Origin of the sequence: Streptococcus sp. DTU_2020_1000888_1_SI_GRL_NUU_041A (assembly GCF_032387735.1) — a bacterium.
In the GTDB taxonomy this organism is placed as follows: Bacteria; Bacillota; Bacilli; order Lactobacillales; family Streptococcaceae; genus Streptococcus; species Streptococcus sanguinis.
In genome coordinates this window covers 1-57,671 of the sequence record NZ_CP135591.1, presented here as the reverse complement: position 1 = coordinate 57,671, position 57,671 = coordinate 1, and the positions used below count along the sequence as shown (strand labels likewise).

49 protein-coding genes, 20 tRNA genes and 3 rRNA genes are annotated in these 57,671 nt (G+C 42.7%); 4 read left to right on the top strand and 68 right to left on the bottom strand.

Annotation, left to right across the window (positions count from 1 at the left end; translation table 11 throughout):
- Positions 1 to 218 precede the first annotated feature (218 nt).
- Genes dhaM through dhaK form a run of 3 tightly spaced genes read right to left on the bottom strand, consistent with a single transcriptional unit; the run spans position 219 to position 2,171 of the window.
- Positions 219 to 593 (bottom strand): dihydroxyacetone kinase phosphoryl donor subunit DhaM, encoded by a 375-nt coding sequence (dhaM, locus tag RSK81_RS00360; RefSeq protein ID WP_002898815.1) that lies wholly within the window; start codon positions 591 to 593, stop codon positions 219 to 221.
- Complete coding sequence (gene dhaL, locus RSK81_RS00355; RefSeq protein ID WP_002908417.1) at positions 593 to 1,171, bottom strand: dihydroxyacetone kinase subunit DhaL; 579 nt, start codon at positions 1,169 to 1,171, stop codon at positions 593 to 595. The genes dhaM and dhaL overlap by 1 nt, the downstream gene beginning before the upstream one ends.
- A gap of 10 nt (positions 1,172 to 1,181) precedes the next feature.
- Positions 1,182 to 2,171, bottom strand: a complete 990-nt coding sequence (gene dhaK, locus RSK81_RS00350; RefSeq protein WP_315687024.1) for a dihydroxyacetone kinase subunit DhaK — start codon at positions 2,169 to 2,171, stop codon at positions 1,182 to 1,184.
- 215 nt (positions 2,172 to 2,386) lie between these two features.
- Here dhaK and RSK81_RS00345 point away from each other — a divergent pair, with 215 nt between their 5' ends.
- The gene (locus RSK81_RS00345; protein ID WP_002911350.1) at positions 2,387 to 2,983 is read left to right on the top strand and encodes a TetR/AcrR family transcriptional regulator; all 597 of its coding nucleotides are present in this window, start codon (positions 2,387 to 2,389) and stop codon (positions 2,981 to 2,983) included.
- A complete protein-coding gene (locus RSK81_RS00340; RefSeq protein ID WP_315687023.1) occupies positions 2,980 to 3,546 on the top strand; it encodes an NAD(P)H-dependent oxidoreductase in 567 nt (188 codons plus the stop codon). Before RSK81_RS00345 ends, RSK81_RS00340 begins: the two co-directional genes overlap by 4 nt.
- Positions 3,547 to 3,590: 44 nt before the next feature.
- Here the strand turns inward: RSK81_RS00340 and purB are convergent, their stop codons facing one another.
- The 11 genes from purB to purD form a co-directional block, all read right to left on the bottom strand.
- Positions 3,591 to 4,886, bottom strand: coding sequence for an adenylosuccinate lyase (gene purB / locus RSK81_RS00335; RefSeq protein WP_315687022.1), 1,296 nt, complete (start codon positions 4,884 to 4,886; stop codon positions 3,591 to 3,593).
- Positions 4,887 to 4,907: 21 nt separating this feature from the next.
- A complete protein-coding gene (locus tag RSK81_RS00330) occupies positions 4,908 to 7,388 on the bottom strand; it encodes a toll/interleukin-1 receptor domain-containing protein (protein ID WP_185756160.1) in 2,481 nt (826 codons plus the stop codon).
- 353 nt (positions 7,389 to 7,741) lie between these two features.
- Positions 7,742 to 7,972, bottom strand: coding sequence for a phosphoribosylaminoimidazole carboxylase (locus RSK81_RS00325; protein ID WP_125357229.1), 231 nt, complete (start codon positions 7,970 to 7,972; stop codon positions 7,742 to 7,744).
- A 19-nt stretch (positions 7,973 to 7,991) separates the two neighbouring features.
- The gene (locus RSK81_RS00320) at positions 7,992 to 8,258 is read right to left on the bottom strand and encodes a hypothetical protein (RefSeq protein ID WP_111705913.1); all 267 of its coding nucleotides are present in this window, start codon (positions 8,256 to 8,258) and stop codon (positions 7,992 to 7,994) included.
- A 202-nt stretch (positions 8,259 to 8,460) separates the two neighbouring features.
- A complete protein-coding gene (locus RSK81_RS00315) occupies positions 8,461 to 9,153 on the bottom strand; it encodes an aspartate/glutamate racemase family protein (protein WP_315687021.1) in 693 nt (230 codons plus the stop codon).
- A gap of 3 nt (positions 9,154 to 9,156) precedes the next feature.
- A complete protein-coding gene (locus RSK81_RS00310; RefSeq protein ID WP_315687020.1) occupies positions 9,157 to 9,384 on the bottom strand; it encodes a phosphoribosylaminoimidazole carboxylase in 228 nt (75 codons plus the stop codon).
- Between the two features lie 20 nt (positions 9,385 to 9,404).
- The gene (locus tag RSK81_RS00305; RefSeq protein ID WP_125357227.1) at positions 9,405 to 9,668 is read right to left on the bottom strand and encodes a hypothetical protein; all 264 of its coding nucleotides are present in this window, start codon (positions 9,666 to 9,668) and stop codon (positions 9,405 to 9,407) included.
- 1 nt (position 9,669) lies between these two features.
- A complete protein-coding gene (gene purK, locus RSK81_RS00300; protein ID WP_315687019.1) occupies positions 9,670 to 10,761 on the bottom strand; it encodes a 5-(carboxyamino)imidazole ribonucleotide synthase in 1,092 nt (363 codons plus the stop codon).
- Positions 10,748 to 11,236: a 5-(carboxyamino)imidazole ribonucleotide mutase gene (gene purE / locus RSK81_RS00295; RefSeq protein ID WP_004192664.1), complete on the bottom strand. Its 489-nt coding sequence runs from the start codon at positions 11,234 to 11,236 to the stop codon at positions 10,748 to 10,750. The genes purK and purE overlap by 14 nt, the downstream gene beginning before the upstream one ends.
- A gap of 19 nt (positions 11,237 to 11,255) precedes the next feature.
- A complete protein-coding gene (locus RSK81_RS00290; RefSeq protein WP_004192665.1) occupies positions 11,256 to 12,449 on the bottom strand; it encodes an ATP-grasp domain-containing protein in 1,194 nt (397 codons plus the stop codon).
- Positions 12,450 to 12,508: 59 nt separating this feature from the next.
- Entirely contained in the window at positions 12,509 to 13,768 is a 1,260-nt protein-coding gene (gene purD, locus RSK81_RS00285) for a phosphoribosylamine--glycine ligase (protein ID WP_004192668.1), read from the bottom strand.
- A gap of 322 nt (positions 13,769 to 14,090) precedes the next feature.
- Here purD and RSK81_RS00280 point away from each other — a divergent pair, with 322 nt between their 5' ends.
- Positions 14,091 to 16,046, top strand: a complete 1,956-nt coding sequence (locus tag RSK81_RS00280) for a GBS Bsp-like repeat-containing protein (protein WP_315687018.1) — start codon at positions 14,091 to 14,093, stop codon at positions 16,044 to 16,046.
- A gap of 133 nt (positions 16,047 to 16,179) precedes the next feature.
- Here RSK81_RS00280 and purH read toward each other — a convergent pair whose 3' ends face one another.
- From purH to ychF, 51 genes are all read right to left on the bottom strand, one after another.
- Entirely contained in the window at positions 16,180 to 17,727 is a 1,548-nt protein-coding gene (gene purH / locus RSK81_RS00275) for a bifunctional phosphoribosylaminoimidazolecarboxamide formyltransferase/IMP cyclohydrolase (protein ID WP_315687017.1), read from the bottom strand.
- Between the two features lies 1 nt (position 17,728).
- A complete protein-coding gene (locus RSK81_RS00270) occupies positions 17,729 to 18,193 on the bottom strand; it encodes a GNAT family N-acetyltransferase (RefSeq protein WP_002916802.1) in 465 nt (154 codons plus the stop codon).
- A 44-nt stretch (positions 18,194 to 18,237) separates the two neighbouring features.
- Positions 18,238 to 18,789: a phosphoribosylglycinamide formyltransferase gene (purN, locus tag RSK81_RS00265; protein ID WP_315687016.1), complete on the bottom strand. Its 552-nt coding sequence runs from the start codon at positions 18,787 to 18,789 to the stop codon at positions 18,238 to 18,240.
- Entirely contained in the window at positions 18,786 to 19,808 is a 1,023-nt protein-coding gene (purM, locus tag RSK81_RS00260; protein WP_315687015.1) for a phosphoribosylformylglycinamidine cyclo-ligase, read from the bottom strand. The genes purN and purM overlap by 4 nt, the downstream gene beginning before the upstream one ends.
- A gap of 59 nt (positions 19,809 to 19,867) precedes the next feature.
- Complete coding sequence (gene purF / locus RSK81_RS00255) at positions 19,868 to 21,307, bottom strand: amidophosphoribosyltransferase (protein WP_315687014.1); 1,440 nt, start codon at positions 21,305 to 21,307, stop codon at positions 19,868 to 19,870.
- Positions 21,308 to 21,405: 98 nt separating this feature from the next.
- Entirely contained in the window at positions 21,406 to 25,140 is a 3,735-nt protein-coding gene (locus tag RSK81_RS00250) for a phosphoribosylformylglycinamidine synthase (RefSeq protein WP_315687013.1), read from the bottom strand.
- Between the two features lie 19 nt (positions 25,141 to 25,159).
- Entirely contained in the window at positions 25,160 to 25,867 is a 708-nt protein-coding gene (purC, locus tag RSK81_RS00245; protein ID WP_315687012.1) for a phosphoribosylaminoimidazolesuccinocarboxamide synthase, read from the bottom strand.
- Positions 25,868 to 26,020: 153 nt separating this feature from the next.
- Positions 26,021 to 26,269 (bottom strand): acyl carrier protein, encoded by a 249-nt coding sequence (locus RSK81_RS00240; RefSeq protein ID WP_002898839.1) that lies wholly within the window; start codon positions 26,267 to 26,269, stop codon positions 26,021 to 26,023.
- Between the two features lie 2 nt (positions 26,270 to 26,271).
- Positions 26,272 to 27,270, bottom strand: a complete 999-nt coding sequence (plsX, locus tag RSK81_RS00235; RefSeq protein WP_315687011.1) for a phosphate acyltransferase PlsX — start codon at positions 27,268 to 27,270, stop codon at positions 26,272 to 26,274.
- A 5-nt stretch (positions 27,271 to 27,275) separates the two neighbouring features.
- On the bottom strand, positions 27,276 to 28,049 hold the full coding sequence (recO, locus tag RSK81_RS00230) for a DNA repair protein RecO (protein WP_002926487.1): 774 nt from the start codon (positions 28,047 to 28,049) through the stop codon (positions 27,276 to 27,278).
- The gene (locus RSK81_RS00225; RefSeq protein WP_002926488.1) at positions 28,042 to 29,214 is read right to left on the bottom strand and encodes a pyridoxal phosphate-dependent aminotransferase; all 1,173 of its coding nucleotides are present in this window, start codon (positions 29,212 to 29,214) and stop codon (positions 28,042 to 28,044) included. Before RSK81_RS00225 ends, recO begins: the two co-directional genes overlap by 8 nt.
- A gap of 179 nt (positions 29,215 to 29,393) precedes the next feature.
- Positions 29,394 to 30,236, bottom strand: a complete 843-nt coding sequence (srtB, locus tag RSK81_RS00220; RefSeq protein WP_002926490.1) for a class B sortase, LPKTxAVK-specific — start codon at positions 30,234 to 30,236, stop codon at positions 29,394 to 29,396.
- Positions 30,237 to 30,330: 94 nt separating this feature from the next.
- Positions 30,331 to 30,900 carry an LPKTxAVK-anchored surface protein gene (locus RSK81_RS00215; protein ID WP_002911319.1) on the bottom strand — a complete coding sequence of 190 codons (570 nt, stop codon included), beginning with the start codon at positions 30,898 to 30,900 and terminating at the stop codon, positions 30,331 to 30,333.
- 312 nt (positions 30,901 to 31,212) lie between these two features.
- Positions 31,213 to 32,178 carry a ribose-phosphate diphosphokinase gene (locus RSK81_RS00210; RefSeq protein ID WP_002894321.1) on the bottom strand — a complete coding sequence of 322 codons (966 nt, stop codon included), beginning with the start codon at positions 32,176 to 32,178 and terminating at the stop codon, positions 31,213 to 31,215.
- Between the two features lie 124 nt (positions 32,179 to 32,302).
- Positions 32,303 to 33,517, bottom strand: a complete 1,215-nt coding sequence (gene pcsB, locus RSK81_RS00205; protein ID WP_315687010.1) for a peptidoglycan hydrolase PcsB — start codon at positions 33,515 to 33,517, stop codon at positions 32,303 to 32,305.
- 96 nt (positions 33,518 to 33,613) lie between these two features.
- Positions 33,614 to 34,114 carry a rod shape-determining protein MreD gene (gene mreD, locus RSK81_RS00200; protein WP_002901932.1) on the bottom strand — a complete coding sequence of 167 codons (501 nt, stop codon included), beginning with the start codon at positions 34,112 to 34,114 and terminating at the stop codon, positions 33,614 to 33,616.
- Between the two features lies 1 nt (position 34,115).
- Positions 34,116 to 34,931 (bottom strand): rod shape-determining protein MreC, encoded by an 816-nt coding sequence (gene mreC, locus RSK81_RS00195; RefSeq protein ID WP_315687007.1) that lies wholly within the window; start codon positions 34,929 to 34,931, stop codon positions 34,116 to 34,118.
- 72 nt (positions 34,932 to 35,003) lie between these two features.
- Positions 35,004 to 35,091, bottom strand: a tRNA-Ser gene (locus tag RSK81_RS00190).
- 9 nt (positions 35,092 to 35,100) lie between these two features.
- Positions 35,101 to 35,174: transfer RNA gene (locus RSK81_RS00185), tRNA-Ile, on the bottom strand.
- A 33-nt stretch (positions 35,175 to 35,207) separates the two neighbouring features.
- Positions 35,208 to 35,278: transfer RNA gene (locus tag RSK81_RS00180), tRNA-Gly, on the bottom strand.
- A gap of 20 nt (positions 35,279 to 35,298) precedes the next feature.
- Positions 35,299 to 35,371: transfer RNA gene (locus tag RSK81_RS00175), tRNA-Phe, on the bottom strand.
- Between the two features lie 5 nt (positions 35,372 to 35,376).
- A tRNA-Met gene (locus RSK81_RS00170) sits at positions 35,377 to 35,450 on the bottom strand.
- A 19-nt stretch (positions 35,451 to 35,469) separates the two neighbouring features.
- A tRNA-Ser gene (locus RSK81_RS00165) sits at positions 35,470 to 35,559 on the bottom strand.
- 12 nt (positions 35,560 to 35,571) lie between these two features.
- Positions 35,572 to 35,645: transfer RNA gene (locus RSK81_RS00160), tRNA-Ile, on the bottom strand.
- A 13-nt stretch (positions 35,646 to 35,658) separates the two neighbouring features.
- Positions 35,659 to 35,732 (bottom strand) — tRNA-Met (locus tag RSK81_RS00155).
- Between the two features lie 5 nt (positions 35,733 to 35,737).
- Positions 35,738 to 35,811: transfer RNA gene (locus tag RSK81_RS00150), tRNA-Pro, on the bottom strand.
- Positions 35,812 to 35,830: 19 nt separating this feature from the next.
- Positions 35,831 to 35,904 (bottom strand) — tRNA-Arg (locus RSK81_RS00145).
- A gap of 31 nt (positions 35,905 to 35,935) precedes the next feature.
- Positions 35,936 to 36,021: transfer RNA gene (locus RSK81_RS00140), tRNA-Leu, on the bottom strand.
- Between the two features lie 7 nt (positions 36,022 to 36,028).
- Positions 36,029 to 36,100, bottom strand: a tRNA-Gly gene (locus tag RSK81_RS00135).
- A gap of 14 nt (positions 36,101 to 36,114) precedes the next feature.
- Positions 36,115 to 36,187 (bottom strand) — tRNA-Thr (locus RSK81_RS00130).
- A 16-nt stretch (positions 36,188 to 36,203) separates the two neighbouring features.
- Positions 36,204 to 36,285 (bottom strand) — tRNA-Leu (locus RSK81_RS00125).
- A 5-nt stretch (positions 36,286 to 36,290) separates the two neighbouring features.
- A tRNA-Lys gene (locus RSK81_RS00120) sits at positions 36,291 to 36,363 on the bottom strand.
- Between the two features lie 32 nt (positions 36,364 to 36,395).
- Positions 36,396 to 36,468, bottom strand: a tRNA-Asp gene (locus RSK81_RS00115).
- Positions 36,469 to 36,484: 16 nt separating this feature from the next.
- Positions 36,485 to 36,557, bottom strand: a tRNA-Val gene (locus tag RSK81_RS00110).
- Positions 36,558 to 36,560: 3 nt separating this feature from the next.
- Positions 36,561 to 36,676 (bottom strand): 5S ribosomal RNA (gene rrf, locus RSK81_RS00105).
- 116 nt (positions 36,677 to 36,792) lie between these two features.
- A 23S ribosomal RNA gene (locus tag RSK81_RS00100) occupies positions 36,793 to 39,693 on the bottom strand.
- Between the two features lie 126 nt (positions 39,694 to 39,819).
- Positions 39,820 to 39,892 (bottom strand) — tRNA-Ala (locus tag RSK81_RS00095).
- 64 nt (positions 39,893 to 39,956) lie between these two features.
- A 16S ribosomal RNA gene (locus RSK81_RS00090) occupies positions 39,957 to 41,504 on the bottom strand.
- The 16S, 23S and 5S rRNA genes sit together here with 18 tRNA genes alongside, the layout of an rRNA operon.
- A 267-nt stretch (positions 41,505 to 41,771) precedes the next feature.
- Complete coding sequence (locus RSK81_RS00085) at positions 41,772 to 42,257, bottom strand: sigma-70 family RNA polymerase sigma factor (protein ID WP_002927434.1); 486 nt, start codon at positions 42,255 to 42,257, stop codon at positions 41,772 to 41,774.
- A 213-nt stretch (positions 42,258 to 42,470) separates the two neighbouring features.
- A tRNA-Asn gene (locus RSK81_RS00080) sits at positions 42,471 to 42,544 on the bottom strand.
- A gap of 5 nt (positions 42,545 to 42,549) precedes the next feature.
- A tRNA-Glu gene (locus RSK81_RS00075) sits at positions 42,550 to 42,621 on the bottom strand.
- 105 nt (positions 42,622 to 42,726) lie between these two features.
- Positions 42,727 to 44,706 carry an ATP-dependent zinc metalloprotease FtsH gene (ftsH, locus tag RSK81_RS00070; protein ID WP_002894312.1) on the bottom strand — a complete coding sequence of 660 codons (1,980 nt, stop codon included), beginning with the start codon at positions 44,704 to 44,706 and terminating at the stop codon, positions 42,727 to 42,729.
- Positions 44,707 to 44,723: 17 nt separating this feature from the next.
- Entirely contained in the window at positions 44,724 to 45,266 is a 543-nt protein-coding gene (hpt, locus tag RSK81_RS00065) for a hypoxanthine phosphoribosyltransferase (protein WP_032908267.1), read from the bottom strand.
- Positions 45,226 to 46,548 carry a tRNA lysidine(34) synthetase TilS gene (tilS, locus tag RSK81_RS00060; protein ID WP_315687005.1) on the bottom strand — a complete coding sequence of 441 codons (1,323 nt, stop codon included), beginning with the start codon at positions 46,546 to 46,548 and terminating at the stop codon, positions 45,226 to 45,228. Before tilS ends, hpt begins: the two co-directional genes overlap by 41 nt.
- Positions 46,545 to 47,828 (bottom strand): serine hydrolase, encoded by a 1,284-nt coding sequence (locus RSK81_RS00055; protein WP_002927431.1) that lies wholly within the window; start codon positions 47,826 to 47,828, stop codon positions 46,545 to 46,547. Before RSK81_RS00055 ends, tilS begins: the two co-directional genes overlap by 4 nt.
- Complete coding sequence (locus RSK81_RS00050; RefSeq protein WP_002916259.1) at positions 47,821 to 47,949, bottom strand: SP_0009 family protein; 129 nt, start codon at positions 47,947 to 47,949, stop codon at positions 47,821 to 47,823. The genes RSK81_RS00055 and RSK81_RS00050 overlap by 8 nt, the downstream gene beginning before the upstream one ends.
- A 2-nt stretch (positions 47,950 to 47,951) precedes the next feature.
- Positions 47,952 to 48,320: a septum formation initiator family protein gene (locus tag RSK81_RS00045; RefSeq protein ID WP_002899511.1), complete on the bottom strand. Its 369-nt coding sequence runs from the start codon at positions 48,318 to 48,320 to the stop codon at positions 47,952 to 47,954.
- On the bottom strand, positions 48,313 to 48,579 hold the full coding sequence (locus RSK81_RS00040; RefSeq protein ID WP_002894302.1) for an RNA-binding S4 domain-containing protein: 267 nt from the start codon (positions 48,577 to 48,579) through the stop codon (positions 48,313 to 48,315). The genes RSK81_RS00045 and RSK81_RS00040 overlap by 8 nt, the downstream gene beginning before the upstream one ends.
- A 90-nt stretch (positions 48,580 to 48,669) precedes the next feature.
- A complete protein-coding gene (gene mfd / locus RSK81_RS00035; protein WP_315687002.1) occupies positions 48,670 to 52,173 on the bottom strand; it encodes a transcription-repair coupling factor in 3,504 nt (1,167 codons plus the stop codon).
- On the bottom strand, positions 52,166 to 52,735 hold the full coding sequence (pth, locus tag RSK81_RS00030) for an aminoacyl-tRNA hydrolase (protein ID WP_002927426.1): 570 nt from the start codon (positions 52,733 to 52,735) through the stop codon (positions 52,166 to 52,168). The genes mfd and pth overlap by 8 nt, the downstream gene beginning before the upstream one ends.
- Positions 52,736 to 52,808: 73 nt before the next feature.
- Complete coding sequence (gene ychF, locus RSK81_RS00025; protein WP_032907115.1) at positions 52,809 to 53,924, bottom strand: redox-regulated ATPase YchF; 1,116 nt, start codon at positions 53,922 to 53,924, stop codon at positions 52,809 to 52,811.
- A gap of 166 nt (positions 53,925 to 54,090) precedes the next feature.
- Between ychF and RSK81_RS00020 the strand changes: the two genes are divergently transcribed.
- Positions 54,091 to 54,582 carry a DUF1307 domain-containing protein gene (locus RSK81_RS00020; protein ID WP_002920034.1) on the top strand — a complete coding sequence of 164 codons (492 nt, stop codon included), beginning with the start codon at positions 54,091 to 54,093 and terminating at the stop codon, positions 54,580 to 54,582.
- A 119-nt stretch (positions 54,583 to 54,701) separates the two neighbouring features.
- On the opposite strand, the gene RSK81_RS00015 is transcribed toward RSK81_RS00020, so the two are convergent.
- From RSK81_RS00015 to dnaA, 3 genes are all read right to left on the bottom strand, one after another.
- Entirely contained in the window at positions 54,702 to 54,896 is a 195-nt protein-coding gene (locus tag RSK81_RS00015; protein WP_002894296.1) for a DUF951 domain-containing protein, read from the bottom strand.
- A 127-nt stretch (positions 54,897 to 55,023) separates the two neighbouring features.
- Complete coding sequence (gene dnaN, locus RSK81_RS00010; RefSeq protein WP_002908362.1) at positions 55,024 to 56,160, bottom strand: DNA polymerase III subunit beta; 1,137 nt, start codon at positions 56,158 to 56,160, stop codon at positions 55,024 to 55,026.
- Between the two features lie 158 nt (positions 56,161 to 56,318).
- Positions 56,319 to 57,671: a chromosomal replication initiator protein DnaA gene (dnaA, locus tag RSK81_RS00005; RefSeq protein WP_125341458.1), complete on the bottom strand. Its 1,353-nt coding sequence runs from the start codon at positions 57,669 to 57,671 to the stop codon at positions 56,319 to 56,321.

Here is a 57,671-nt window from a genome sequence, read left to right as displayed (position 1 = left end):
TTCATTAAAAAGCGAATAGTGTCAAAAATTAAACATGGACTATAAATTTGTCCTATTTTTAATCAATTTAAAGAAGAAAAAATTAAGAAATACTGGCTATTTCCCTGAAAATTGGTACAAGGATAAAGCAAAAAAGCTGGGATTAAATCCCAGCTTTTTGATATAAAATGTTCCTTATTTTTCAATTGAAGTCGTTTATTAAGTCTTTAGAAAAACGGCTATTTTTTTATTTCTAATTCACGGACCTGAAGCAAAACATTAGGCAAATCTGCCCCAGCCTGAAGAAGGGCAGCAGCCGTATAAGCGCCCTCTACCAAAGGAACATTATTGATAATGATTTCCTTGTCAGAAAAGTCTGCGACCATTTCTAGATTCATCCGAGCCGAACCCAGATCGAAAAAGGCCAAAATAGTGTCCTTGTCATTGGCATCTAAAGCTGCCTGAATCCCTTCAAAGCTGGTCCCAATGCTACCGTCGTCCAACCCGCCCACATAGCTGATGGCCACATCTGCCGCCACCTGCGAAATGAGGTCAAACAAGCCTTGGGCTAGGTTTTTGGAATGGGAAACGATAAGAATGCCAGTATCTGCCATCAGTCTGCCTCCGTTTCTAGAAGAGCCTCAAAGAGGAGACCAGATGAAGCCGAACCGGGATCGATATGACCGATAGAACGCTCACCGACATAGGAAGCCCGCCCCTTGGTCGCCTTCAAATCCTTGGTCGCTTCCACTAGAGAACCAATCTTTTCATGCGTCAATTCTCCAGACTGCAGAGAAAGAGGAATTCCTGACCAGACATCCACCATGGTCTTCTCACCAGGCACAGCCTTGCCCCGCTTCTGAATCATGTCCAGTCCAGCTTGGATGACTCCTGACAAGTCTTTGCCGTCTTTTTCAGCTTTGGCCATGCCCATGAAGGCCGAACCATAAAGAGGCCCGGAAGCACCGCCGACCTTGCTAATCAGCTGCATGGAAACAACCTGAAAAACCTCAGCCGCACTGGCAAAATCCTTAGCAGCTAGACTCTCTACTGCTGCCGCCATTCCCCTGACCATATTGGCACCATGATCGCCATCTCCGATGGGAGTGTCGAGATCAGACAGATAGTCTTTCTGATTCTGGATCTTTTCGTTAAACAACTGCATCCATTTTTTTGCTCTTGCTGCGTCCATAAGCACCTCCTTACCAAGCGGCTGTCGTGACAGGACTGTTGAGAGCTGTCAGCCAGTCTGGCTGATCCAGCTGGATAAAGGTCAGAGAAATCCCTGCCATATCAATGGAAGTCATGTAATTACCCAGCTTTTTATAGACAACTTCGACTCCAGCTTCTGCCAAAAGATTTGCTACATCGGCTGCAAAGACATACTGCTCCATGAGCGGCGTTGCCCCCATACCATTGATGAGGATCCCAATTTTCTTGCCAGATTTGAGCTCAAAGGACTGACTGAGCTTCTCGACCAATTCCTTGGCTAAGTCCTTAGACGGCTGCATCTTTTCCTTGCGATAGCCGGGCTCACCGTGGATGCCAATACCGAACTCTATCTCATCATCAGCCAAAACAAAACCAGGCTTGCCGACTTCCGGTACGGTTGCTCCGCTCAGAGCCAAGCCGACCGTATGGATATTTTTGACCAGCTCGTCAGCTAGAGCCTTGATTTCAGTCAGAGATTTGCCTGCACGCGCCGCATCCCCTAGAATCTTATGGACAAGGATGGTACCAGCCACTCCGCGGCGACCTTGCGTATAGAGGCTGTCTTCCACTGCGATATCGTCATCGACAACGACACTAGCCACCTCAATCCCTTCCATCTCAGCCATTTCCTGAGCCATTTCAAAGTTCATGATGTCACCGGAGTAATTCTTGATCACCATGAAGACTCCAGCTCCCTCATCTGCTTCCTTGATAGCCTGCAAGACCTGGTCAGGTGTTGGTGAAGTAAAAACCGCTCCGCAAATGGCAGCCGACAGCATACCCTCACCGACAAAGCCAGCATGGGAAGGCTCATGCCCACTGCCACCGCCAGAAATCAGGCCAACCTTGCCTGTCTTCTCACTCTTGCGGGCAATGATATCAAAGCCCTCCACCCGATAAACCAAATCGCTGTGAATATAGGCCAAGCCGTCCAGCATCTCGTCCACAACCGCTGTTGGATTATTGATAATTTTCTTCATAGGTGTCCTCCGTTTCTCAGCGTTTCTTTACATGAGCAACCCACCCTAAAAAGAAAGCGCTATCATTTTGATATTATTTTAACATTTTATCTTACCGAAAGCAAATTCTGTCACATCCTAGACTAGAAGAAAGCATCAAATTAGTTGACAAGAAAAAGTAGACAGTGTATACTAAAGATAGATAAGTAGACAGTGTATACTTCAGGAGGACATACATGAAACGCAATACTGCCCAGCTGAAAGAACAGCTCATTCAAACGGGGATTGACGAAATCGGAAAACATGGAATTGAACAGCTCTCGCTAAGGACTGTTGCCAAGGCCTGCGGTGTAACTCACGGCAGCCCTTACCGCCATTTTGAGAGCAAGGAAGGCTACCTCAAGGTGGTTTTGACCCAGCTCTCGCTGTTTCTCAATCAGGAAATCAATGAAAATATTGATGCGACAGGTTCTGCGCGTGATCAGCTGACCCAGCTTGGTCTTAATTTCATTATTTTTGCCAAGACCTACCCTCATTTTTTCGAAGCTCTCTTTATCAAATTTCCTTTTAAATATATGAAGGTGACGCAGGACACCATCCTCTTAGAGTCTGACTTGCCTGGATTTGATAAATTTAAGGAACTTGTTTTAAAGCTTCGCAAGGAGGAAAATTTTAGCAATAGCGAAGCGGAAAGCCTTTTTCACTTTTGGAGCTTTATCACCGGTCTGGCCGTTCTGACCAACAGTCCTATCGGACAAGACCTTGATCCTCAAGCCATCCAAAGCACGATCGAGCACATGCTTGACATTTATATCAAAGGAGAACGATCATGAAAACCTTGATTATTTACACCCACCCCAGCCCAACTGGCTTCAATGCTGCTATTCTCAAAGAAGTTCAAAGCAATCTTTCTAAGAAGCATGAGGTGAAAACCTTAGACTTGTATGCTGAAAATTTTGACCCAATCTTGCTCTTTGACCAAGAACATAGACGCCGTGACCTGCACAAAGACCCCGAAATGGCCAAATACCGGGATTTGATTACTTGGGCAGATCATCTGATTTTTATTTTCCCTATCTGGTGGAGCGGTATGCCGGCCATTCTCAAAGGCTTTATCGACCGTGTCTTTGCTGCTGACTTCGCCTACTCTTATAAGAAAGTCGGACTCCAAGGCCACCTGCAAGGCAAGACCGGCTGGATTATCGTCAGCCACAATACTCCAGGTTTTGCCCTGCCTTTCGTCCAAGACTATGGCAAGGTACTTAAAAATCAAATCCTGAAACCTTGCGGTATTTCTCCAGTCAAACTGACAGAGCTCAACGGGGTAGAACGCAAAACAGACCAACAACGCCAAGAAATGCTCAAGAAAATCGGGCAACTGGCCAGTCAAATTTAAGATAAAGAAAATAGGCGCTTCTTACGAAGTGCCTATCTTTTTGTTTAATCTAAGCCCACGCGCTTGAAGATTTCATCTACGCGCTTGGTGTAGTAAGTAGGATTGAAGATTTCATCAATCTCTTCCTGAGTCAGACGGGAAATCACTTCTGGGTCCGCTTCGAGCAGAGGCTTGAAGTCTACTTGATTGTCCCAAGAGTGGGCTGTCTTTGGCTGTACCAAGTCATAAGCCTGCTCCCGCGTCATGCCTTTTTCAATCAAGGTCAACATAGCCCGCTGACTAAAGATAAGACCAAAGGTCGAGTTCATGTTACGCTTCATGTTTTCTGGGAAGACGGTCAAGTTCTTGACGATATTACCGAAGCGGTTGAGCATGTAGTCGATAAGAATGGTCGTGTCCGGAGCGATAATCCGCTCAGCTGATGAGTGGGAAATGTCGCGCTCATGCCAGAGAGAGACATTCTCAAAGGCTGTCACCATGTGACCACGAATGACACGCGCCAGACCAGTCATATTTTCAGAGCCGATAGGGTTGCGCTTGTGCGGCATAGCAGATGAACCCTTTTGCCCCTTAGCAAAGAACTCTTCCACCTCGCGCTGCTCAGACTTTTGCAGACCGCGGATTTCAGTCGCCATGCGCTCTATAGATGTCGCAATCAAGGCTAGAACTGAGAAGTATTCAGCGTGGAGGTCACGTGGCAGGACTTGAGTCGATATCTCTTGTGGACGGATACCTAATTTCTTACAGACATAGCTTTCTACAAATGGCGGAATGTTGGCAAAGTTCCCAACCGCACCAGAAATTTTCCCAGCCTCTACACCAGCCGCTGCAAGCTCAAAACGCTCGATATTGCGCTTCATTTCGCTGTACCAAGTCGCGAGCTTAAGGCCGAAAGTCGTCGGCTCCGCATGCACCCCGTGGGTACGACCCATCATGATGGTAAACTTGTGCTCCCGCGCCCGCTCTGCAATGATGTCAGTGAAGCGACGTAGATCCTCACGGATGATGTCATTGGCCTGCTTGTAGAGGTAGCCGTAGGCCGTATCCACCACATCGGTCGAGGTAAGTCCATAGTGCACCCACTTGCGCTCCTCACCCAGTGTCTCAGAAACCGCCCGCGTGAAGGCCACCACATCGTGGCGCGTCTCCTGCTCAATCTCCAAGATGCGGTCAATGTCAAAGCCAGCCTTTTCACGAATCAAGGCCACATCTTCCTTGGGAATCTCACCCAGCTCAGCCCAGGCCTCATCAGCCAGAATCTCTACCTCCAGCCAAGCCTTGTACTTATTTTCCTCAGTCCAAATGTTCGCCATTTCGGGGCGAGAGTAACGATTGATCATATTGTTTTATCTTCCTTTTTATTACTTATTCATAAGTTTCTCTGCTCGTTCATTGATAGTAGACTTAGCACTATCTGATAGGGTAAGCTTTGATAAATTCTCTTTCCACTCTATTTCATTATTTTTCATAGCATTAATATATATTTGACACTTTAAAAAGTCATTATAATAATTGCTATTTTTGCGATTGAAATTAGAGTTTTTCATAAGCTCCAATACTTTTTCTAATTGACGTAAATCTTTAGTTCTTTCAAAGAAATCCACCTGAAACAACAATATGTATGTGTTATCCTCTGGAAACTCTTTACTCGCTTGGTCTAATGTAGACTGAACTTGAGAGTAATCTTTTTCAATCTCCATATTATATTTTGCTTTACATATTAGAAACATATTTCGCGCACTTGGAGAATCAATCTTCTCAAAATCACTCAATAGAGTTCCCAATATTCTTTTCTTTTCTAATAATGGTTGAGAGTCCTCCCTTTGATAAAGTACACTTTGAAAATAGGCTTGTATATGATAGGGGTTATTACGATTATTTTCATAATTATCTTTAGCCATTAAATAAGCTTTATCATATTCTCCAATTTTATTATAAAGTAAGACTAGCTCTCTTTTAGCTTGAGAGTAAGTTCTATTCTCTTCCAAAACTTTATTGAAACGTTCAATTGCCAGATCAAAACGACCTATTTGTCTGTAATAAAAACCAAATAAAAAATTGTGTTTATATCCTGAAATACTTTGAACTTCGTCTTTAAATCGTTCATCCTTTAATCTTGCTAATGAACTACACAAGAAAAATCGAATTTCATCCCTTATATAGCTGTCTAATACATCGCTTGAGTGCAAAATGCTATCAGCTAATTTTATAACAGCAGAATTTTTTCTATTATCATATAGATTCTTCATCGTTTTTAGATAATACGACGGAATAAGCTTGGCTAATGGTACTTCTTTACCTAATCTCAATTTTTCCTGCATAACAAACATTTCATCAGCAATATCTAGATTAGAGCCATTTATATCTATATAGCCAACAAATCTATCTAACGCATTTGATAACTGCTTTTCTAAATGAATTTGTCTCTCATAGTAATTTTTTGCAGCTAAATTAAGTGTTATGTACTCACCGTCCACACCAATTTTATTTACCATCCCATGTCTCATATACTTCTCAATATCATTGATTTTTTCTGGGATTGAAGCATATTCCAAAATTTTAGATAAGGATTCTAAATTGATAAAGTTAAACTTAGACAATATTTTCAATACTTTATTATCATTGTCAGTATAATTAAACCCTGAAATTATTGACTGTATTTTGTTGTCTGAATAGTCTGAAATAATGTGTGTGTTTTTATAAAAGTATTCTTTTGAATTTTCCTTAATGACATCAATTGTATAGAATATTTCTTCAGGAAATCCTGAAAATAGTTGACTTATAGCTGCTAATTCTGGCTTATCTAATATCAAATCATTAAGATTGCTATATTGGAAAAGTAACTTATTTCTATCACTAGGACTCAATACATCTATGTGAAGATGGAACATATTCTTTAAGGAATATATAAAGTGGGGTTTATACTTACTCATTATACAAGTTGATATATCAACATAATCGCTTGAATTAAATTTTTCAACTATTTGTTTAAACCAGTACGCCAATTCTCCAGTATGAGTTACAATAGCTCCTTGGTCATCTATAAACAGTTTATCTTTCAAGTCAGTATTTAGAACGCGTAACAAGTCAAATGCAAGGTCAATTTTTTTATCTAAAGTGCTACTCATTAAGTCAATATCAACATCCAAGTCTGAAACATTAGATAATTCCTTTATAAAATCCTCTATACTTTGGTGCCCATCCAAAACAATTATTGGAGGGGAGTAAGACTCCCTTACTATACCAGTTTTATTTAATGCTCTCTTTAAAAAACTCCTCCTCCCCACTGTGCTCATTCCAGATGCTATAATAAAATTTGTTTTTTCAATTGTAAAATCATTAATCCTACTCTCAAAACTCTCCATCTCAGAATTACGACCGACAAATAAATTTGTTTTTTTCTTTAAAAACTCACTGTTTTTCCAAGAAATTTCTGTGACTCTTGAAAATATCATTCTTGATAGCTTGCTTGGTGATTTAACATTTCTTAAGTTATATTTTTTTAACCATTCTGGAATCTCTTGATTATCTTTAGTTATATCATCAATGATTACTGGCATTATTCTCTGTTCATCTAAAAAATTAGAGTCTAGATTTTTTGCCCAAAGAATTTCTTGTTTTACCCATTCAGAAGATAATGAATTTTCTGATAATAATATGACGAATAAATCAGTCATATCGATTGTTTGGCGGATTTCTTCTATTATTTTTGCCCCCGATTCAAATGTTAATTCATCGTAAACTAGGCGGTCTTCTCCAAGACTCTTTTTTAAATTATCAACCAACGGCCTCACAAAAAAGTCCTTATCCTTACTACTATGTGATATAAATACTTTCTTCATATTACTATTCCTCTTATCTTCAAGCATATCAACAAACTCCAGCTCACTACTAAAACACAGACATATCCTTGATCTGATTGTACTATGTTTTCAATTTAACGTACATGTGAGGGAGGTACTCTATTTTCCTGTGTCACAAAATATTCCGCAACTTCAACGTGTCATCAAAGTTCGTACCCTATATTCATTTTTAGTTAATACGAATACCCTTGTTCCTTTCTTTTTATTTATTTTATTCTATCAAAGATTGATTGTTCGGTCCAAATTAATGGAACCTGGTGTTCTTTCCTCTCTAGTTTTTATATGTAATATTCTGTTGATGTTTCACAACAGCTAAGCAATCGAGAGAAACCTTATTCAAACTCTTCTTTCCCAATCCATACAGATGGATAGTGATCTAGTGTGTTCAAATCAGTATCCAATGGCAAATCATAATAAATTGCTAAATAGTTTTCGGGGTATTGAGCAACTAGCTCTTCATACTTGACTTTCACCTTTTCGTGATTGCTACTAGCAAACAAGGCTTCTACAACAGCTCCAGTCTTATCCTTTTCCACAAAAGCATTGACGATGATTTGAATCATAGATTTTCTCCATTAAATTCTAAAAATTTTCTTCTTCCTCAGAATCTTCGTAAACACAAAATTCAATTGAAAGTTTTATAGGACGACTTGTTAATCCAAAACTCTTTATATAATCATAGACCTCATCATCATCGCGCGTATGCTCTATAACTAGCTGATTATTTGTTATCTCTACAATATGAATACCTTCTGCATCCGGAATTTCTGGAATGACTACATCATCCGCATAAGTAAATGTCAGAGTAGTAATATCATCTTCAAATACATCATCAAATTCTTCTATCATTTTAAAAATCAATCCCTTCTAGCAGTAGTTGACTGACTTCTCTTGCTGACTTTATCCACTACGACAAGCCTAGTCAACTTTACAGGGGTAAGACGACGGACCTTATAACTGGAGTCCTGTCTTGCTCCCCAAACTCAACCACGCTATCCGGCGCATCACTAAACAAGATTACGTATCCTATTTTGCTGTTGTACTTGGTTTCTTAAACTTTTACCGCCCACTCCGCTGCTTTCTCCGCATGAATCACCGTTGTGTCGTAGAGAGGCAGGTCAGTATCGAATTGCTTAACGAGGAGACCAATCTCGGTACAACCCAAGATAACAGCTTCAGCGCCTGCTTTTTTCAAATCATCTATAACGGCAAGATAAGTCTGCTTTGAGCTTTCGTTGATATCTCCTAGACAGAGCTCGTCATAAATAATCCGATTGACTTCTGTAATACCAGCTTGGTCTGGAATCAGCACTTCTAACCCAGACTCTATTAATTTCTCCTTGTAAAAATCTTGAGTCATGGTGTACTTGGTTCCTAGGAGACCGACTTTTTGAATACCGTCAGCCAACAAGGCCTGCGCAGTTGCCTGCGCAATATGCAAGATTGGAATCGTAATCTGTTCTTGTATCTGCGGAGCAACCTTGTGCATGGTGTTGGTGCAAATAACAATGAAATCTGCACCTGCTTGCTCCAAGCGCTGAGCAATATCTGTCAAAAGTTGAGCGCTTTTCTCCCAGTCTCCGACTGCTTGATAATGCTCAACCTCTGCAAAATCAACACTGTAAAGCAGAATCTTAGCTGAATGCAAGCCACCTAGCTCTTTTTTGATGGTTTCGTTGATGATTTGGTAGTAAGAGGTGGTACTTTCCCAACTCATACCGCCAATCAGACCGATAGTTTTCATAGGCTAATCAAACTCCTCCTTGCTTATCGCCACCGACGGATAGTGTGGCAGGGTGTTAAGGTCAGTATCCAGCGGCAAGTCGAAGATTGCCAAATAATTGTCTGGATACTGAGCTGTCAGTTCTTGATATTTGGCCTTTACTGTTTCCTGGTCGCTGCTGGCAAAGAGCACTTCCACAACGGCGATTTCTTTTCCTTCCTCCACAAAAGCGTTGACAATAATTTGAATCATAAACTGGTCTCCATTTAGCTTTAAAGATTATCATTTTTTGAGTCTTCATGTATAGAAAATTCAAATGAAATTCTCTCAGGATGTCTAGGCAGGCCGTAACTACTCAGATAATCCTTAACTTCCTTCACGGAACAAGAATATTCTAAGACTAGCTGATTGCCAGCTCTCTCTAAAATATGAATCCCCTCTCTATCCGCAATCTCTGGAACAATCAAATCGTCCGTATAAGTCAGTGTAACGGTAGTTATTTCATCATCTAGCAATTCATCAAATTCTTCTGTCATTTCAAAAATCAATTCCCTCCCCAAACTCAACCACACTATCCGGCGTATCACTAAACAAAGTCACATGCCCCATTTTGCGGTTGTGCTTCGCTTCTATTTTACCATACAGGTGGAGGTGGGCGCTTGGATTTTCTGTGATATATTTTTCAGCGGCCTCGACATGCTGGCCAAGAACGTTGAGCATGACGGCCGGCGCATGCAGGTGGATAGCTGGCAACGGTGCTCCAAGGACGCCCAGAATATGGGTATCAAACTGCGAGAAGTCGCAGGCTTCAATTGAGTAGTGGCCAGAATTGTGTGGACGTGGAGCAATCTCATTGACGATGATGTCATCAGCCGTCGCAAACATTTCCACGCAGAGGGTTCCAGACAGCTTGAGCTGTTCTGCGATTCGCACCGCCATTGCTTTGGCCTTGTCAGCTAGACTATCAGAAATGCGAGCTGGCACAATGGTCTTAGACAGGATATTGTTGCGGTGGATGTTTTCCTGAACTGGGAAAACCGTCACATCCTTGCCATTTCCTGATACAATGACAGAAATTTCAAGGTCAAAGTTGACAAATTCTTCCAAAACACAGGCTGCTGAATCCGCTAGCACATAGGCTCCTTCCAAATCTGCTTCTGAGCGAATGACCTTTTGCCCATGTCCGTCATAGCCACCAGTCGCAGTCTTGAGGACATAATTTTTCGACAGGTCGATGTCTTCCAAGTCTTGACTAGAAGTCACGACTTTGTAGGGTGCCACGGTGACTTGAGCCTTGTTTGCGAGAAAATCCTTTTCAAAAATCCGATTTTGAGAAATGCGGAGCAGGTCCGTTCCTTGAGGGAGCTGACCATCCTTGATAACGGCATCCAAACCGTCCGCATCGACATTTTCAAACTCATAGGTCAGGACATCGCAACGCTCAGCCAGCTGACGCAGGGCGTCCACGTCATTATAAGGCGCTACGATAATCTCTGCCACGCGAGAGGCTGGGCAATCCGCCGCAGGATCCAGCGCGATGACCTTGTGCCCCATGTAGATAGCAGAAATGGCCATCATCTGCCCCAACTGACCACCACCGATGATTCCGATTGTTTTAGATGAGCTCATTCGTAGACTCCTCAGCAATTTTTCCTTGTTCTTCTGCAAAATCCGCCAAAGCTGTCGCAATAGCCTGATCCTCTACTGAAAGAAGGCGGAGGGCAAAGAGAGCCGCATTTGTTGCTCCTGCTTCCCCAATAGCCATAGTTGCCACTGGCACACCGCCTGGCATCTGCACAATCGAATAAAGAGAGTCCAGACCGCTGAGAGCGCGTGATTTGACCGGTACACCGATAACAGGCAGAGTGGTTTTAGCTGCTACCATTCCTGGCAAATGGGCGGCACCACCAGCACCTGCAATAATAACTTTGATACCGCGACTGCGAGCTTCTTCCGCATGTTGGAACATGATGTCAGGCGTGCGGTGGGCAGAGACGACTTTCTTTTCATAGGCTACACCAAAGCGGTCTAAGACTTGGGCTGTTTTTTGCATGGTTGCCCAGTCGGATTTGGAGCCCATAATGATGGAAATAATTGGTTTCATATTTTCTCCTCTGAATAAACTAATTCTTTTGCTCAATATTTTTTACAGTGGCTGATTCAACACTATAATGTTTAACAGTCTGATTAACCAGATTTTCAACGCTCTTAGGTTTTAGCAATAAACGAAGTATAATTGTCACAAGAGGTATAATGCTCGGCAAATCCTTCCAGACAGGTGTCAACACTTCTTCACTATCACGTCTTAAAAGCCAGTACTTTATTGTCTGCAATATTTTTCTTCTACTTTTCGTCTTCTCAGCTGTTCCAATAATCAAAGCCATCAGACTATGCGTCTCAATGCCTGCTTGACCAAGAATGACCTCAGATTTAGCGTAGCTGTGACTGGCTAGTTCTATCATGATTTTTGGAAAATTAACTCCTGCTTTATAGGCGTTAGCAGGCTCTACCATTCTAGGGTTACACTCTATATAGTAAAATTGGTCTCCCCTACGTATAAAATCTAGGGTTAGGCAACCATGCCATTGTATATATTGTCCTAATTTTTCAACATGCTCTCTCGTTCTTTTAGATTCTATGCCTAATCTTGCCGCAGCCGAACCACCCGCGCCAGAACCTACTTTTACGCTAGAATGCACTGCGAGTAATTCTCCATGATCAAACACTGCTTGAACCTGACCATAGTCTCCAACTATGTCTTGCTGAACCATCCATTCCTCATCACTCGCTGTTAATTTGCTCGTCACTTCATCCAAATCTTTCTTACTTGAAATCTTATAAACCGAGCGACCAGCCGTACCATAATCTGCTTTCAGCCAATAAGGATAGTCTAGCCGGATGGAGTCTGCATCTTTCACATGCTCCCACTTAGGTGTAGGCAGTCCTAACAAATCCGCAGTTTCAGCAAAAGCAATCTTCCCAGCCAACTTTTCAAACTGCTCTTGATCAGCAAGGGCGATTGGTAGCGATTGAGGCAAAAATTGTTTCCCATTTGCCAATAACCAGCCTTCTTCATGTGTTGGCAAAATGGCCTTGTAATTGGTTTTATGAAGCAACTGACTAACCTGTCTCAGATAATCTACAGGAAAACGATTCACATCAACTATCGGAACTCTATGGGTTAGACGACTGAAGTGTGCAATGGAAAATCTTCTAGGAGATAACACATCAATTTTATAGCCTTCTTTCAACAAAACTGTCAAAGTTTCTCGTGAGGTCAAGCTTGAACCTTCTAAAAATAGCAACCTATTTTTCATTTTTCAAATACCTGAAGTCTATTTTTAAGTCTCACGGCTAAAAGTTTCATAGATTTGATTTACAAAGCCTTACCACCAATATCATGTCTATAAAAAAGTCCTGTTGTGTCTTGTTTTTTTAGTTGGTCGTAGATTCTTTCCTGCGCAGCTGAGACGGTATCTGCTGTGGTGACCAGCATGTACACTCGGCCGCCATTCGACAGCAGTGCTCTGCTATTTTCCGCAAACTTAGCCCCAGCATAGTAGGTGATGATGTCGCCGGCTGTCTTCTCCGGCAGAGGCAGGCCTTTCTTATAGTCCAGCGGGTAGCCATTTGATGCGACAACCACGCCAAGGGTCACGCCCTCATCCAGCCAGGTGATAGTCGGCTCCTTCTTGTCCAAAATGTCCGTGATGTTCTGCGCAAAGTCAGACGTCAAGCGCGGCAGGATAATCTGGGTCTCCGGATCGCCGAAGCGCGAGTTGAACTCGATGACCTTAGGACCATCTGCTGTCAGAATCAGCCCAGCGTAGAGCACGCCCAGATAAGGTCGGCCCTCAGTTATCATGCCTTTGAGAACCGGCTTGATAATCGTCTCAACTGACTGATCCACCACGCTTTGTGGCAAGTGAGGCACTGGCGCATAGGCTCCCATACCGCCTGTATTGGGCCCCTTGTCCCCATCATAGGCCCGCTTATGGTCCTGGGCCGTCGGCAGGATGTAAAACTTGTCGCCATTGACAAAGGCAAATAGGGAAAACTCCTCACCGTCTAGAAACTCCTCGATAACCACACGCGCACCGCTGTCGCCGAACTTATTGTCCAAGAGCATATCGTGAGTTGCCTCAACCGCCTGCTCTACGGTCTCCGCTACGACCACGCCCTTGCCCAAGGCTAATCCGTCCGCCTTGACCACGATAGGCGCTCCCTGCTTTTCGATGTAGGCTTTAGCTTCCTCAAAGTCGGAAAATGTGCCATAGGCTGCTGTCGGAACACCGTATTTGACCATGATTTCCTTAGCAAAATCCTTGGACCACTCCAGCTCCGCTGCTAAACGAGATGGACCGAAAGCCTTGAGTCCAGCTTGGTTAAAATCATCTACAATTCCAGCTGCCAGGGCATCATCCGGACCGATAAAGGACCAAGCAATATCATTCTCCTTGGCAAATTCAATTAGTTTAGAATGTTCGGAAATTCCAATGTTTACTAAATCCAACCCATCCAAGGTCATGCCATCATTTCCAGGAGCGACAAAAACCTGCTCCACATCCTTAGACTCCAACAACTTCTTGGCAATCGCGTGCTCACGACCGCCTGAACCAACGACTAAAAGCTTCATAGCTAAGATACCTCAATATCAAATATCACAGGCGCTTACGCACCAAGCTAACACACCACGTAAAAATTATTGCCATTTTTACGAATTATTTATCTAAATTATATCATAATCGTTCGTTTTATTCCATTCTAATGAGAAAAAGAATGCCTCTTCTATATGATCGCCGTAATTATTGTTGGCTTCTGCATTCTCCTTTTTGAGTGGATTGTACCCATTGTAGACAAAAGATATTCAGGACTTGTCAAATTTACTATCATTTTCAAATAAGTTTTCCGAATAATACAGGTGGGCCCATCCAAAACCATTCTCACAAAGGAGTTTTATGAAGAAATATCAAAAACTGTTTTTATTATCCGGAGCTGTCCTAGGTCTCTTTGCAAGCCACTCAACAGTTCATGCGACCGAAACGCCTGAATCTGAAGTCAAAATTCTAGGCCCTACTGATCGTGCCAGCAATGTCGATGTGACTGTGAACGATCGTACAGCCTCTATTAGTTATACCCGTTCCCAAGCTCAAGAACCTCATCGTATTCTCCACGCTGTTTGGTCTGACGAGAACGGACAGGATGATATCAAATGGTATGAAGCGCCATCAACAACTACTACTAACACTGACATTAACCTGAGTAGCCATCCAGGTTACGGAACCTTTCATGTTCATACCTATATTGATCTCTATGGAAAATTAATTGGTTTGAATGGAACAACCTTTACTCTCGATAAACCAGCCGTTAATGTCACCTCTAATATCCTAGGGAAAACCGCTCAAATTCACTTTAATCGCAACAAAGACCAAATAAATTCCAATATTTTACATGCTGTTTGGTCTGATGAAAATGGACAAGATGATATCAAATGGTACAATGCAGGACAAGATATTACTGAATTTGAACTTTCAAATCACAAAGGCTATGGAACTTATCACATTCATACTTATGAAAATAAAGATGGTAAGATGATTGGCTTAAACGGAACCACTTTCAATTTAGAAAAACCTAATCCTACTGTTGAGACCAGCTTCCCTCAGACCGGTATCATGGAAATTACTGTCAAAAACGTACCTGACACCATGCATCGAATTGTTCTTCCAACTTGGTCTGATAAGAAAGGGCAAGATGATTTACAATGGTACGAAGCAAGCAAAAATCCAGATGGCAGCTACAGCGCTCGGGTGGAACTCAGAAAGCATAACTACGACACTGGGACTTACAATATCCACCTTTACGGCCAAAGCTATGTTCAACCGGAATCAACTGGTATAACAGGAACGACAGTTGAAGTTGATAGTGGAAAATTGCCTTCTGAAGAGGAGCAAAAGCCGCTTTTTACTATAGAAAATATCAACCCCAAACAAGGAACCTATACTGTAAAAATCACTGAAACAGCTTTATCTAAACCCATAAAGTCTGTCCAAGTTCCCATTTGGAGCACTAGCAATCAGAGCAATCTTAAATGGTATAAGGCAACGCCTAACGGAGACGGAACCTTCAGTGCGACCTTTGATATCCGCAATCATCAGGCTTTGTCTGGGACCTATAATAATCATGTCTATATCACTTACAATGATGGTAGCGAACACAACTACGCAGCTGATCCCACACCAATGTCTACCGACCAAATTCAAGCCAAGGTTGCAGTCAAGAAATCCGATGCTAATCGCTACGAGGTGACAGTGACAGACGCCTACGGAGATGGCGATATTATTCTGCCAACTTGGTCAGAAGCCAATGGACAAGATGATTTACAATGGTATACCGCCAATAAGGTTGGCAATGGAACCTACAAATTCACCGTGGACACTCAGAAACACAAGGGGAACGGTCTATTCCATACCCATGTCTATCGTAGAAAAGCGGGACAACTGATTGGTTTGACTGGAACTAGCTATCAGGTTGAGAAATCAAGCGTTCAATCAGCTAATATTCAGCCAAACTATGCCGCTGCTAATGCGACAACTTATCCTGTCGGTCAATGTACTTGGGGAGCCAAGGCTCTAGCTCCTTGGGCAGGAAATTACTGGGGCAACGGCGGTCAATGGGCAGCTAGTGCCAGAAGAGCTGGATTCCGTACCGGCAGTACGCCTGAGGTTGGCGCCATCGCCTGCTGGGATGACGGCGGCTACGGCCATGTTGGTGTCGTCACGCATGTCGAATCCAATACCCGCATCCAGATCCAAGAGTCTAACTATCTCGGCAAGCAGTACATCAGCAACTTCCGTGGCTGGTTTGACCCAACTGCTTCCTACTGGGGCCGCCTGACCTATATCTACCCTAAATAAGTCGCTTTCGCGCTCCTCAACCACTTCAAACCAGTGCTTTGAGCAGACTGCTCCTGCTTAGTTTGTTCATGATTTTCATTGAGTATAAGTCTACTCAAAAATCCTCGGTCGAGCCGAGGATTTTTTCTATTTCTTAATGCCTAAAATGCCGTACGCTGGTGAATATCATAGTCAAGCCATGCTTGTCAGCCGCGATAATAGATTCCTCATCACGGACAGATCCACCAGGCTGGATGATAGCTTTGATGCCAGCGGCTGCGATCTCTTCGATATTGTCCGCAAAAGGGAAGAAGGCGTCAGAAGCCAGAGCGGCACCGTCAAGGCGATCTTGGGCTTGCTCAATAGCAATCTTGACAGAAGCCACACGGTTGGTCTGACCGGGACCGACTCCCAGCACCTGACGGTCATTGGTGATGATGATACCATTAGATTTGACATATTTGACGGACTTCCAAGCAAATTCCAAAGCCACACGCTCCTGCTCGCTCGGCTGGCGCTTGGTCACGACTTGCCAATCAGCTGGATTTTCCTCGATAACATCTTGGTTTTGCACGAGGAGACCACCTAGAACACCGGTCACTTCCTTCTCGGTTCCAGAAGCTGCTTGCGCATCAAAAGCCAACTCCAAAATCCGCAGATTTTTCTTTTTATTGGTCAAAATAGCTAGCGCTTCTGCCGTGTAGCTAGGTGCGATGATAATTTCTAGGAAAATACCGTGCATCTTCTCAGCTGTCGCAGCATCCACCTCACGGTTGAGGACGACAATTCCACCAAAAATAGAAACTGGATCAGATTCATAAGCATAGTCCCAAGCTGTCTCGATATCATCTGCCTGACCGATACCACATGGATTCATATGTTTTAGCGCCACAACAGTTGGCCGATACTTGAAATCTCGAATAATCCGAATGGCCGCATCGGCATCGCGAATGTTATTGAAAGACAACTCTTTTCCATTCAGCTGCTTGGCGGAAGCGATGGAATAGTCCAGTGGCAAGGCCGTCTGATAGAAATCCGCATCCTGCTGGGGGTTTTCCCCGTAGCGCATGGGCTGCTTGAGTTCATAGGTCAAGGTCAGCTTTTCAGGCTTGCTTTCGCCCACCTGATCCGTGAAATAATCTGCAATCAAAGCATCATAAGCTGCTGTATGACGGAAAACCTTCGCTGCCAAACGTTGCCGCGTTTCATAGGTCGTTTGGCCATTTGCTGCCAACTCTTCCAGAACAAGAGCATAATCAGCCGGATCTACAACAACTGTCACGCTGGCATGATTTTTAGCCGCAGAGCGGAGCATAGAGGGCCCACCGATGTCAATATTTTCCACTGCGTCCGCATACTCCACACCTGGCTTGAGAATGGTTTCTTTAAAAGGATAAAGGTTCACCACGACCAGGTCAATGAGTTCAATCTGATTCTCCTTGGCTGCTTGCAGGTGGCTATCCAAGTCCCGACGAGCCAAGAGGCCGCCGTGAATGTTTGGGTGGAGGGTCTTGACACGGCCATCCATCATCTCTGGAAAGCCAGTCACATCATCAATGGCAATGGTGCCCACTCCTTCATTGTCTAAGGCCACCTTGGTACCACCGGTTGAGATGATATCCCAGCCCAGAGCTTTCAGCTCTTTCGCAAATTCTACAATGCCTGTCTTGTCTGATACACTGATTAGGGCTTTTTTCGTCATTCTATTCCTCTTTCTTTAGATCCAAGCGCATAGCGACTTCGTTATTCTCTTCTATAAATCCTGTTTCCTGAAAACCCAGACTAGTCAGCAGGCGCTTCATTTTTTCATTTCCAACTACATAATCTGCGATAATATGACTACAAGCTCTATCCATCTGAGCCTTTTTGATCAGAACTTCCAAGGCTTTTCGACCATAGCCTCTTCCTTGGTACTGCTGACCAATCATTATCCGCCAGATAAAGTATTCCGCTTCATCCTTGTCTATTTCCAGTAGGAGAAAGCCAACCACTTGCTTATCCCAATAGATTGCCATCGGAAACACATCTTCATTTTTCCGGTAGAGCCATGCGTCAGCTAAAGAGCGCACATTTGGAGCCACGAAACGTGCTCGTTTATCAGCTTCAGATATTTTCAAATCCAGCACTGCCTGAAAGCTGCTCTCATCTACTAATTTCAGCTCAATCATTTTTTCTCCTAGCAATATTGCACAATCAAAACTTGATTTACTTCTTACCTTCTCCCTACCCCTAAACTCTCCAGCACTTGAGGATAGAGTTGATACTCGGCGGCATGGATGCGTTCTTCAAAACTTTCAATTGTATCATCAGCTAGTCGAGGCACGCGCACTTGCTGGATGATCTTGCCAGTGTCAACGCCCGAGTCCGCCCAATGAATGGTCACACCAGACTGGTCCACGCCAGCATTCCAAGCATCCTCAATGCCATGAGCGCCTGGAAATTCTGGCAGATAGGCTGGATGGATATTGATGATACGGCCTTCATAAGCACTAAGCAAGGTGGGCCCGATAATTTTCATATAGCCTGCTAGGCAAACCAAGTCAATCTGATGCGCTTCTAGCAGGTCTACAATGGCTTGCTCGTAAGCCACCTTGCTGTCAAACTCTCTAAGCTCAAAGGCATAGCTTTTGACACCTAGCTTATCCGCCCGATCAAGCACATAGGCATCGCGATGGTCTGAAAAAACAAATTCAACAGGAAACTGCTCAGCAATCACTTGGAAATTTGATCCATTTCCCGAAGCAAAAACGGCAATTTTTTTCATTTGATAAGGACACTTTCACTTTCTTTTTTGACAATCCGGCCAACTTCATAAACAGGCTCGTCAAGAAGTTCTTTGACACGATTCACATTTTCAGGAGCAACTGCCAAAATCATCCCTAGTCCCATATTGAAGATTTCAAACATTTCTTGGTGCTTGATATGACCATATTTTTCTAAAGCCTTAAAAATCGGCAAGACTGGAATCTTATCTTCTTCAATCTCAGCAGCCAAGTCATCGGCAAACATGCGAGGCACATTTTCGATAAAACCGCCACCAGTAATATGGGCAATCCCATGAACCAGCTTTTCCTTAATCAGCGGCAGCAAAGCCTTGACATAGATACGAGTCGGCTCAAGCAGCACTTCCTTGAGTTTCTTACCTTCCAATTCTGGCAGTTCTTCCTCACCAATATAGTCCGCAAAAACACGACGAACGAGAGAATAACCATTTGAGTGGATGCCACTGGAAGCCAATCCCAAAAGGACATCGCCCTCTGCGACGTTAGAGCCATCAATAATCTCTGACTTTTCAGCAACCCCGACAGCAAAACCAGCTAGGTCATAATCATCTTCACCGTACATACCTGGCATTTCAGCGGTTTCCCCGCCAATCAAGGCAGCTCCAGACTGAACACAGCCTTCAGCCACACCGGCAACAACTTGCTCCAGCTTTGCTGGTTCATTTTTCCCAGTGGCAATATAGTCCAGGAAGTAAAGGGGCTCAGCCCCTGCAGCAATGATGTCGTTGACACACATAGCCACACAGTCCTGCCCAATGGTATCGTGCTTGTCATACTGAATGGCCAGCATGAGCTTGGTTCCGACCCCATCCGTACCAGAAATCAGCACTGGCTCCTTGACCCCAGTCTGAGACAGGTCGAACATGCCACCAAAGCCACCCAGCGCCCCCATGACACCAGCCCGCTCTGTACGTGCCACATGCTTTTTGATTCGCTCAACAACTTCATAACCTGCTTCAACATCCACACCGGATTGAGCGTATGCATTTTTATTTGTCATAATTTTCTTCCTTACTCTTATTTTTGAAAAAGATTGCGACAAGAACCGCTGACCTCGTTTTAATAAAAACTTGTCTTTTCCTTCAGGCTTTCCAGATAGCGCTCTTCATAGTCATAGAGCGGAGTTGGGTACTGACCGTCAAAGTAAGCCACACAAAGTCCGCCATTCGGAGCTTCCGTCTCAATACCAACTGATTCAATGAGACCTTCCAGCGACAGGTAAGTCAAGCTGTCAGCTCCTATAATCTCACAGACCTCATCAACCGTATGATTAGCCGAGATGAGCTCGCGTCGATTCTGAATATCAATGCCATAGAAACATGGATATTTAAGTTCTGGACTGCCGATAGCCACATGGACTTCAGCTGCACCTGCATCTCGTAGGAGCTGGACGATGCGTCGGCTGGTTGTTCCCCGTACGATAGAGTCATCCACCATGACCACGCGCTTGCCCTTGACAATGCTGGAAACGGCAGATAATTTCATACGAACTCCTTGCTCTCGCAACTCCTGCGTCGGCTGGATAAAAGTCCGTTGGATGTATTGATTTTTAATCAGGCCCATTTCATTTGGCAGGCCAGACTCTTCGGAAAAGCCAGAGGCTGCTGACAGGGAAGAATTCGGTACGCCGACAACGATATCTGCCTCATGCTGGAATTCCTGAGCCAGTCTGCGGCCCATCCGCTTGCGGGCTGCATGGACATTGACCCCGTGAATGACGCTGTCCGGTCGAGCGAAATAGACATATTCCATTGAGCAAATAGCCAGCTGGGTATCTGTCGTATAGCTGTCGTAGGTCACACCTTTATCATCGATAATCACGATTTCCCCTGGCTCAAGGTCACGCACCCATTCGGCACCCACCACTTCAAAAGCACAGGTTTCACTGGAAACGACCCAGGCCCCATTTTTCATGCGGCCGATGGACAAAGGACGAAAGCCATTAGGATCCAGCGCAGCGTAGAGCTTGTCCTCTCTCATGATGAGATAGGCAAAGCCGCCCTGAATTCGTCTCAAGGATTCCTTGAGCTTGTCTAAGAAATTTTCCTGCTCGCTATGGCGAATCAAGTGTATGAGAATTTCCGTATCAGACGAGCTAGCAAAGATGGAACCCTTCTTTTCCAACTCCCGTCTCAGTGAATAGGCATTGGTAAGATTGCCATTATGCGCCAAGCCCATCTGCATATCATAGAAACTGAAAAAGAAAGGCTGGACATTGTTGATGGAGGCCCCACCAGACGTTGCATAACGGACATGGCCGATGGCTGCTTCTCCTGTCAGATTATCCAAGTCTGCTGGGTTTTTAAAGACCTCTGCAACCAATCCCAAATCGCGGTGGCGTTTGAGCTTTCCATGGTCGTTTGACAGGATGCCTGCTCCTTCCTGACCTCGGTGCTGCAGACTATGAAGTCCGAAATAGGTGACCTGAGCCGCCTGTGGATGGCCCCAGATTCCAAAAATACCGCACTCTTCATTCAGTGACTTTACTTCGTATGTCATTGTTTTACCTAAATTCTTTTGTCTTGTAAAAGGGAGAAAACCTGGCCTAACAGGCCAAGCAGACTCCTTCTTTGATTGCTTGCTCTTGCAAGCCAACTTTATTCGTGACTCGCTTGGAAATAACGAACGGCGCTTTCAAACAATTTCTGGTCTTTCTGACCTGGAATATTTTGGAAAAGACCGTCTTCATAACGCTCTGAGTGCCCCATCTTCCCGATGATTTGGCCGTTCTTACTCATAATTCCTTCGATAGCGTAGAGAGAGCCGTTTGGATTATACTTGCTGTCCATGCTTGGCTGACCGTCAAAGTCCACGTACTGACTCCAAATCTGACCATTGTCACGCAGCTCAGCAAATTCCTCAGCCGTCACGACAAATTTCCCTTCACCATGTGAAACCGGAATGGTATGGATATCTCCCACTTGCACACCAGCTAGCCAAGGCGAGTTGGTATTGGCAATGCGGGTTTCAACCATCTTAGCCACGTGCTGGTTGGCATCATTATAAAAGAGAGTTGGGCTGCTAGCCCCTGCTTCTTCGAAGTTCCCGTAAGGAAGAAGGCCGGATTTAACCAGAGCCTGGAAGCCATTACAGATACCAATGATGAGACCGCCGCGAGCAATGAAAGCATCGATGGCTTTCTTGACCTTCTCGTTTAGCAAGATGTTGACGATAAACTTAGCGGATCCATCTGGCTCATCTGCAGCAGAGAAGCCGCCTGCAAAGAAGATGATATTTGCCTTGTCAATGTTGTCAACCATGGTGTCAACGGACTGAACAATGGCTGCTTCATCCAAAGTAACGAATGGAACTAGATTGACCTTGGCTCCAGCTGCTTCAAAGGCTTTGGCTGAGTCGTATTCTGAGTTGGTTCCAGGGAAGACTGGAATGTAAACTAACGGCTCCGCTACTGTCTCTTTGGCTTTGATAACTGTATCAGAGACAAGAGCCGGCACTTCTTCAATAACTGTTTCCTGTTTAAATTCTGTCGGGTAGATAGACTCTAGTCGGCCTTCAAAGCTTGCCAAAAGCTCTGCTCCCTCAAGCTGGACACCATTGACAATCAGGGTAAAGTCTGGCTTGGTCTGACCGATCTTCACTGCGCCTGGAATATCCTGCTCCGGACTGGTAAAGACAAATCCGCCCAGTTGCGCCTGCAAAACGGAAGGCAAATCAGCAACATCCACTTGAGCACCGATGCGATTACCAAAGCTCATCAAGGCCAGACTCTCTGCCAGACCACCATATTTGACAGCAGCGGCAGCGGTAATCTCATACTTATCCTGAATGGCCGCAAAATTTTCAAAGTTATTCTTGATTAAGTCAAAGTCAATATCCTGAGACAGGAACTGCCCTGGCAGATAGTAGATAGACTCTCCTGCCGCCTTAAACTCTGGAGACAGGATGCGCCCAGCAGTTGAAGTAGTCACGCCAAAAGCTACTAAGGTCGGCGGTACGGTCAATTCTTCAAAAGTTCCGCTCATGGAATCCTTGCCACCGATAGACGGCAAACCTAGCTGAATCTGGGCTTCAATCGAACCAAGCAGAGCAGAGACCGGCTGTCCAAAACGCTCGGCCTGCTTATCCATCCGCTCAAAGTATTCCTGATAAGAGAAGCGAGCCTTGGACCAGTCCGAACCAGCAGCAACCAAGCGAGCTGTCGCTTCAATCACTGCATAAGCTGCTCCATGATAAGGTGACCAAGCTGCCACATAAGGATTGTAGCCCTGGGCCATCACAGATACAGTCTCTGTCTTGCCATGCTCAACTGGCAGCTTCTGCACAGAAGCCTCAGTCCGCGTAATTTGGTAGCGCCCGCCGATAGGATGATTGACAGTAGAACGACCAACAGAGCTGTCAAAGATGGTCTGCAGCCCCTTTTGACTGGTATGATTGAGGTCGCTGAGCAAGCTCTTGAGGTCCTGCTCCAAAGTCGCTTCAGAAGTCACAGTCTGCCCTGGCAATGCTGCTTGGGAATCCACAACCTTGGCATCCACAACCACGCGCACACCATTGGTATCTAGAAAACTCCGCTCAATATCTACGATGGTTTCCCCGTTCCAGTGCATAACCAGATTCGGCTTTTCTGTCACTTTTGCTACTACAACTGCCAGCAGATTTTCCTTAGCTGCTGCAGCGATAAATTGTTCCACATCTTCTGGGCGTACCACTACTGCCATCCGCTCCTGCGATTCAGAAATCGCGATTTCTGTACCGTTAAGTCCTTGGTATTTGAGTGGTACCTTGTCAAGGTCAATTTCCAGTCCGTCCGCCAATTCACCAATAGCTACGCAGACCCCACCAGCCCCAAAGTCATTGGATTTCTTAATCAGGCGAGTTACATTGCCATCGCGGAAGAGGCGCTGAATCTTGCGCTCCTCTATAGCATTTCCTTTTTGGACTTCCGCACCAGCCGTCTCCACAGACGCAGCTGTCTGTACCTTGGACGATCCTGTTGCACCGCCGACGCCATCACGGCCCGTCTTACCTCCCAGCAAGATGACCACATCACCTGCTACTGGCTTTTCACGGACAACATTTTCCTTAGGAGCCGCACCAACAACTGCACCTAGCTCCATCCGCTTGGCTACAAAGCCTGGATGGAAATACTCACGGACATAGGTCGTTGCTAGACCAATTTGATTCCCGTAAGAAGAATAGCCGTGCGCTGCAGTTTTTGAAATGACCTGCTGAGGGAGCTTGCCAGCCCGCGTTTCAGCAATCGGCTGAGTAATATCACCCGCACCTGAAATCCGCATAGCCTGATAAACATAAGAACGACCAGAAAGCGGATCACGAATGGCTCCTCCGATACAGGTCGCAGCCCCTCCAAAAGGTTCAATTTCTGTTGGGTGGTTGTGGGTTTCATTTTTAAACATCAGCAGCCAAGGCTCCTTGACACCATCCACATCCACTTCAATCTCTACTGAGCAGGCATTGATCTCATCAGACACTTCCATGTCATCCAGACGGCCATTAGCTCGCTCATAGCGACCAAAAATAGTCGCCATATCCATGAGAGTCTGTGGTTTATCCCCACGCCCCAGCTCATCGCGCATAGCCAAGTATTTATCATAAGTGACCTGCAGTTGCTTTTCAAACTTAGAAGCCGAAAAATCAATCTTCTTCAACTCCGTCTCAAAGGTCGTATGTCGACAGTGATCAGACCAGTAAGTATCTAAAACCTTAAGCTCAGTCTCTGTCGGGAAACGGCCAATCGACTTGAAATAGTCTTGAATAAAGAGCAAATCTGCCACTTCCATAGCCAGACCATGCTCCTGCTTGTAGGCCTTAAAGTCCGCTTCTGTATAGTCCTTAAAGAAGTCTAGAACCGGAATGGTCTTATCTGACTCGGAGAATTGCTCCAGCTGGATTGGTTGCTCAATATCTTTAAAGCGTGAATCAACTGGATTCAGCAAGTATTTCTTGATTGCTGCCAACTCGCTGTCTGAGATGTCTTTGTTGACCAAATAAAGCTGAGCGGTTCTCACCAGAACATCTGTCCCAGCACCGAGCAAAAAGAGAGCCTCCTGAGAGCTGGCTGCTCGTTGGTCAAACTGACCCGGCAGCGCTTCGATGGCAAAAAACGCTGTCTCTGCAAGTGCAGCCTCTACTTCCTCCCCCGTCAGCAATCTATCAGTCACTTGCTCAGAGAAAATATGCTTTTCAGCTCGAGCGACCAAATCTTCTGCCAGATGAAAGACATCATAAACTTGAATCATCCGAAGATCTGACAATGTTTTCAACTGAAGATTATGCGTCAGCTCTCTCACCAAGCTCTGTGACTTCACGCCGAAGTTACTCTTCTTCTCTACAAAAATACGCTTGTCCATGATTTTTCACACCCTGCCCTTATTTAATCGCCTGCAATTTTTCCCAAACAACCTGATAGACATCTGTCAGTTCACCAAGGCCACGCCGGAAAACATCCTTATCCATGTGATGACCTTCCGCATCCCAGAGGCGGCAATTGTCTGGTGAAAATTCATCTGCCAGAATAATCTTGCCATCTTTGTCAAAGCCGAACTCTAACTTGAAATCAATCAATTTCAGTCCGATTTGGCGGAACCAGTCTGACAAAAGCTCGTTGATTCGACGAGTCTCCTCTTTCAAAAAGGCAATTTCTTCGTCGCTAGCAATCTTCAAGAATTTCACATGCTCGTCATTGATGAAAGGATCGTCTAAATCGTCATTTTTGTAGTAAAATTCCACAATCGGAGTTTCAAGCACGATGCCCTCTTCTACTCCAAAACGTTTGGAAAAAGAACCCGCTGTGTAGTTGCGCAGCACCACTTCCAAAGGAATAATCTCTACTTTTTTATTTAGCTGGTCTGTATCCGAAACCTTCTCAATGAAATGCGTCGCCACACCAGCTGCATTGAGTTTCTCAAAAATAAAAGATGAAATCTGGTTGTTGAGCACTCCTTTACCAGCAATCTGCTCCTTCTTGACTCCATTAAAAGCCGTTGCCTGGTCCTTGTAGCGTGCCAGAATGACTTGCTCATCATCTGTAGAGAAAATATCCTTAGCCTTTCCCGAATATAATAACTTATTAGACATTTTAATATTCGCCTTTCGTGGTTTTATACCCTCATTTTATCATCTTTGAATATATTTTACAAGAAATTCCGTATAAACTTTATGTACCTAGTTAAAGAAATCGTTTCCTTTCCAAGATACGAAAAAAGACCGGAAGATACCGATCTTTGATTTTTAATGTTGCTTCTTCAGTTTTTCGTGGATATAAGCCACCACGTCGGAAATTGTTTTGAAGTTATCCATATCCTCGTCAGGAATCTCAATATCAAAAGCTTCTTCCAGATTGATGATAAACTCCATCAAATCAACAGAGTCCACTCCCAGTTCTTCTTTCAAATTCAACTCTGGAGTGACATGCAGCTTACTGCTGTCATGTTCTTGAATGATTTCGACAATTTTTGCATAAATTTCTTTTTCGCTCATGGTTACTCCTTTGCATCTGAAAATTCAATGACCGATTTACCAACAACATCCGTTTCCAACATGGTCCGAATCTGACGAATCGTGCTATAAACAGCCTTAGCATCGCTAGAGCCATGCGTTTTGACAACAGGCGCTTTCAAACCGAATAGAACTGCACCGCCTGCACTAGAATAGTCTAGACTATTTTTGAGCCCTCGCAGGCTATCCTTGAGCAACCAAGCTCCCAATTTAGCTTTGAAACCACCGCCTAAAATAGACTTCTTCAGCTGACCCATGATACTGATAGCAGTTCCTTCGATTGATTTCAGAACAGCATTACCAGTAAAGCCATCTGCAACGACAACATCCGCCACATCATTCATCAAATCACGCGCTTCTACATTGCCGATAAAGTTAAGTGTCGAATCCCCAGCTAAAAGCTCGTAGGCTTCCTTGCGCAGAGGGTCGCCCTTGCTACTTTCTGTTCCGTTATTCAAGAGACCCACCCTCGGCTTCTTGATTCCTCGGACATTTTCAGCATAGAAAGAACCCAAAGTCGCATACTGGTGTAAATGATGGGCTGTGTTTTCAGCATTAGCTCCCAAATCCAGCATATCAAATCCCTGACCTCCAACCGTTGGCATAGTAGATAAGAGCCCCGGTCGGTCAATATTCTTGATACGCCCCACGATAAAGAATCCTGCTGCCAAAAGTGCTCCAGTATTTCCAGCAGATAGCATAGCATCTGCTTCCCCTGCCTTCACAGCCTTGGCTGCCAGTACCATACTAGCCTCTTTCTTCTGACGGATGGCCTTGGTCGGCTCGTCGTCCGAGTCAATCTTCTCCTCCGTGTGGATGATGCGGATCCGCTCACCAGCAGTCAGATAAGGCTTGATTTTCGCTTCATCGCCATAAAGGAGAATTTCAATATCCAAAAACTCCTGTACCGCTCGATTAGCTCCTTCCACCAGAGCCTGAGGGGCATTGTCCCCTCCCATAGCATCAACAGCTATTTTTTTCATTCAATTTATTCCTCGTTCTTATCTTTTAAAATGCTTCCCCAGTCTCCCAGAGAATCTATAAATTTTTTGGATTTGAGATGGATGCCGACATATTCATCATAGAGCAGGTCGATAAAATCCCGCAGCTGCTTTTTAATATCTGGCTTCAAAGAAATGGTCTCCAATTCGCTAAAGCGGACTGCCTGAAACTGATCCAGCAGAAAAGGAAGATTAGGATTCAGATGACAGCGCCGTTCATCCTGATGGTAATGATCAGGGCAAAGGACTCCGCTATATTTGAAAGAAAAGTCAAAAGGCAGACCCGTCCGATGACAAAAGGCACAATCATGGAAGTTCAGCGAAACCCCAAAACGTGACAAAATCTGAATCTCAAAGATATTGGTCAGCACCTCATAGTCCAGACCATTATTCATCATCTCCAAAGTTTTCTGCAAAAAAGCAAAGAGCGCCGGATCCGGCTGATTGTCCTGAAGACTGGCATCTGCCAAGGCTGCCACATAGCTGGCATAGGCCATGATGAATAAGTCCTCATTGATGCGATGGTAGGTGACTACATCCTGATAGTCCTCGATATAGCTAAGACCATCATCATTGATTTTCATCAACAAGTTCGCCGCAGTCAAAGGCTGAATGACGGGTGCTAGCTTAGATTTACCAGCATGCTTGACGAAAAACATACGCTTGCCAGCCTGTTCAGTAAAGATCTTGACCAGCTTATCATCCTCACGGAAATTGCGGTTATAGAGAACCAGACCTTGACTTGTTAGAGATTTAAGCATAGTCCTCCATGTAGTCCTTGAGGCGTTTCAGGGCTTCTCGAATCGTCTCCATACTAGCCGCATAGGATAGACGGATATAGCCTTCCCCATATTGACCAAAAGCTGCTCCCGGGATAAAGGCCACAGCCTTCCTCTCTGCAAAATCCTGCAGAAAAGCAAAAGAATCTTGATTATAACCATCTGGTATCTTAGCAAAGATATAAAAAGCCCCGTCTGGTTTGATAATCTTAAAGCCTAGCTCAGCCATTTTCCCTATGATATAATCGCGGCGCTGTATATACTCAGCCTTCATTGGCTCCGCATCATCTTTCCCAACTGTCAGGGCTTCAATACCAGCAAACTGAGCCATGGTATTGGCCGCTGTTACGAGATACTGATGGCTCTTAATCAGCTGAGCAGTGAAAACTGCTGGAGCAAAGATAAAGCCCAACCGCCAGCCAGTCATGGCATGAGACTTAGACAGGCCGTTGATGACGATAGTTTGGTCTGGCAGATACTCCGCGATGGAGACATGCCCCTGCTCCGTATAGGTCAGCTCAGAATAGACCTCATCGCAGACCACAAAGACTTGGTATTTTCCTAGGACATCCGCCAGAGCTTTTATCTGCTCCCGCGAATAAGTCACGCCGGTCGGATTGGCTGGATAATTAAGAATGACCGCTTTTAGCTGCTCACCCTGTTCTAAAATAGCCGCTTCCAGCATCTCTGGAGTGAGGACAAAGTTATTGGCCGTTGTATCAATCTCGACAATCTCTGCCCCTACTAGATTGACAATAGGCTCATAGCCTGGATAAGCAGGAGCTGGCAGCAAGACCTTATCTCCTTCTTCTAGAATGGCTGTCAGCGTAGCTGACAAGGCCTCTGTCGCCCCGATAGTGACCAAGAGCTCATCTTCTGGGCGATAGTGCAGATTGTACTTTTCTTTCACAAAGCAGCTGGCCGCCTGACGCAGCTCCAAGAGACCGCTCATACCAGTGTAGTGACTTTGATTAGCATCAATCGCCGCCTTGGCTGCTTCTTTGATATGATCCGGTGTTGTAAAGTCCGGCTCCCCTAAGGTTAGCCGAAGAACTCCCGGAATAGCAGAAATTGATTGGTCAAACTGACGAATCAGCGAAATTTCTATTTTTTCTAAGTTTTTATTAAATTTCTTACTTAAATCCATACATACCTCCAGCCGCTCAATAGAACTATTATACTATAAATGCAGAAGCATAGCAAAAGCTATTACATGATTTCTTATGCAGAAAAAGGACTAAGCTTGCACTTAGTCCCTTTTTTCCTTGCCTTAAAATTCTTCTCTGGCAGATAATGGATATAGCCACATCTCACGTGACTGGCCAATCAACGAGTCGGAGTATAGGTCAATTCCTTGCTATGCTTGGCCAGAAAATCTGGCAGTTCTGAATCAGGAATCTGCCTCAAATAAAGGTTAGAACGAATTGTGTCATCTTCCTCACGGCAGGTTGAGAGAACCAAATACCGGTCACTCGCCTTAATCTGGATCTTAGGATCCTTAGTACGAGCTGCTTCATAGATATTTCTAAGCTGAGTCGTAAAGTCCTCATCATCCTTAAACTCCGTCCGATAAAAAGCTGTCTCTTCCGGCACGATAACCAATCCCATAGCTTGATAATAATACTTACGCTCAGGAGTCTCAATCACGACATATCTATGTTTGTCAAAATAATCCTGACGATCATAGTAGTTGACATCATTAAACATGCGATGATCTCCTGCCTTGCTACCCCGAGCATGCCCGAAAAGCCAAGTCAGACGATCGCTGAAATCTTTATGATTGTCCTTATCCATAAAGACCGCTCCCATATAGGGCTCTTGCTTTCCTTCAAAAGTCTTCAGCAGATAAGTCGCATTATCTTTCGTTTGCACCACTGGCTCATCCAACTGTGTACCAGGAGCATAGACATAGCCTATCGTTTCTGAATTCACAGCCTTCAGTTTAGCAAAACGTTCTGCTAAATAATCCTTTTCTGTCTGACTTGAAGATGCAGATGAGCTTGACGTTTCAATCCTGCTAGGATGCGAAACTCGAAGCTTGCTACCTGATGCTGATGAACGGAAAGAATAAAAAACAGAAACAATAACCAGAACAATCAGCAGGAGGCAGATGCCAACAACAAGGAGCTGTTTCTTATTCGAAGCTTGACTCCTATCTTTTTCTTGCATAATCTAAAAATCCTTTATTTTTCATTTTTTACAAAAAATATCACCGAACAAAGGCTCAGTGATATTTAGGCGTTAGCACAAATTAAAGACAAAATTATTTGACTGCACTTGTCTTAGGAAGTGACTTTTCTTCAGAATTCTCCTCATTTTCCTTGTTCTCTTCTTTTGCTTCCAGAGCTTTTTTTGCTTTATTTTCTGATTTTTTAGCCTTCTTTTTACCTGCCGCTGAAGACGATGCCGCCGAAGATTGAGACGGTGCTGGAAAAGTTGGAACTGATGAAGAGGCTGTGGAGTAAGGTGCTACCGAATAAGCCGGTGTAGATGGATCTGTAGTAGATGGTGCCACTGAAGACTGATCCGCATTAGCCGACTCTCCCTCACCAATAACAAGAACTTTGTTACCAGCTTGATCCTCCATCACAGCACTTTTGCCAACCGGAGCTTTCTTAGCTTCAGCAACTTGCTGATCCAGAGCTGATTGTGCATCTCTATAGGCCTGCAATTCATCCATAACTTTATTAGATTCTGAGTCCGTACTGCCTTGGGGAACTTCATTATTATCAATGTCATTAACCCAAAGACTGGCTGTACCCTCAGCAAATACTGGTGCAGCAGCCGCGAAAAGTGAAAGGGCCACAGCACTTGAAAGCAAAACCTTTTTCATTATCTCATCTCCTCGTTACTTTTCAAAAATAATTGTAACTCCCCGTTACCTAATATTACCTACTATTAAGTATAGTTCGAACTCTAAAAAAAGTCAAGAATTTTACTACATAAAAATTTCTAAAATCAAAGAATACCAAGGGATGAGACAAATTGTCAATTTACCAACTATTTAAATGGTCATTTATTTATATTTGAAGTATCAAGTAATTTGAGTTTTCTTTCAAAGTGAATGTTGGACTTTTTAAAAAAGATAGTAGAAATAAAATAAAAAAGAGGCCAGAAATCAAGTATCCCAGCCATATATCTCAGATTATTTTTTACCTATTTCAAACAAGGGTGACAGCGGCCGTTTTTCATGAATACGGACAATGGCTTCCCCTAAAAGATGCGCAATTGAAATCTGCTCAATCTTATCAATCAAGCGCTCTTGAGGCAGATAAATTGTATCCAGCACGACCAATTTTTTAATCGCTGATTTTTGAATATTATCCATAGCAGGACCAGATAAGACTGGATGAGTACAGCTAGCATAGACTTCTACAGCCCCTGCTTCAGCGAGAGCGTCAGCTGCATGGCAGATAGTCCCCGCTGTATCAATCATATCATCAATTAGGATACAAGTTTTTCCTTCCACCTTACCAATGATGTTCATGACTTCACTGCTATTCATCTTGTCCACACTGCGACGCTTATCAATAATGGCAATCGGGGTTTTCAGAAACTCTGCTAACTTACGGGCCCGACTCACACCACCGTGGTCAGGACTGACTACCACATAGTCACCCCCTGTCATATTACGGCGCTCAAAGTAATCAGCAATCAAAGGTGCACCCATCAAATGATCCACTGGAATGTCAAAGAAGCCCTGGATTTGCGCTGCGTGCAAGTCAATAGTCAGCATCCGATCCACACCAGCAATTTCCAGCATATTAGCAACTAATTTAGATGTAATTGGCTCACGAGCTCTAGCCTTGCGATCCTGCCGAGCATAGCCATAGTAAGGCATGACAACGTTGATAGATTCAGCACTAGCCCGTTTCAAAGCATCTACCATAATCAAGATTTCCATCAAATTATCATTGACTGGCGAACTGGTAGACTGCAAAATAAAGACGTGTTTCCCGCGAATAGATTCTTCAATATTCACTTGAATCTCTCCATCAGAGAACTGACGGACAGTTGATTTCCCAAGTGGCAATCCAATCTCTTGAGCAACACGCTGCGCTAATTCTTGATTAGAAGAAAGAGCAAAGAGTTTTAAATCAGAAAAAGACATGATTCCCTCCAGATTCTAAATCGTCTTTCATTGTCCAATTACAACTTTTCCCAACTACCATTGTAACTTTTTTCAGTTGATTTTTCAATTAAAAATAAAAAACGCCAGAGGCGCTTTTTACTGATTAGTTCGGATAGATATATGAAACTGTACCTTGTGCAGTTGTTGGATTAAACCATCCACGGTAGTTACCGATTGATTGTTGTCCAAGGTAGTTTGCTTCTGATACTTGGATGCTTGTAGTAGATTGAACAGCTGTTACTACTGCAACGTGTCCGTATCCACCGTCAGTCCAACATGCTATCGCTCCAACTTCTGGCTGTGAACCAACACGGAAGCCTGCTGCTGCTGCACTTGCAGACCATTGTCCACCATTACCCCAGTAATCGCCGGCCCAAGGAGCTAATGTCTTAGCACCCCAAGTACATTGACCTACTGGATAAGAAGATGCAGATGAGCTATAAACTGGTCTATTCGCACGGGCAACAGATTGAGTTACTGCAGGTGCTGCTGGAGCCGCTGCTTCAGCTGCTGGAGCTGAATTAACAACTGCTTGAACCTGAGCTTGCAGGTTAGTGTTTCCTGAAGCTTCAATTGCTTGGCGTTTTGATTCTTGCTCTGCTTTATAAGCAGCTTCACGAGCCGCTGCTTCAGCTGCTGCTTTTTCAGCTGCTGCTTTTTCTTCAAGAAGAGAATTCTTTTCGTTTTCAGCAGTCGCTTTTTCAGCTGCAAGACTTGTCTGAGCTGCTTTCAGTTCAGCTTGTTTTGTTGCCAAAGTTTGCTCGTCATCAGCTAACTTCTCTTGGTTAGCAATTACAGTATTAATAGCTTCATTATTCGCAACTTGCTTTTCATCAATTGCTTCTTTATCTTTCTTTTGTTGTTCCAGCATTTTGTTATTTGCTGAAACAATTTCGCTCATAGCTGCTACACGAGAGATAGCTTCTGTGATAGAGCTAGAATTTACAACTGTATTGATGTAGCTAGTAGCAGTTCCATTTGTTTGGGTACTGCGTGCTTGATTTGCAAGTGACTCATTACGAGCTACAATATTTTTAGACAGTTCATCAATTTCAGCAGAAAGTTTTGCAGATTCAGCAGACAACTTTTCATTTTCTGCTTTAAGCTCTTCTTGTTGCTTTTGAATGGCAGACACTTGACCTTGAATTTCGTCAACTTGCGTCTGAGCTGATTGTTGTTGCTCTGTCAAGCTATTAATCTTGCTGTCTTGTGCAGCAATCTTTTCATCAGTTGTCTCCGCTTTAACGCTCACAAGTGCAGCTCCTTGTGAAAGGATAACCGTACTCAATAAAATTGATGTGAGTAGTTTTTTCTTCATAAAAATAATACACTCCTTCTTATAAGACATTAACTAGTATACCAGAAAATGCTGTATCATATGTTACGCCTTTATTACATTTTTATTTCTTGTTTATCATAAATACATTTTTTCGAAAATAGGCTGAAAAATGAGGAATATCAGGCTATTGAGAAGGATAGTCGGTACCAGACTGCTAAGGACAAAATCCTGTAAATTCAGACTAGAAAGATTCAAAAATACTGCAAAAGCAAAACTAATTAATTCAAATAAAAATACAAGAATCAAAACAGATAAAAAGCGAGTAAATGTATTTAAAAGCATAGTTGAACTAGACTGACAAACCAAGAGACTTAAAAGAGGAAAAAGAATAAGAGCAATACCGATGGTATGAAAATAGTAAACATCATAAATCAACCCCAAACAGCAAAATAAGAGAATATTGTAGTTTCTAGAGAGATTGATGGAAACAAAAAGCATGAAAATAAAGATAAAATGACTGACTAAATGCCATTGTAAAGGCAGAATATTAGCCAGAAAAGTCGAAATTTGTCCGTCTATCAATAAGACAAAAAATAAAATAATAGGAGTCAAAAGATGTTCTTTAATATCTCTCATATCAGTTCCCTACCAACATTACAGCACGGATATCCGACAAATCCGCAGCTGGCTTAACCAGAACAATCTTGTTTAACTGATCCTTAGCCTCAGACACGGAAAGTACCTTACCGACAGGAATATTTTCTGCATTATAAGCACCCAAGCCACTGGTTGCCACCTCATCTCCCTCTTTTATATCTTCAGCACTATTTAACTGACTGATGATATAAGCAGAGTTTTTTGCATCATAACCCGTAATAATCCCATAAACTAGACCAGACTTAGTTTGAATTCTAACAGAAATTTTAGTTGAGTTTTCCTCGTTAGTCAGTAGAGAAACCAAGCTAGACTGACTACTAGTTTCAGAAACACTTCCGACCAGACCACCATTAGCGACTACTAGCATAGCATCTGTCACATTATCAGATGTCCCCTTGTCAATAGTCAGCTCATTTTTCCAGGATGCTGGCGTACGGGCAATCACTTCGCTGGCAATTTGTGTTTGATTTTTATCAGCCTCTTTAAATTCCAGAAGTTTTCGTAACTGCTCATTCTCATCTTCTAAGGAATCTGCCTTCCCAGCCTTTTCCTCAACCTCATAAAGATTTTTCTTGAGTACTTGATTCTCTCTATAAGTAGACATCAAATCTGACATTGCTTCTTTTTTATCAGCTACAAAAGTAAAAGGAGAACCAACAAGTCTATCTACCAATGAAATAATATTTGAAGTAGTTGATACAAACCAACTAGAAGAAGTAGATAAGATAAGTATCGTCATTGCAACAATTAATACAAAAAAAGAAAGCAGAAACTTAGACTTTTTAAATCGATTCATCAGAAAAACCTCACTAAACAGGACGAGAAAGTATAAGAAAAGGAGATAGCAAATGCTAAACTCCTCATTATACGGAGAATGGGGGATTCGAACCCCCGCGCCGGTTACCCGACCTAACGATTTAGCAAACCGTCCTCTTCAGCCTCTTGAGTAATTCTCCAATATTTTATGGGCACGAGTGGACTCGAACCACCGACCTCACGCTTATCAGGCGTGCGCTCTAACCACCTGAGCTACGCGCCCAAGTTCGAAAACTTGGTATGAACTATCGTTCAAAGCGGGTGACGAGAATCGAACTCGCGACAACAGCTTGGAAGGCTGTAGTTTTACCACTAAACTACACCCGCATTTCCAATACGATGATGTATGGCGCGAGACGGAATCGAACCGCCGACACATGGAGCTTCAATCCATTGCTCTACCAACTGAGCTACCGAGCCAATTATTGCGGGAGCAGGATTTGAACCTACGACCTTCGGGTTATGAGCCCGACGAGCTACCTAGCTGCTCCATCCCGCGTCAATACTATTCGTCCCTAAGGAGGATGTGGGATTCGAACCCACGCACGCTTTTACACGCCTGACGGTTTTCAAGACCGTTCCCTTCAGCCGGACTTGGGTAATCCTCCAAGATAACATTATGGACCTTGTAGGACTTGAACCTACGACCACTCGGTTATGAGCCGAGAGCTCTAACCAGCTGAGCTAAAGGTCCGACAAGATCATTATAGCGGCGAAGGGGATCGAACCCCCGACCTCCCGGGTATGAACCGGACGCTCTAGCCAGCTGAGCTACACCGCCATCTATCGGGAAGACAGGATTCGAACCTGCGACACCTTGGTCCCAAACCAAGTACTCTACCAAGCTGAGCTACTTCCCGAACTTAAGTTATTACTTAATGCACCCTAGAGGAGTCGAACCTCTAACCGCCTGATTCGTAGTCAGGTACTCTATCCAGTTGAGCTAAGGGTGCTCATCTTCTTCTACTGCCTCTTACAAGTCTATGCCGAGGACCGGAATCGAACCGGTACGATCGTTACCAATCGCAGGATTTTAAGTCCTGTGCGTCTGCCAGTTCCGCCACCCCGGCCGCTTCAAGCGAACGACGGGATTCGAACCCGCGACCCCCACCTTGGCAAGGTGATGTTCTACCACTGAACTACGTTCGCATCCTATTCAAAAATGCCGGCTACATGACTTGAACACGCGACCCTCTGATTACAAATCAGATGCTCTACCAACTGAGCTAAGCCGGCTCATTATTATCTTATATGCGGGTTAAGGGACTTGAACCCCCACGCCCTAAAGCGCCAGATCCTAAATCTGGTGCGTCTGCCAATTCCGCCAAACCCGCTCTTATGACCCGTACTGGGCTCGAACCAGTGACCCTTTGATTAAAAGTCAAATGCTCTACCAACTGAGCTAACGAGTCTCTTACTTTTATTGAAATCTTCTCGACTTCAACGGTCCCGACGGGAATCGAACCCGCGATCTTCGCCGTGACAGGGCGACGTGATAACCGCTACACTACGGGACCTATTCTTTTCAGAATATGGGAGTTAACGGGATCGAACCGCTGACCCTCTGCTTGTAAGGCAGATGCTCTCCCAGCTGAGCTAAACTCCCTTCGCTAAGCGACTACCATATCTCACAGGGGGCAACCCCCAACTACTTCCGGCGTTCTAGGGCTTAACTGCTGTGTTCGGCATGGGTACAGGTGTATCTCCTAGGCTATCGTCACTTAACTATTGAATTAACTGTCCTGTCCTCTCAGACAAGCCTTGTCAACTCAAAATTGAATACAATATCAAATCTCACAAAAACTCAAACCATTCGCTGCACTCTGATGAATTTCTTATTCTAGGATAAGTCCTCGAGCGATTAGTATTAGTCCGCTCCATGTGTCACCACACTTCCACTTCTAACCTATCAACCTGATCTTCTCTCAGGGCTCTTACTAACTTGCGTTATGGGAAATCTCATCTTGAGGTGGGTTTCACACTTAGATGCTTTCAGCGTTTATCCCTTCCCTACATAGCTACCCAGCGATGCTCTTGGCAGAACAACTGGTACACCAGCGGTAAGTCCACTCTGGTCCTCTCGTACTAGGAGCAGATCCTCTCAAATTTCCTACGCCCGCGACGGATAGGGACCGAACTGTCTCACGACGTTCTGAACCCAGCTCGCGTGCCGCTTTAATGGGCGAACAGCCCAACCCTTGGGACCGACTACAGCCCCAGGATGCGACGAGCCGACATCGAGGTGCCAAACCTCCCCGTCGATGTGAACTCTTGGGGGAGATAAGCCTGTTATCCCCAGGGTAGCTTTTATCCGTTGAGCGATGGCCCTTCCATGCGGAACCACCGGATCACTAAGCCCGACTTTCGTCCCTGCTCGAGTTGTAGCTCTCGCAGTCAAGCTCCCTTATACCTTTACACTCTGCGACTGATTTCCAACCAGTCTGAGGGAACCTTTGGGCGCCTCCGTTACCTTTTAGGAGGCGACCGCCCCAGTCAAACTGCCCGTCAGACACTGTCTCCGTAGATGATAAACCTACCGGGTTAGAGTGGCCATAACACAAGGGTAGTATCCCAACAACGCCTCCATCGAAACTGGCGTCCCGATTTCATAGGCTCCTACCTATCCTGTACATGTGGCACAGACACTCAATATCAAACTGCAGTAAAGCTCCATGGGGTCTTTCCGTCCTGTCGCGGGTAACCTGCATCTTCACAGGTACTAAAATTTCACCGAGTCTCTCGTTGAGACAGTGCCCAAATCATTACGCCTTTCGTGCGGGTCGGAACTTACCCGACAAGGAATTTCGCTACCTTAGGACCGTTATAGTTACGGCCGCCGTTTACTGGGGCTTCAATTCATACCTTCGCGTTACCGCTAAGCACTCCTCTTAACCTTCCAGCACCGGGCAGGCGTCACCCCCTATACATCATCTTACGATTTAGCAGAGAGCTGTGTTTTTGATAAACAGTTGCTTGGGCCTATTCACTGCGGCTGACAAAAGTCAGCACCCCTTCTCCCGAAGTTACGGGGTCATTTTGCCGAGTTCCTTAACGAGAGTTCTCTCGCTCACCTGAGGCTACTCGCCTCGACTACCTGTGTCGGTTTGCGGTACGGGTAGAGTATGATACAACGCTAGAAGCTTTTCTTGGCAGTGTGACATCACTCACTCGCTACTAAACTTCGCTCCCCATCACAGCTCAACGTTATAGGTATAAGCATTTGACTCATACCACGCCTCACTGCTTAGACGTACATCCATTCGTACGCACGAGTTAGCCTACTGCGTCCCTCCATCACTTCATACTCTAGTACAGGAATCTCAACCTGTTGGCCATCGGATACACCTTTCGGTCTCTCCTTAGGTCCCGACTAACCCAGGGCGGACGAGCCTTCCCCTGGAAACCTTAGTCTTACGGTGGACAGGATTCTCACCTGTCTTGCGCTACTCATACCGGCATTCTCACTTCTATGCGTTCCAGCGCTCCTCACGGTACACCTTCTCCACACATAGAACGCTCTCCTACCATACCTATAAAAGGTATCCACAGCTTCGGTAAATTGTTTTAGCCCCGGTACATTTTCGGCGCAGGGTCACTCGACTAGTGAGCTATTACGCACTCTTTGAATGAATAGCTGCTTCTAAGCTAACATCCTAGTTGTCTGTGCAACCCCACATCCTTTTCCACTTAACAATTATTTTGGGACCTTAGCTGGTGGTCTGGGCTGTTTCCCTTTCGACTACGGATCTTAGCACTCGCAGTCTGACTGCCGACCATAATTCATTGGCATTCGGAGTTTATCTGAGATTGGTAATCCGGGATGGACCCCTCACCCAAACAGTGCTCTACCTCCAAGAATCTTGATGTCGACGCTAGCCCTAAAGCTATTTCGGAGAGAACCAGCTATCTCCAAGTTCGTTTGGAATTTCTCCGCTACCCACAAGTCATCCAAGCACTTTTCAACGTGCCCTGGTTCGGTCCTCCAGTGCGTTTTACCGCACCTTCAACCTGCTCATGGGTAGGTCACATGGTTTCGGGTCTACATCATGATACTAAAGCGCCCTATTCAGACTCGGTTTCCCTACGGCTCCGTCTCTTCAACTTAACCTCGCATCATAACGTAACTCGCCGGTTCATTCTACAAAAGGCACGCTCTCACCCATGAACGGGCTCGAACTTGTTGTAGGCACACGGTTTCAGGTTCTATTTCACTCCCCTCCCGGGGTGCTTTTCACCTTTCCCTCACGGTACTGGTTCACTATCGGTCACTAGGGAGTATTTAGGGTTGGGAGATGGTCCTCCCAGATTCCGACGGGATTTCACGTGTCCCGCCGTACTCAGGATACTGCTAGGTACAGAATCTATTTAAAATACGAGGCTCTTACTCTCTTTGGCTGACTTTCCCAAGTCATTCTTCTATAAATTCTGAGTCCACATTGCAGTCCTACAACCCCGAAGAGTAAACTCTTCGGTTTGCCCTCCTGCCTCTTCGCTCGCCGCTACTAAGGCAATCGCTTTTGCTTTCTCTTCCTGCAGCTACTTAGATGTTTCAGTTCACTGCGTCTTCCTCCTCATTCCCTTAACAGAAATGGGTAACAGGCATCAACCTGTTGGGTTCCCCCATTCGGACATCCCCGGATCAAGTGCTTACTTACAGCTCCCCGAGGCATTTCGTCGTTTGTCACGTCCTTCATCGGCTCCTAGTGCCAAGGCATCCACCGTGCGCCCTTACTAACTTAACCTTATTTTGACCTTTCAGTCTTAAACTCATTAATATTCACAGCGTTTTCGGTTTATTTTCTTGTTACTATTTGATATCGGTATTCAATTTTCAATGGACAAGTTCTTTATCTAGTCAAACTAGATAATGGAGCCTAGCGGGATCGAACCGCTGACCTCCTGCGTGCAAAGCAGGCGCTCTCCCAGCTGAGCTAAGGCCCCACATAGCCCTCTCAAAACTAAACAAGACTCAAGTGCATTCCGTATGTCCTTACGGACTCCTTAGAAAGGAGGTGATCCAGCCGCACCTTCCGATACGGCTACCTTGTTACGACTTCACCCCAATCATCTATCCCACCTTAGGCGGCTGGCTCCTTGCGGTTACCTCACCGACTTCGGGTGTTACAAACTCTCGTGGTGTGACGGGCGGTGTGTACAAGGCCCGGGAACGTATTCACCGCGGCGTGCTGATCCGCGATTACTAGCGATTCCGACTTCATGTAGGCGAGTTGCAGCCTACAATCCGAACTGAGACTGGCTTTCAGAGATTAGCTTGCCGTCACCGGCTTGCGACTCGTTGTACCAGCCATTGTAGCACGTGTGTAGCCCAGGTCATAAGGGGCATGATGATTTGACGTCATCCCCACCTTCCTCCGGTTTATTACCGGCAGTCTCGCTAGAGTGCCCAACTCAATGATGGCAACTAACAATAGGGGTTGCGCTCGTTGCGGGACTTAACCCAACATCTCACGACACGAGCTGACGACAACCATGCACCACCTGTCACCTCTGTCCCGAAGGAAAACTCTATCTCTAGAGCGGTCAGAGGGATGTCAAGACCTGGTAAGGTTCTTCGCGTTGCTTCGAATTAAACCACATGCTCCACCGCTTGTGCGGGCCCCCGTCAATTCCTTTGAGTTTCAACCTTGCGGTCGTACTCCCCAGGCGGAGTGCTTAATGCGTTAGCTGCGGCACTAAGCCCCGGAAAGGGCCTAACACCTAGCACTCATCGTTTACGGCGTGGACTACCAGGGTATCTAATCCTGTTTGCTCCCCACGCTTTCGAGCCTCAGCGTCAGTTACAGACCAGAGAGCCGCTTTCGCCACCGGTGTTCCTCCATATATCTACGCATTTCACCGCTACACATGGAATTCCACTCTCCCCTTCTGCACTCAAGTTAAACAGTTTCCAAAGCATACTATGGTTAAGCCACAGCCTTTAACTTCAGACTTATCTAACCGCCTGCGCTCGCTTTACGCCCAATAAATCCGGACAACGCTCGGGACCTACGTATTACCGCGGCTGCTGGCACGTAGTTAGCCGTCCCTTTCTGGTAAGATACCGTCACAGTGTGAACTTTCCACTCTCACACCCGTTCTTCTCTTACAACAGAGCTTTACGATCCGAAAACCTTCTTCACTCACGCGGCGTTGCTCGGTCAGGGTTCCCCCCATTGCCGAAGATTCCCTACTGCTGCCTCCCGTAGGAGTCTGGGCCGTGTCTCAGTCCCAGTGTGGCCGATCACCCTCTCAGGTCGGCTATGTATCGTCGCCTTGGTGAGCCGTTACCTCACCAACTAGCTAATACAACGCAGGTCCATCTGGTAGTGATGCAATTGCATCTTTCAATTAATTATCATGCGATAAGCAATTTCATGCGGTATTAGCTATCGTTTCCAATAGTTATCCCCCGCTACCAGGCAGGTTACCTACGCGTTACTCACCCGTTCGCAACTCATCCAAGAAGAGCAAGCTCCTCTCTTCAGCGTTCTACTTGCATGTATTAGGCACGCCGCCAGCGTTCGTCCTGAGCCAGGATCAAACTCTCATTAAAAAGTTTGAGTTCGCACTCATTACTGTCCACTGACAGATTTATTTTCGTTTTTTTGACAGGTTACATATCTCTATGTCACCCTGCACTTGGTTCGTCTTGTTCAGTTTTCAAAGGGCTTTGTCTTTCGCGACAACTATATTAGTATATCACCCAACCACACCTCCTGTCAATACCTTTTTTGAAATTTTTTTGTTTTTTTATTTAATAAAAAACTTGATGCTCGAACCTGTTCTAGTAAAACAGATATAGAGTCATCAAGTTTGATCATTATAAAATTGTATTATCTTGAAAATCTTTTAAGTGATTTTTCAAATCTTTGAGCATAGCTCTTCTTCCTTTAAAGCGCTCGTTGCTCATCAACCTCTGATAATTATCCAAGCCAACATCATCAAGAGTTCTTTTATAATTACCAATTGCCTCTCTGAAAGCAACTAACTCATCTAGAAACAGTTCTTTTGATTTTAGTCGATGACCAATCTCACTCACTTCTTCATAAGGTTGGCGGTCCAATTTGCGCTTTTGGCTTTCTTGTTTACGAATTTTATCATGTATATGATTTCTGAATTTTGTTTTGAAATAACGATAGAGTTTTTCCTCATCGTTTTCAATTCCTTTTTCTTTAAGCAGAAGTTCGTATAAAACCAACATTCCTTCTTGCTCCCAATCACTATGTTCCCACAAATGAATATAATAGTCTTTCTTACACTTCCAAACTATCCATTTCACCTTCTCATAAGTAGTTCTAAAATCCATAGTTCCTCCTTAAAATTTACTTGACTTAATTCTACTGTAAATAGAAAGCAAGGTGGGCTCTTTCTTCTAAAAAGCATATTTTAGGAGCTCTTCTGACTCGAATAACTATTTTTAAGTCATTTCAAGCACATATTTAGTCATTTGGGAGGATTGCGCGAAGTATAAAAGCAAGAAAAAAATCAAATGCTTACACATTTGATTTTTTAAACCTAGCTCCGCCAGTAGGACTCGAACCTACGACATCATGATTAACAGTCATGCGCTACTACCAACTGAGCTATGGCGGATTATATAGTCCGTACGGGATTCGAACCCGTGTTACCGCCGTGAAAAGGCGGTGTCTTAACCCCTTGACCAACGGACCATTTCTTGTCCTTCTGCAGAACATATTCCATTATATCAGCTTTTCTTCCTTTGTCAATAATTATTTCAGAAAAAGAGAAAAAAGTTGGAATTACTCCAACTTCTTCTACTCAGAACTTTTTTCTTCCATTTTCGTTTTAATTTCATCATAAGAAAGTGCATGAGCTTCTTTGTCTAATTCAAGTTCAGACTCTTCTGGCATTTTGCCAGTTTCATACAATGATTTAATCTGATTGCTATCCAAAGTTTCATATTTAAGAAGCGCTTCAGCAATCAATTTATGAGTTTCGCGATGGGACTGGATAATCTCTGCAGCTTTGTTACGAGCTTCATTAAGAAGTTCTCTGACTTCTTCGTCAATCTCATATGCAGTCTGTTCTGAAATTGATTTTTGAGGACTGGCTGCACCAAACATAGCATGGTTTCCTTCGTATTGAACCGGACCAAGTTTTTCGCTCATTCCATATTCTGTTACCATACTGCGGGCCATCTGAGTTGCCTGTTCAAAGTCATTAGAAGCACCTGTTGTTTGAACATTAAAGATAATCTCTTCAGCCACACGACCACCCATAAGACCAGCTAATTGCTCTTTCATATCTTCTTTAGATAGAAGCATTTGGTCTTCCTTGGGTAGGGCAATCATATATCCGCCAGCGCGCCCACGAGGTACGATGGTTACCTTATGTACGACACGCGCATTTGACAATACCAAACCAACAATAGTATGTCCAGCTTCATGATAAGCAACCATCTGACGATCACGTTCAGACACCATCTTATCTTTCTTAGAAGGTCCTGCGATTACCCGGTCTTCTGCTTCATCAATATCATCTGCATCAATGACTTTCTTGTTACGACGAGCAGCAACCAAAGCAGCTTCATTCAAGACATTTTCCAAATCAGCACCAACAAAACCTGGTGTCTGCTGAGCGACTAATTTCAAATCAACATTTTTAGCCAGCGGCTTATTCTTAGCATGAACACGAAGAATAGCTTCCCGACCTTTAACATCAGGACGGCCGACCAAGACTTTTCTGTCAAAACGGCCAGCACGCAGCAAGGCTGGATCCAATACATCCGAACGGTTAGTAGCCGCAATGATAATGATTCCTTCATTGCCTTCGAAACCATCCATTTCAATCAAGAGCTGATTGAGGGTTTGCTCCCGCTCATCGTTACCACCGCCAAGGCCAACACCACGCTGACGACCGACTGCATCGATTTCATCGATGAAGATAATAGCAGGAGCTGCTTTTTTCGCATCTTCAAACAAAGAACGGACACGGCTTGCTCCGACCCCAACAAACATTTCTACAAAGTCGGAACCTGAGATACTGAAGAAAGGAACTCCAGCTTCCCCAGCAACTGCCTTAGCAAGCAAGGTTTTACCAGTTCCCGGAGGGCCTTCCAGAAGAACACCGGCAGGAATACGAGCACCCAGCTTGGTATAACGTTTCCGATCTTTCAAAAACTCAACAACTTCTACAAGTTCTTGTTTTTCTTCTTCGGCACCAGCTACATCTGAGAAACGAACCTTAATATCTTCTTTATTAGCAGCACGCGCCTTATTACGGCCAAAATTCATGGCGCCGCGAGCACCGCCGCCGCCACCTTGATTCATCATGGACATAAAGAAGAAGATGACAATCACAAAAGGAACGATGGAAGTGAGGATTGTAATCCACATTCCGCTTGAACTTTCGCGCTTTATGCTGATTTCAGTGTTATGCTCAGAGGCTAATTTTTGTAAATCAGAAATTGTAATATCTGACGGTAAAATAATACTTGTGAATTTTTCTACTTTAGAAATGTTTGGAGTAAAAAATAAAATCCCTGTATCTTCTTTTGATTCCTGAGGTGTTTTGTAAGTACCTGAAATCTCTACGACACTACCATTGGGCTGGTAGCTCATCTCTGTGACATTATTTTCCTTAATTTCCTTCACTAATTCTGTGTAATTGATTTGCTGACTGCGACCGCCAGTATCTCCTGAGAAGAAATACTGAAACCCTGTCACTAGGACAACGATAATCAGAATATAGAGAAATGGATTTTTTATAAAACCATTGTTTTGCTTATTTTTCATCTATTAATAGTAAACCTTTATTTTGTATAAACTTCTTCTTTCAAAATACCAATATATGGAATATTACGATAGTTCTCGTTGTAATCTAATCCATATCCAACAACAAATTCATTTGGAATTGTGAAACATGTATAATCTGCATCAATTTCAACAACACGGCCTTCTGGCTTATCCAAAAGTGTAGCAATTTTTACTGATGCAGCATTTCTTTCCTTAAACAAATTGCATAGATTTTTTAAAGTCTGACCAGTATCAATAATATCCTCAACAAATAGGATATCACGTCCTGTGATGTCTTGATCAATGTCCTTAATAACATTAATGACACCTGAGCTGGCAGTACCACCATGGTAGCTGGAGACCAACATAAAATCAAGCTCAATATGTGTATCAATATGCTTGATTAACTCAGCCATAAAAGGTACGGAACCTTTTAAGATTCCAACAAAAATTGGATTCTTACCTTGGTAGTCTTTGGTTAATTGCTGACCAAGCTTTTTTGCAGCATCCACGATTTCATCATGGGAAATCAATATTTTTTTGATATCTTGTTCTAGCATAATTTTCCCCATCTATTTTCTGAATATAAAGTACAGTACTCATTATATCACTTTTTAATGCCTTACTCAAATCACTGATAGCAATATTTAAGATTGCTAAAATTTGATGATTTTGTTCCACGATTACAGATGAATTCCGTTCTTCAAAGGAAGCCTTCTTATCAATAAAAAGACGACGAAGCTTTTTGTGATGACCATTCAGCAAAATACTGTCTCCCTCTTTTCGGAAGCGGAGTGTCAGCGAAGTTTCACGCGAAACAAAAATTTTCTGGATATTTTCACCACTCAAAGGAATCCCGAATGAAAATCGATAATGCCCAAACTCAATCAGATTCTCAAATTCTAACAAAATTGAATCCATTTTTAAATCGGGCTTACGACTGATTTTTCTAATTTCAAAACGCTGGTAATCTTTAACAAGCTCATAGTCTTTTTTCAAAGTGTGCTGATAATTTGCCTTAGTCCGCAGGATGTTTAAAACTTCCTCAAACTGCTGCTTGCTCAGATTCAGACCAGGAAAGTTTTCGAGATAGTTCTGCAATAGAAAACGTTGAATCTGAGGGATTTGTTGATGAAAGACTTGTACATTTTTTATATCTAAATCCCTGGTCAAGTGAGACAAAGCGGTCTGCCAATCTTCAATTTCCTTTCCCAGATACCGCAAAGAATCCTTAAATTGTGGATTTTCTTTTTCTAAATCCGGCAGATAAAGATTGCGAATTCGATTTCTGAGATAGTCATTTTGAAAATTACTGCTATCTTCAAAATGCTGAATATCTGGAAAGTCTGACTTATGAAAAGTAAGCAAAGGACGAATCAGCTCCCCGCAAGCAAAAGACTGGACAGCTTTCATGCCGGACAGATGGCGAAGTCTAGCTCCACGCAGCAGCCGCATAAAAACAGTCTCAGCTTGGTCATCTGCGTGGTGGGCAGTTACTAAAGCAGTATAGTGCTCCTCCTGCATCACTTTCCCAAAAAAATCATAACGAAACTGCCGAGCAGCATTTTCTGAAAAATTACCAGAAAAACTTGATGTAAAAATCTTTACACCAAGCTGTTCCGCAATCTTTACTAATGCCTTTTCTTCTTGTTCTGACTCTGGCCGCTGTTTGTGATTAACATGAGCAATAGCAAGCTCGATATCCAGTTCTTTTTGAGAATCAATCAACAGCTGCAGCAGTGTCATAGAATCCAGTCCACCTGATACAGCAATCAAAACTTTTCGATGGTCTTGGAAATACTTTTTCTCCTGCATTTTTTTAAGAAATTCTTGCTTAATCATTTCAGGACTCCATAGACATCGTCTGCTATCTGGGAAATATTATCGTAGGTTGAATTATTAGTAAAAATGACAATGATAAAAGGAGAATCTGCATAGACAATCGCAGCATCGTGCTTAAAATCATAGGCGTCACCAATTTTATGAGCTACTTTAACATCAACATTTTTAGAAATCCGCTGATTATCATAATTTGTCTGAGACAAGGCATCGATAATCATGCCATTTTGCTCATAGATAGCTTCCAAAACATTTCCAGCCATACGTGAAGATGCTTGTCTTTCTTCCACATCCCATTTCTTTCCAGCTATTTTATTGATCGTCTGCTGAAAATTTTTATCAGATTGATTGGTCGCATAATAGCCCAAAATATTGTGGGCGACATTATCTGATTCTTTGGCCACTCGATTTATCAAATCCTGAACTGAATATTCCTTGTCATCAGCTGACTTAGCAATACTGCCACTTCCTTCTGGTTCGTAAGCACCTGCAAAATCATTGACTGCTCCAATATACTTGAACTTCTGATCTAACGAAAGTTTTTTTTGATCCAGCTGTTCCTGCACATAGTAAAGATAAGGTAGTTTTGTCACACTTGCCGAATACATCTCTTGATCTTGATTAATGCCTGCTTCTTTGCCTGTGTCCAGCTGTTTCACATAGATAGAGTAGTCCGCCTTGTTGTACTTACTGCTCAAAATTTCTTGAACTTTGTCCATTCGATTATCAGTTTCATCCAGAAATTCCATAGAAACCCAGCCCTGTCCTTCAATCTGGGCAAAAGTTCCTTTGACTGTCTGGACAATTTGAATAATGTTTACTTTTGTATATGGAGCTACCGTTGTATTAATTTTTTTAGCTCCGTTGATATTGGCTTTATCATAAAGAGTAAAGCCGGGTTTCAACCACATTTCTTGATGGATATCTTGAATTGACTGGACAGTATCTTCGTAAATTGTGTTTTTGTCCGCTATCACAAACTGCCCATTTTTCAGTTTGAAAATCGGGACTTCTTCTTCATTTACATAAAATCCTGTTATCTGGATTGGCTGGTCTGGAACTAGCTTTCCAGCTGTCTTACTCAGAGTAGAATCTGTAAATGTAGGAGTTTCTTCATAAACATTAGGATTTGTCGGGATGCTATCATAATAGCGTCCATACGCAGTGCTTGTAAAATGATATTTTTCTTCCTCGTCTAACACGAAATCTTTTTCGGTACTAATAACTGTGATACTGCTAAATAAAGCTGGCAGCAAAAATATCAGTAACAAAAGCTTACGCATGTTTTCCCCTTTCCTTTTGATTTTCTTGAAGTTTCAAAGCTTGATTTTTTTCAGACAGTTCTTCTAATTTCTCATCTGAAAAGGCCAAGAACTGCTCAATTGTTTTTAGTAAATCTTCCATAACTACTGCGGCAATAAATCTGGGATAGTATAAATGTACTCACCCTCTTTTGAAAAAGAGTATTTAGCGCGTGCATACTTAGCAGCATAGCTGTCATCTTTTAACTTTGTTGCTATATCAGATTGATAGACCTTTTCTTCGCTGAGCGTTTGATATTTCTCCTGCAGTTTAGAATACTGTTCACGACGCTGCAGCAAGGTTTGATAACTCTGGTACAAATTATAGGTAGGTAAAATAAATAAGAGAATCACCAAAATCAGAACCCAGCCCATAAAACGGTTGCGTTTTCGCCGTTCCTGATCCACATATCTGCGGCGTTGATTTTCATCTTGAATAAAACGATTATTGAGTTGGACGATATTTTTAGGCATCTTCTTCTATCCTTGTTTCACTGACGATTTCGTACATTTTAGCTGCATCTTCTTTTTTGGTACTATCTTTCATCTCCAGAACCTTTACAGTCAAGAGTTTATTACCAAAGCGTACTTCAACCAAGTCATCTACTTTCAAATCTGTTGAGCTCTTAGCCAAGATACCGTTCACTTTTATCCGGCCCTTGTCAGCTACTTCTTTAGCCACTGGACGTCGCTTGATAATCCGTGACACTTTCAAATATTTATCTAATCTCATCCCATTACCTCATTTTCTCTTAATTTATTATTCTACCATTTTTTGAGAAAAATAGAGCTTAAAAAGCCAAACTTCACTGAATTGTAACCTTTATTCTGCCTTGCGCTGTTTAATTTCCAGCATCTTTTCTCCAAAATTAACTAGACCTTCTAAAATCTCATAATCTTTTTTGTTCCTCACATCAAAAATCACTTCAATCAAGCCATTTTTTTCACCAATTCGAGCCTTTAAATTCGTCATCGAAAGTGCTTCAAAATAATCCTGCGTCAGATAAAGCTGCTGCGAAATTTTCTCAAAATGAATACTTACTGCATTCTGCTGGCGTTCCACTGACTTTACAAAAGTCTGATCTAAATAAGACTTAGCAAGTCCAATCTCCAGTAAGTATGCTACAACATCAGGGTATTCCCCAAAGCGGTCAATCAATTCATCCTGTAGATTTTCATAGTTTACACGGCTGTCAATTTCACGAATTCTCTTGTAAATTTCAATCTTCTGTCTTTCATCAGAAATATAGTCACTAGGCAGATAGGCATCAATCTGCAGATTAATCTCTGCATTGCTTTTTTGACGTTTGTTTTCTCTGCCCTGTTTTTTAGCAATAGCTTCTTCTAGAAGCTGTGAGTACATCTCAAAACCAACAGAATCAATAAAGCCAGATTGCATACTTCCTAGAATATTGCCAGCCCCTCGAATAGACAAATCTCGCATAGCAATCTTAAATCCAGAACCTAACTCTGTAAATCCCTTAATAGCCTCTAGACGCTTTTCAGAAACTTCTGTTAAGATCTTATCTGGTCTGTACATCAGATAAGCGTAGGCAATCCGATTGCTGCGGCCAACCCGTCCACGAAGTTGATACAAGGTTGACAACCCCATATGGTCAGCATTTTCTACAAACAAAGTATTGGCATTTGGGATATCAACCCCAGTTTCAATAATGGTTGTAGTCACCAAAATATCGTATTCTCCATTGATGAAATCCAGTAAAGTATTTTCTAAACGAATCTCACTCATTTGACCATGAACATAGCCTATAGAAGCTTCTGGAATTAACTCTCTTAACTCTGAAACTTTCTGTTCAATTGTGTCAACCTTGTTGTAAAGGTAGTAAACCTGTCCACCTCGGTCTATTTCACGTAAGACTGCTTCTCGAATCACTGTAGGATTGCTTTCTAAAACATAGGTCTGAACAGGATAACGATTGGTAGGCGGAGTCTCAATGACTGACAAATCGCGAATCCCCAGCATAGACATATGAAGAGTTCGAGGAATAGGAGTTGCTGTCAAGGTCAGGACATCAACTTTCTTTTTCAATTCCTTTAATGTTTCCTTGTGCTTAACTCCAAAACGCTGCTCCTCATCAATGATGATTAAACCTAAATCCGCAAATTCTACATCTTTGGATAAGAGTCGGTGGGTTCCAATAATAATGTCAACTTGTCCCTTCTGCAGCTTCTCCAGGGTCTGTTTTTGTTCCGCCTTACTCCTGAAACGACTAAGTACCTCAACATTGACCGCAAAATCATTAAAGCGTTCTTTAAAGTTAGTATAGTGCTGCTGGGCTAAAACCGTTGTTGGCACTAATACAGCTACTTGTTTATGATCATTGACAGCCTTAAAAGCAGCCCGCATAGCTACTTCTGTTTTCCCAAAGCCGACATCACCAACTAAGAGTCGGTCCATCGGACGACTGCTTTCCATATCCTTCTTCACTTCCTGAATACTTCTTAGCTGGTCCTCTGTTTCAACATAGGGAAAATCATTATCAAATTCCTCTTGATTAGAATCATCCGCTGAGAAAGCGAAACCTTTTAACTGGCTGCGTTCGGCATAGAGTTTAATCAAATCATCCGCAATATCCTGAACCTGATGCTGAACTTTTTGCTTACTCTTCTGGAAACGACCGTCATTTAGCTTATTTACCTTAGGTGTTTTTCCATCGATAGCAACATACTTTGATAGGAGATCAATCTGATCAACTGGAATCGAAATACGATCAGAATTTTGATATTGAATTGTCAGATAATCACGGTGGACACCAGAGATTTCAATCGTTTCTATTCCTAGATAACGTCCTATCCCATGAATATTATGTACAACATAATCCCCTTTTTCTAGCTCATTATAATCTTTTAGTCGTTCAGCGTTTGAGATATTCTGACGCCGAATTTTTCGTTTTATTTTCTTATGAATAATTTCATACTCTGTAATAAGAACAATTTTCTCATCTACGAAATTAAAGCCCTGGACAAGATTTCCTTCAATAAGCTGAACTGCATTTTTGTGAATCTCAGCTTCTTTTATATAGTCTAAATGAATATCATATTCCTGTAAATTTTTATGTAAACTTTGTAAACCTGACGAAGAATTTGCTTGTAAGATTATTGTATAGTCAGATTTTTTATAGCGATTAATTTCTTCTTTGAGCAAGGGAAATTGACTGAAAAATTCTTGCATTGGATACTGATTGAATTGATACAAAGCATCAAATTTCAGATTTCCCAAACCTTTTTGAAAGCTTGAAAAGAAAGTGGCTGGTTTATATTGACGATAATCTTGGTACTTATCTGCAAAATATTTCTGACTTGATAAAGCTTTACAATTTTGTAAATCATCTGTCAACAAACTAGCTGTTTCCAGTTCAAATTGAGCATGTCGATCCACAATTTTTTGAAAATCATCAAAAAATACAGGACTATGAACAGGCAAGTAGTCTAAAATAGTCCATTCTTTCTGATAAAAATAAGAAAGGAATTTGCGAATATCTGCATGATGGAACTCCTCTTTGGCACTTATTAGTAGCTCTTCTAAGTAAGATTTCAAAGCAGGATCAACAGCTTCTTCTAAAATAGCTTCCAGATTTTCTCGTCCTCGAGCATAATCTTTCTCAGAAAGCAGGATATCAGAAGCAGGTTTAATCAAAATACTTTCTATATTCTCAATTGACGTTTGATTTTCTGGATTGAAAATCCGAATACCATCAATTTCATCTCCAAAAAACTCCAGGCGATAAGGTGCCTCTGCTGAGCGCTCAAAAATGTCTAAGAGGTCTCCTCTTAGACTATATTCTCCCTGACTTAAAACTTGAGACACCTTCTTGTATCCTGATCTTGACAACATCTTTACAAGATTATTTAGGTCATATTCTTGTCCAACTGTCAAATTTATATTGGTATTTTTAAAATCAATAGAATCAGGCAAGAGTAATTTGCTGGCTGCGACATTAGTAACTAGAATTCCAGACTTTTGATGGTCTATTAAAAAGTTTAGAGCATCTAATCTTGAAAAGATTTTTTCCTGTGAAGCAAAAACAAATTCTGCTATAGGAGTATCATCTGCTAAGAAAGTATAGACCTTGTCTTCTCCCAACAAAGAAATCAAATCACTAGCCAAACGATCTGCTTCATTTTGACTAGAAGTCAGCACAAGGATTTTATCAGCTTCTTCTAATCCAGCTGCTATAGTAATTGCTTTTGTTGATGCAGACAATCCCATTATCAACTGTCTGCTGTTTTTATGGAGATTTTTCTTCCAATCTGAAATCTGCTGGTTTTGACAAAATAAGTCAATCAGGTTCATTTTATTATCCATTGTATTTCTGCATAGTTTGTTCAAAATTGCCTGACTGTAAATAATAATTTACAGCATTGTCAACCTTATCAAGAGTATTCAAAATTGTTATATAAGCATCTTTATCAAATTTTCCTAGAACATGGTGGACCACTGTCATGCCTTCTTTTGGACGGCCAATACCTATCTTTATCCGTTTAAACTCTTGACTTCCAATATGTTTGATAATAGATTTAATGCCGTTATGGCCGCCAGCTGAACCCTTGCTGCGCAAACGAATCTTACCAACTTCCATATCCAAATCATCATAGATGACCAATAAATCCTCTATATCTAAACCATAGTATGCCAGTAAAGCTTGAACAGCCTTTCCGCTCTCATTCATAAATGTAGTTGGTTTGACAAAATAAACTTTTTCACCATTCAGAAAAGTAGAAGCAATATCTGCTTGAAAGATTTTATCAGCTGTAAACTTTAAATCAAGATCTTTACAAACCTTGTCAATTAGTATAAACCCAATATTATGTTTCGTTTCAATATATTTTTCTCCTGGATTTCCCAGACCGACTATTAACTTTACCATTTTTCTCCTTTATAAAAGCCAAAAGGGCTGGAAAAAATTTTCCAACCTAGAATTTTTAGACTTTACAAATACTTTACACATTAAATCTAAATTCCATAATATCGCCATCTTGAACGATATATTCTTTTCCTTCTTCGCGCAAACGTCCAGCCTCTTTAACTGCTTTTTCGCTGCCATAGTGCACTAAGTCATCATAAGACATAGTCACTGCTCGAATAAAGCCTTTTTCAAAGTCTGAGTGAATAATACCAGCCGCTTGAGGAGCTTTCATTCCACGCTTAAAGGTCCAAGCACGCACTTCCTTTTCACCAGCTGTAAAGTAGGTTCCAAGTCCCAACAGATGATAAGCTGCTCTAGTCAGTTTATCCACACCTGATTCTGTCAAGCCGATAGCTTCCAGGAATTCTGACTTATCTTCATCATCCAATTCAGAAATCTCTTCCTCTGCACGCGCTGAAATGACAACAACTTCAGCATTTTCTGTAGCTGCAAATTCACGAATCTGCTTCACATAGTCAATATTATCTGGATCAGCCACCTCATCTTCACTGACATTGGCCACATAGAGAACTGGCTTAGTCGTTAAGAGAAAGAGCCCTTTGACGATTTTTTGCTCTTCTTCCGTGAATTCAATTGTGCGAGCTGACAGACCATCTTCCAGGACAGGCTTAATTTTCTGTAAAACATTAAATTCTGCCACTGAATCCTTATCTTTTTGGGTACGAGCCATCTTCTCTACACGCGCATAACGTTTGTTAATACTTTCTAAGTCTGCTAAAATCAATTCTAGATTAATGGTCTCAATATCTGCCATTGGATCTACAAATTCAGACTCACGGCCCTGTTCCCGCATGACATTTTCATCATCAAAGGCACGCACTACATGGACGATAGCATCTACTTCGCGGATATTGGCTAAGAATTTATTCCCTAGTCCTTCTCCTTTTGAAGCACCTTTCACAATTCCAGCAATATCAGTAAATTCGAATGTTGTTGGAACTTTCTTCTGTGGTTTGATGAGTTCTGTTAATTTATCTAAACGAGCATCCGGAACTTCTACCCGCCCGACATTTGGATCAATTGTCGCAAAAGGGTAATTAGCTGCTTCTGCACCTGCTTTTGTAATTGCATTAAATAAAGTTGACTTACCAACATTGGGTAAACCAACGATTCCTGCTGTCAAAGCCATTCTTATCTTCTCCATTCATCTTTTCAATCCAAACCATTATACCATAAATCCTTATCCTAAACAGCGGATTTAAGTTATTTTTTCTAGCTTTCTTTACAAAAATGTAAAATAAATTGAAGAAAAAAATGGTATAATATAGCTAATATTCTTATTAAAGGAGTCCCTAATGAAAAAGAATACTTTCAAAACACTTTTTCTTTCCTTCCTTGCGGTTTCCGCTTTGTTTGTTTTAGCTGCCTGCAGCAGTCCTAAAAAAGCTTATTTCCAGCTGATTGACCAAAATACTAAGCAAGATAGCCGCATCACTGTTGAATATAAAGGTGATGAGCTTCTTATAAACGAAACAAACAACACCTTCTACTATAAACCAGTTGGTTTGACAAAAGACACTGCTAAAGAGCAGACAGAAGCCTATGCTAAATCTATTGAGGGTATCAAAGGATTAACTCATAAAATCGAGTACAAAGATGATTATTTAACTGAAAAACTGACAATTGATTTCAGTAAAGCTGATATTGAAGAACTACAAAGTAAACAGCTTCTTCAAACATCTGGTAATCAAAAAGCTGATTACATCAGCTATAAAGAAACTGCTAAATTACTCGAAAAAGCAGGTTATAAAGAAGTAAAAGACGGTAAATTTGAAGAACTTAAATAAAAGTAAAATGGATAGGACTTAAAAAGTCTTATCCATTTTTGCTTGAAAAATTAAATCTAAATCTGATCTTCAGCAATGCAAATTGGTTTTCCACAATAGCATTTACGATGAGTTTTCGTCTAATCAATTATTTTCTTCATTTTTCTTTCAAAATCGTGACGACTCATCATTACAAGATGTTCACAATTGGTGCAACGAATTTTGATATCTGCACCAACCCTTGTGATTTCCCAGCGATTTGCCTTTTTCCCAGTCGCTTTAATGGTGCAGGCATGCGGCTTTTTCATTTCTACAAAATGACCAATTTCATACATTTTCTTTCTCCTTTCAAGGAACTAGCATAGTCCAGGAAGAAAACTTAAGCATCTATCATACTTTGTAAATGAAAAGAGCTTAGAACCAAGAATTAAAAATCTTTAACTTGGCCCACTGCTTTTCATCTTAATTAGTTCTGACAGGTGTAATTAGCTGAATAAAGTTTTCTGTGTCTTCACTCGGTACCAAGGTGAAAGGACGAACGGATGAGATAAAACTAATCGTTACTTTTTCACTGTCAATGGCCTTCAAAGCATCGATCAGATAAGTTGGATTAAAGCTAATGGTCAAATCTTCGCCAGTTACACTTTCTGTATCAATTTCTTCGTTAACACGGCCGACCTCTGGTGAATTTACATGGGCACTGACAATACCGCCTGCAATCTCCAGTTTAACTGTTCCATTCTGTGTAGCATTAGACAAGAGACGAGCGCGTTCCATAGCTGCACGTAAATCAGAAGTATTAAAAGTAAGGACACTCGTAAATTCAGTTGGAATCAAACGATCTGTATCTGGATAATTTCCTTCTAAGAGGCGGGTGTAGAAGCTGATATTTTCGCTTCTGAAAAGAATTTGATTGTTAGCAAAGAAAACCTCTACCGTTTCAATTTCATCGGTAAAAACAGCTGTAAATTCCCGTAAAGAGCGACTTGGAATGACTACGTCAAAATTATCTCCGTTTTTCTCCAGAGTAATTTTCTTTTGACTCATTCTGTGAGAGTCTGTCGCAACTGTTTTCAAAGAACGGTTATCTGTCAAAACAAAGTGAACACCAGTCAAAATTGGACGGCTTTCCTGAACACTGGCTGCAAAGGCTGTTTCGTTAATGACATCTTTGAGAATTTTTGTTTCAAGAACCAAGGGATTGCTGGCAGAAATTTCCTGGATTCGTGGATATTGGTCAGCGTCTTTTCCTTTCAAGGTAATCTCTGATTTGCCGCTAGTCAAGACGATTTGTTTTTGTTCAATTTCTTTAAAATCCAGAATAATATCTGGCAGACTGGAAACAACATTGATAAAGAAAGTCGCTTCTAATAAAATTGAACCTGTTGAGTTGACAAGCAAGCCTGCATTTTCATTTTGAGTAGAAATAAAGTTTTCAATCGACACTTGACCATTCGAGCCGATTAAGGTGATTCCTTCTTTGGTAACATCGATTTTCACAGTAGAAAGAATAGGAATTGCATTTTTATGACTGATAGCCCTTTTAGTGGTATTTAAAGCTTGTAAGAAGAGATTTTTATTAATAGAAAAATGAATCATGGGATCTCCTTTTTATTTATTTATGATTATAAGATTAATAGTAATAGTAGTTTGTGTGAATTATGTGGAAAAATAGCTTTGTCCTTATTCTAACAAGTTTTGAGACTTGTTCACAAAGTGTGGATAAGTTTTGAAAAAAATCTGTAGTTTTCCACACGCTATTTAATTTTATTCTTGATGCTTTCAATTTCTAAACGCAAATTGTCGTCTGATTCAATCATAGTTTTGATTTTTCCATGGGCATGGATAACAGTCGTATGATCTTTCCCGCCAAACTCACGACCAATTTTAGGCAGACTGTTGTCAGTCAGTTCACGAGTCAGATACATAGCTACCTGTCTAGCTAAAACGATATTTTGTACTCGACGGCTGCCTTTCATCTCTTTGACACTAACACCATAGAATTTCCCAACTTCAGACTGAATCTTATCAATCGGGATAACTGTTACCTGGCTTGAATCTTGTTTGCGTGCTCGAATAGCTTCCGCAGCGATATCAATAGTGATTTCCTTCAGATGACGAACTCTAGCAATGAGACTGATGTCATTCAAAGCACCTTCTAAGTCGCGGACATTGGAGTCGAACTGTCCTGCAAGGTATTCCAAGGTATCATTCGGGAAAATATAATCCAAATCTTCTATTTTGTTTCGCAGAATTGCAATTCGTGTTTCAAAATCTGGCGGTGTAATATTCTGAGTTAATCCCCATTTGAAACGTGTTACCAAGCGTTCTTCCAAATTGTCCAGATGATCAGGGCTGCGGTCGCTGGTTAAAACAATCTGTTTATTTTCACCATGAAGAGCATTGAAAGTGTTGAAAAATTCTTCCTGAGTTGAAACCTTTTTTCCTCCCAAAGATTGAATGTCATCAATCAGCAGAAGATCCAGACTACGATAGATTTTTTTAAAGCTATCCATCTCTCCCAATCTTAAATGTTCGAGGAAGTCGTTAATAAAGGTTTCAGCTGGTATATACTTGACACGCGCATCTGGAATATTTTCTAAAATCTGATTGCCAATAGCATTTAATAAATGAGTTTTGCCTAGGCCAGGTCCTCCATAGATAAAAAGAGGATTATAGGTTGTGGCTAGATTCTCAGATACCGCCAAGGCAGCAGCTTTAGCCCAGATATTTCCATCTCCCTGAACAAAATTGTCAAAGGTATATTTTGACTTTAAGCCAGTATCAATAGGTGGCAAGCTTGGCTGAACAGTGCTGATTTGAGGACTGGTTACTACAGATTTCGAAGTTTCAGTGTTAGTTTCTTCTTCAAAAATATACTTTCCAGCAATCTGATCATTAAAAATTTCAAATCCTGCAGTAAGAATAACTCCTACTAAGTTTTGCTCCCAAAATAGCTGTTTCACTGGACTATCCAGGAAAATAACAGCTTGTTTTTCTTTAACTTTGACAAGCTTAGCCTCAGCAACAAAGAAATCATAAGTTGTCTGTTTTAACTGAGCATGAGCCAATTCTAAAATACGATTCCAAAAGTCCTGTTCTTTGGTCAT

Bases quoted from the DNA above. Each gene is read 5' to 3' on its own strand.
- RSK81_RS00345 (WP_002911350.1), top strand. From the start codon at position 2,387: ATGAAACGCAATACTGCCCAGCTGAAAGAACAGCTCATTCAAACGGGG.
- mreC (WP_315687007.1), bottom strand. From the start codon at position 34,931: ATGAATCGATTTAAAAAGTCTAAGTTTCTGCTTTCTTTTTTTGTATTA.
- RSK81_RS00225 (WP_002926488.1), bottom strand. From the start codon at position 29,214: ATGGATTTAAGTAAGAAATTTAATAAAAACTTAGAAAAAATAGAAATT.
- mreD (WP_002901932.1), bottom strand. From the start codon at position 34,114: ATGAGAGATATTAAAGAACATCTTTTGACTCCTATTATTTTATTTTTT.
- RSK81_RS00340 (WP_315687023.1), top strand. From the start codon at position 2,980: ATGAAAACCTTGATTATTTACACCCACCCCAGCCCAACTGGCTTCAAT.
- dnaN (WP_002908362.1), bottom strand. From the start codon at position 56,160: ATGATTCATTTTTCTATTAATAAAAATCTCTTCTTACAAGCTTTAAAT.
- RSK81_RS00320 (WP_111705913.1), bottom strand. From the start codon at position 8,258: ATGATAGAAGAATTTGATGATGTATTTGAAGATGATATTACTACTCTG.
- purK (WP_315687019.1), bottom strand. From the start codon at position 10,761: ATGAGCTCATCTAAAACAATCGGAATCATCGGTGGTGGTCAGTTGGGG.
- RSK81_RS00325 (WP_125357229.1), bottom strand. From the start codon at position 7,972: ATGATTCAAATCATCGTCAATGCTTTTGTGGAAAAGGATAAGACTGGA.
- RSK81_RS00015 (WP_002894296.1), bottom strand. From the start codon at position 54,896: ATGTATGAAATTGGTCATTTTGTAGAAATGAAAAAGCCGCATGCCTGC.
- purM (WP_315687015.1), bottom strand. From the start codon at position 19,808: ATGACAAATAAAAATGCATACGCTCAATCCGGTGTGGATGTTGAAGCA.
- RSK81_RS00290 (WP_004192665.1), bottom strand. From the start codon at position 12,449: ATGAAAAATAGGTTGCTATTTTTAGAAGGTTCAAGCTTGACCTCACGA.
- pth (WP_002927426.1), bottom strand. From the start codon at position 52,735: ATGGTAAAGTTAATAGTCGGTCTGGGAAATCCAGGAGAAAAATATATT.
- dhaL (WP_002908417.1), bottom strand. From the start codon at position 1,171: ATGGACGCAGCAAGAGCAAAAAAATGGATGCAGTTGTTTAACGAAAAG.
- RSK81_RS00085 (WP_002927434.1), bottom strand. From the start codon at position 42,257: ATGGATTTTAGAACTACTTATGAGAAGGTGAAATGGATAGTTTGGAAG.
- RSK81_RS00240 (WP_002898839.1), bottom strand. From the start codon at position 26,269: ATGAGCGAAAAAGAAATTTATGCAAAAATTGTCGAAATCATTCAAGAA.
- plsX (WP_315687011.1), bottom strand. From the start codon at position 27,270: ATGAAAAAAATAGCTGTTGATGCTATGGGAGGGGACAATGCCCCTCAG.
- pcsB (WP_315687010.1), bottom strand. From the start codon at position 33,517: ATGAAGAAAAAACTACTCACATCAATTTTATTGAGTACGGTTATCCTT.
- dnaA (WP_125341458.1), bottom strand. From the start codon at position 57,671: ATGACCAAAGAACAGGACTTTTGGAATCGTATTTTAGAATTGGCTCAT.
- RSK81_RS00210 (WP_002894321.1), bottom strand. From the start codon at position 32,178: ATGTCTTTTTCTGATTTAAAACTCTTTGCTCTTTCTTCTAATCAAGAA.
- RSK81_RS00330 (WP_185756160.1), bottom strand. From the start codon at position 7,388: ATGAAGAAAGTATTTATATCACATAGTAGTAAGGATAAGGACTTTTTT.
- RSK81_RS00305 (WP_125357227.1), bottom strand. From the start codon at position 9,668: ATGACAGAAGAATTTGATGAATTGCTAGATGATGAAATAACTACCGTT.
- RSK81_RS00040 (WP_002894302.1), bottom strand. From the start codon at position 48,579: ATGAGATTAGATAAATATTTGAAAGTGTCACGGATTATCAAGCGACGT.
- mfd (WP_315687002.1), bottom strand. From the start codon at position 52,173: ATGGATAATAAAATGAACCTGATTGACTTATTTTGTCAAAACCAGCAG.
- RSK81_RS00020 (WP_002920034.1), top strand. From the start codon at position 54,091: ATGAAAAAGAATACTTTCAAAACACTTTTTCTTTCCTTCCTTGCGGTT.
- purC (WP_315687012.1), bottom strand. From the start codon at position 25,867: ATGTCTAATAAGTTATTATATTCGGGAAAGGCTAAGGATATTTTCTCT.
- purH (WP_315687017.1), bottom strand. From the start codon at position 17,727: ATGACGAAAAAAGCCCTAATCAGTGTATCAGACAAGACAGGCATTGTA.
- RSK81_RS00050 (WP_002916259.1), bottom strand. From the start codon at position 47,949: ATGGAAGATTTACTAAAAACAATTGAGCAGTTCTTGGCCTTTTCAGAT.
- RSK81_RS00250 (WP_315687013.1), bottom strand. From the start codon at position 25,140: ATGGACAAGCGTATTTTTGTAGAGAAGAAGAGTAACTTCGGCGTGAAG.
- purD (WP_004192668.1), bottom strand. From the start codon at position 13,768: ATGAAGCTTTTAGTCGTTGGTTCAGGCGGTCGTGAGCACGCGATTGCC.
- srtB (WP_002926490.1), bottom strand. From the start codon at position 30,236: ATGCAAGAAAAAGATAGGAGTCAAGCTTCGAATAAGAAACAGCTCCTT.
- purF (WP_315687014.1), bottom strand. From the start codon at position 21,307: ATGACATACGAAGTAAAGTCACTGAATGAAGAGTGCGGTATTTTTGGA.
- recO (WP_002926487.1), bottom strand. From the start codon at position 28,049: ATGCTTAAATCTCTAACAAGTCAAGGTCTGGTTCTCTATAACCGCAAT.
- purE (WP_004192664.1), bottom strand. From the start codon at position 11,236: ATGAAACCAATTATTTCCATCATTATGGGCTCCAAATCCGACTGGGCA.
- dhaK (WP_315687024.1), bottom strand. From the start codon at position 2,171: ATGAAGAAAATTATCAATAATCCAACAGCGGTTGTGGACGAGATGCTG.
- RSK81_RS00280 (WP_315687018.1), top strand. From the start codon at position 14,091: ATGAAGAAATATCAAAAACTGTTTTTATTATCCGGAGCTGTCCTAGGT.
- RSK81_RS00310 (WP_315687020.1), bottom strand. From the start codon at position 9,384: ATGATTCAAATTATTGTCAACGCTTTTGTGGAGGAAGGAAAAGAAATC.
- RSK81_RS00055 (WP_002927431.1), bottom strand. From the start codon at position 47,828: ATGCGTAAGCTTTTGTTACTGATATTTTTGCTGCCAGCTTTATTTAGC.
- dhaM (WP_002898815.1), bottom strand. From the start codon at position 593: ATGGCAGATACTGGCATTCTTATCGTTTCCCATTCCAAAAACCTAGCC.
- ftsH (WP_002894312.1), bottom strand. From the start codon at position 44,706: ATGAAAAATAAGCAAAACAATGGTTTTATAAAAAATCCATTTCTCTAT.
- purN (WP_315687016.1), bottom strand. From the start codon at position 18,789: ATGAAAAAAATTGCCGTTTTTGCTTCGGGAAATGGATCAAATTTCCAA.
- tilS (WP_315687005.1), bottom strand. From the start codon at position 46,548: ATGATTAAGCAAGAATTTCTTAAAAAAATGCAGGAGAAAAAGTATTTC.
- RSK81_RS00045 (WP_002899511.1), bottom strand. From the start codon at position 48,320: ATGCCTAAAAATATCGTCCAACTCAATAATCGTTTTATTCAAGATGAA.
- RSK81_RS00215 (WP_002911319.1), bottom strand. From the start codon at position 30,900: ATGAAAAAGGTTTTGCTTTCAAGTGCTGTGGCCCTTTCACTTTTCGCG.
- hpt (WP_032908267.1), bottom strand. From the start codon at position 45,266: ATGCTAGAACAAGATATCAAAAAAATATTGATTTCCCATGATGAAATC.
- RSK81_RS00315 (WP_315687021.1), bottom strand. From the start codon at position 9,153: ATGAAAACTATCGGTCTGATTGGCGGTATGAGTTGGGAAAGTACCACC.
- purB (WP_315687022.1), bottom strand. From the start codon at position 4,886: ATGATCAATCGTTACTCTCGCCCCGAAATGGCGAACATTTGGACTGAG.
- ychF (WP_032907115.1), bottom strand. From the start codon at position 53,924: ATGGCTTTGACAGCAGGAATCGTTGGTTTACCCAATGTTGGTAAGTCA.
- RSK81_RS00270 (WP_002916802.1), bottom strand. From the start codon at position 18,193: ATGATTGAGCTGAAATTAGTAGATGAGAGCAGCTTTCAGGCAGTGCTG.